We start from the raw sequence: 57,014 nt of genomic DNA, 5'->3' as shown, positions 1-57,014 counted from the left end.
GGCGGTATGGGGGCACGACGCACGTTCACGTCAGGGCTCGTCGCGGCGATCGCGCTGGCGGTCGTGGCGGCCGGCGCATCGACGGCCGCGGCGTCGCCCGCGGCCGCCACGGGCTCGGTGCCCGGGATCACGCGACCCCTGCCGGACGACAGCTACGGGTTGTCGTCCTACTACGGGCCGCGCTGCATGCCCATCCGCGGCGCCTCCACCTACCACCTGGGCCAGGACATGGGCGCCAGCAGGGGGACCAAGGTCAAGGCGATCCGCAAGGGCACGGTGGTCAAGGCCGGCTCGGCACCGGGCTTCGGGCAGGTCGTGGTGCTGCGGCACTCGGTCGACGGCCGGCGCATCTACACGGTGCACGGGCACGTGGTCGACGGAGACCGGTACGTCCGCACCGGGCAGCGCGTCAAGCAGGGCCAGCGCATCGCCGACGTGGGGTCGTCCGGCACGTCGACGTCCCCGCACCTGCACTTCGAGGTGTGGACGGACGAGTACAAGGGGTCGGGCAGCACGCGCGACCCGATCACCTGGATGCGCGCCCACGGCGCGTCGCTCTATGCCGGCGCGGCGTGGGCCTACACGCGCAGCGTTCCCTCGTCGTGCACGTACTTCACGACGGGCAGCGTCAACCTGCGCACCGGTCCCGGCACGGGGTACCGGGTCATCAGGACCGTGCCGGTCAACCGCAAGCTCACCGCGAAGCCCGGCGACAGCTCCGGGGCGTGGCGCAAGGTGACGCGCCTCGGCACGGTCGGGTGGATGCACGCGGACTACGTCTCGCCGTGGGTCACGTCGCTCGGCACCCGCTACGTGAGCGCGAACGGCCTGCGGCTGCGGGCCAGGCCGAGCACCAGGTCCGACGTCCGCGCCACCCTGAGCAAGGGCACCGCGGTGTCGATGATCCACCCGCCGAAGGGCGACTGGGTCAAGGTCTACGTCAAGGGCAAGTTCGGCTACGTCGCGCGGGAGTACCTCCGCAGGTAGTGGGCGTCACCAAGCGGTGCCGACCGGGAACTCCACCTTGGTCGTCCGCAGCACGACGTGCACCGTGGGCGTGGTCCCGCCGAAGATCCGCGTGAGCCGGGACTTGCTCGCCACGGGGTGCAGCACCCCGTTCTTGAGGACGTAGAGCCGGGTCGCGCCCTGCACCCGGAGCGCGACCTTGCCCACCTTCTTCGCGACGACCGTCGGCACCACCCGCTTCAGGGTCGGGTCCCACACCCGGACGTCGGTGGCGCTCCGCAGCGAGCCCGTGCCGTCGATCCGCACCAGGCCGCGCGTGCTCAGCACATACCTGCGCGTCGTGCCCTCGAGGCGGACCACGCCGTTCGTCGCCCTCGCCGCGGTCATGCGGTCGACGCTCGGCCCGTCGAGCTTCCGGTGCTTCAGGGCGCCGATCGGGGTGTGGCCGTCGAACGACGACGGGAGCGGGGACCGCTTGCCGTCGACGACGAGCTGCAGGCTGCCGTTGCTGCGGTCGATCACGACGACCCCGCCGCGCACCACCGGCTTGCCGTACGGCAGGCGTGTGATCGCGTTCGCGCCGGAACTGACCGACGTCCTCGACAGGCCTGCCGCGTCGAGCGAGGCCCAGTCGTAGACCTCCTTCTTGCGCCCGTCCTGCAGGTAGTAGATGCGCCCGTCGTTGGCGTGCAGGGTGCGGTAGAGGCGCCCGCCCGGGGTCAGGGCGTTCCACTGCGCGGCGGTCACGGCCCGGGCCCCGGCGCAGGTGGCGCCGTAGTGCTGGACGACGGTGCACGAGGCGACGTGTCCGCGCCCGTTCTCGACCATGGCGACCCTGCCGTCAGGGTGGCGCACGAACGTGCCGTGGGGCACGACCAGGGCGGTCGGGTCCGGCGCGGCCGCATCCTGCGCGGCCGCATCCTGCGCGGCCGCCGCGCGCCTCCGGATCTCGCCCAGCCGCTGGTACAGGGAGGCTCCCGGGCAGGCCGTGGCGGCGACGTCGCGGTGGCCGAAGATCGTGGGGAGGGTGGCGTCGCCGATCACGGTGGTGGCGTCGGCGTCCACGCCGTGCAGGGCGAGCTTCCACGCCGCGAGGCGGACGACGGCGTCGACCGCCGCGTCCGGGACCGTACCGGTATCGAAGTTGCCGAGCACCGAGATCCCGGTCGAGTTGGTGTTGTACCCGCGGGCGTGCGCGGCGATGGTCTGCTTGGTGATGCCGCCCTTGCGCCCCTCCCAGACCCGCCCGTACCTGTCGACGAGGAAGTTGTAGCCGATGTCCCCCCAGCCGAGCGTCTTCGCGTGGTACGCGTAGATGCCACGCAGGATGGCGGGCACGTCCGCGGCTGCGTAGGCGTTGGCGGTGTCGGAGTGCGCGGTGTGGTGGATCGCGGCCGCGCGGATCTGCCCCTGCTCGGGCTCCCACGTCGCCAGGGACTCGTCGGCGCCCCAGGCGGCGCGGCTGTTGATCGCGGGTGCCGTGGGCGGCGTGACCGCCGTCGCGACGGATGCGCCGTGCGGCGAGACGGCCTCGGCCGGGGCGGGCACGTCGTCGTCGGCGATCGACTCGCCCGGGTCGACGACGGCGAGCGTCAGCCCGTCGATGCGGGCGACGCCCGGGCCCGTGACGCGGGCCGCGACCCTGGCGACCTCGCCCACCACGAGCGGGGCCGTACCGTCCACCGTCCCGTGCGGGCCGACCTCCGTCTCGACGGTCTCCCACGGGGACCAGGTGCGGCCGTCCTCGCTGGTGCGGACCTGCACGGTGAGGTCGCCGGTGTCCGCCGCGCTCTCCCAGGTGACCCCGACGGTGCCGAACCCGGTCACGTCCGCGGTCGCGGTCCGGGTGTCCGACTTCGCACCCGCCCGGAGCGTGGTGCGCGCGACCTGCGCCGCCACCGGGTGGGCCGCCGGCCGCGCGTCGGCGGCGGTGCGGCCGTCCGGCAGGGTGACGGCGACGTCGCCGGCTGTCGGCGGCACCGCCTGCGCCGCGGGTACGAGGCCGGTGGCGACGAGACCGATCAGGACCCCGCCGGTGGCGAGCAGGCGTGCGTGCATGCGTGTGTGACCTCTCCGTCCAGTGGCCGGTGCGGCCCCACGGATCGGCACAGTAGTGGTTGCCCAGGGAATTGACCAGAATGGTCGCGCCACGGTGATCACAGGGCCCCGGGCGGTCTTCCGGCGGACGCGTCGACGTTCCGCCGGCGTGTCCGCGCGAATGCCTTCGTCACGAGAGTATGGTCTTCGGCATGGCATCGAGACCGTTGCAGGAGCCGGCGTTCCTCATCCTGTCCGCGTTGGCACAGGGCCCGTCGCACGGGTACGGCATCTCCAAGGACGTCGAGTCGAGCTCCGACGGACGGGTCACGCTACGGGCGGGCACGCTGTACGGCGCGATCGACCGGCTCGTCGCCGCCGGCCTCGTCGAGGTGGACCGGGAGGAGGTCGTCGACTCGCGGCTGCGGCGCTACTACCGGCTGACCCCTGAGGGCGGGGAGCGCCTCGCCGCCGAGGCGCGGCGGGCCGAGGCCCAGGCGCAGCAGGCGCTCGAGCGGCTCGCGGCGCAGCCGACGCGCGGGGACGCCGGCCGCGTCGGCGGGCTGGGCGGGGTGACGGCATGACCGGCGGCCGAAGCGACGAGACGACGTTCGTGACCCCCGTGCTCGTGCGGGACTACCGGCGACTCCTGCGCCTGTTCCCGCTCGCGTACCGGCGCGAGCACGAGGCCGAGATGCTCGGGCACCTGCTCGACGACGCGGCGCCCGGGCAGTCGCGACCCACCCGCGCCGAGCGATGGGACCTGCTGCGCGCCGCCGCGCGGGAATGGCTGCTCGCGCCGCTCGGGTCGACGCCGACCCAGCGGCGGGCGGGCACGTCGTGGCTGCTGGTGCTCCTGCCGCTCCTCCTGGGCGTTGCCGCGCTCGCCGGGCTGTGGGTGGGCGTGAGCGCGTTCCACGCGACGGGCAGTCTGCGGGACGCCGTCGTCACCTCCCCGTTCGGCCCGTCATGGGTGCTGTGGGGCATAGGGACGATCCTCCTCGTCCTCGGCGCCCTGAAGACGGCACGCGGGCTCCTGGCGGTCTCCGCTGCCGTGGGATGGTTCACCGTCGTCGCGCTGATCGCCTCGGACGAGGTGCTCGCGGTCTACACCGGGGTGGGCTGGGCGGTCGGCCAGACGGCGTTCGCCGTCGTAGTCGCGGAACGGACCCGGTGGGGCCGGCCGGTCCGACAGCCGTTCTGGCGGCGGCTCGTCGTCCTGGTGACGGTCGGCGCGGTCGCGATGCCCCTGACGACTGCCGCACAAAACCTCCTCGACGGGTCGTTGGTCGGGGGCCCCCTGACCCTCGGCTTCATGATCGGCGCCGATACCCTGCGCGTGTCGCTCGGTCTCCTCCTCGTCGGGCTGCTCTTCTCCCAGCGAGCGCGTCAGTCGGTGCCGGTCCTTGCGGGCGTCGCGGCCGCCGTCGTGATCGGGCGAACCGGGATCTTCGGGTCGCGGACGGCGCCGTTCTACGGCGTCGACCTGGCGGACCTGCTCGTGCTCCTGGCCGTCTCGATCGTCGTCACCGTCGGGTTGCGCTGGCTGGTGAACCGGGTCGACGAGCTCGCCGAGGCGCGCCGCGGGCTCGCCGAGGCGTCGTCGCCCGCGGTCGGCGGGCCGACGACCACCTGAGGCCGGCTCGCGAAGGCCGCGCCGACGACGTTGTCGCTTCGCGTGGTGTCCGCCCAGCGAGAGATCTGCCTGCGGTGCGGGCGCGGATCCTGCTCGGCAGGACACTCCGCCGTAGGCGAATCGGGGCGCGGCAGGGCGGACGCGCTCCTGCCGCGCCGACACCCCTCGAAACGGCAACGTCCTCGGTGCGAGGGCGAGACGCGGGTCGACCGCCACGACGAGCCCGCCGAGGCGTGGTCGTCCCGTCGATCAGGCCAGGTAGTCCTCGACGAGCTGTGCGGCGACGCCGGTGTACGACGCCGGGGTGAGCGCGGCGAGCCGCGCGGCGACGTCGTCGGGCAGTCCCAGGCCGGCGACGAACTCGCGCATGCGCGCGGCGTCGACGCGCTGACCGCGGGTGAGCTCCTTGAGACGCTCGTAGGGGTTCTCCATGCCCTCGACGCCGGCGACGGAGGCCGCGCGCATCGCCGACTGGACGGGCTCGCCGAGCACCTCCCAGTTGGCGTCGAGGTCGTCGGCCATGAGGGCGGCGTTGACGTTCAGCGCCTTGAGGCCGCGGCGGACGTTGTCGATCGCGAGCAGCGAGTGGCCGAACGCCGGGCCGATGTTGCGCTGCGTCGTGGAGTCCGTGAGGTCGCGCTGCAGGCGGCTCGTGACGAGGGTGGCGCTGAGCGTGTCGAGCAGCGAGCACGAGATCTCGAGGTTCGCCTCGGCGTTCTCGAACCGGATCGGGTTGACCTTGTGCGGCATGGTCGACGAGCCGGTGGCGCCCGCGACCGGGATCTGCGTGAAGAACCCGAGCGAGATGTAGGTCCACACGTCGGTCGCGAGGTTGTGCAGGATCCGGTTGAACCGGGCGACGTCGGCGTAGACCTCGGCCTGCCAGTCGTGCGACTCGATCTGCGTGGTCAGCGGGTTCCACACCAGGCCGAGGTGCTCCACGAACGACTTCGAGACCGCGGGCCAGTCGGCGCCCGGGACGGCGACGGTGTGCGCGCCGTAGGTGCCGGTCGCGCCGTTGAGCTTGCCCAGGTACTCGGCGCCCTCGATCCGGCGCAGCTGGCGGCGCAGGCGGTGGGTGAGCACCGCGAGCTCCTTGCCGATCGTCGTCGGCGTCGCCGGCTGGCCGTGCGTGCGGCTGAGCATCGGGACGCCGGCGTGCTCGCGGGCCATGGCGGCGAGCTGGTCGGTCAGGGCCTCCGCGGCGGGGAGCCAGACGTCGCGCATCCCGCCCTGCACCATGAGCGCGTAGGAGAGGTTGTTGATGTCCTCGGAGGTGCAGGCGAAGTGCACGAGCTCGCTCGCGGCCGGCAGGTTCGTCCCGCCGAGGGCGTCGGGGGCGGCGGCGATGCGGCGCTTGATGAAGTACTCGACGGCCTTGACGTCGTGCACCGTCTCACGCTCGATGGCGGCGAGCTCCGCGATCTCGTCCGCGCCGAACGTCGCGGGGATCTGCCGCAGGTACGCGATCTCGGCGTCGGTCAGCGTGGGGGCCCCGGGGACGACGGCGCCGGGGGCGTCGGAAGTCCCGTTGCACAGCGTGACCAGCCACTCGACCTCGACGTGGATGCGCGCCCGGTTCAGCGCGGCCTCGCTCAGGTGGTCCACCAGCGGCGCGACCGACCCGCGGTAGCGGCCGTCGAGAGGACCGAGCGCGACGGGCGGCGTGACGTCGGCGAGGTTCACGCGGGCGGGCTGGGCGGCTGTGGGCTCGGTCGGCGAGGTCTGCGGCGCGGGGGAGGTCACGGCCGATATTCTCCCACGCGCCCCGGATCGGCGGTCGAGCCTGTCGAGCCTGTCGAGACCCCGGTGGCCTCGACAGGCTCGACCGCCGGTGGATCAGGCGAGCACGGGGTAGCTGCCGCGGATGACGCCGCGCGGGTCGTGGGCGCGCTTGAGCTCCTGCAGCCGCGCGAGGGCGTCGGCGTCGTACGCGGCGGCGGCCCGCTCGCCCGGGGCGAGGAAGGTGGCCGGCTTGCGGCCGGTGACCACACCCTCCAGCCGGGCGGGCAAGGTCGCCAGGGCCTCGCCGACGGCCGTGGCGAGGCCCGGCTCGAAGGCGAGGCCGAACCCGTAGAGCAGGTACGGCTCCGTGATCGCGCCGAGCGCCCCGGCGTCCGGCCCGGGGTCGGCCAGCGCGCCGCCGAGGTGCCGCAGCTGGAGCATCAGCAGCGGCGCGACCGGCTCCGTGAACAGGCGTGCCACGGCGTCGCCGTCGACCCCGGTCAGCAGCTCCGCGCGCGACCGGCCCGCCGCGGGGTCCGTCGGGTCGGCGGTGATGGACCCCGTGTCGGCGAGACCGACCGGTCCGACCCGCGATGCGAGCGCGCCGCCGACGGCGTCGAACGGGCGCAGCAGGTCGCGGGCCGTCGCGTCGTCGCCGAGGTACGCGGCGTGCAGCACGACGACCCCGGGCGCGCCCGGCGCCTCGACCCGCGACAACCAGAGGCTGAGCTCGCGCGGCGCCGACGACGTGACCTCGCGGTAGGCGGCGAGGACGTCGCCGGCGCGCTCCGCCGGCCAGACCAGGGAGCCGCCGGCGAACGCCGGCACCGGCTCGAGCGCGATCTCCAGGGACGTCACGACGGCGAGGTCGCCGCCCCCGCCCCGCAGGGCCCAGAACAGCTCCGGGTCGGAGCCGGTGTCCACGGTGCGCCGCACGCCGTCGGCGTCCACGACGTCGAACGACCGCACGTGGTCGGCCGCGAGGCCGTGCGCCCGGCTGAACCAGCCGAGGCCGCCGCCGAGGGTGTAACCGGCGACGCCGACGCCGGGCGCGCTCCCCAGCAGGCCGGTCAGCCCGTGCGGCGCGGAGGCGGCCTGGACGGCGGCCCACGACGCCCCCGCCCCGACGCGCGCCACGCGGGCGACGGGGTCGACCGAGACGTCGTCGAGGCGGCCGGTGCGCAACAGGACCGCGCCCTCGGTGTCGCCGGTGGCGCCGTGGCCGGTCGACTGCGCGGCGACCGTCAGCCCCGCGGCCCGCGCGTGGCGCACCGTCGTGGCGACGTCGTCGGCGTCGACGGCCTCGACGACGGCGGCGACCGGCTGCCGCACGGCGAGGTTCCAGGGGGTCGACGCGGCGTCGAACCCGGCGGTGCCGGGCACGAGGAGGCGGCCGCGGAGCGAGCGGGCGAGGGTCTCGTTCGAGGTCAGGGTGGTCATGGGTACTCCTCGGTGGTCGGGCCGATGTCCCACCCGTGTGGTTCGGTGGTCGTCGGCAGCGCGTGCTGTCATCCCCTCTGACACGGCCCGGCCGAGGAGTGTGACAGGTGAGCACCGACCTTCTGGCGGAGAGCTTCGAGACCTACCGCCCGCACCTGCGGACCGTCGCGTACCGGGTGCTGGGCTCCGCGTCCGACGCGGAGGACGCGGTCCAGGACGCCTGGGTGCGGGCGCAGGCGGCCGGCACCGACGGCGTGGAGAACCTCGCCGGGTGGCTGACCACGATCGTCGGCCGGGTGGCGCTCAACCTGCTGCGCTCGCGCGCGTCGCGCCGGGAGGACGGGTGGGGGTCACGCCTGCCGGACCCGGTCGTCGCGGACGACGTGGACCACCCCGAGCGCCGGGCCGTGACGTCGGACGAGCTCGGGACGGCGCTGCTCGTCGTGCTCGACGCGCTCACCCCGGCCGAGCGTGTCGCGTTCGTGCTGCACGACCAGTTCACGGTGCCCTTCGAGGACCTCGCGCCGATCGTGGACAGGTCCGTCGCCGCCACGCGCCAGCTCGCGAGCCGCGCCCGCCGCAAGGTCCGCGACGCCACGCCGGTGCAGGACGACGCCGCACGCCGTCGCGAGGTCGTCGGCGCCTACCTCGCCGCGTCGCAGGCGGGCGACTTCGAGGGGCTGCTGGCCCTGCTGGACCCGGACGTGGTGCTGCGGGTCGACTACGGCGCGGGGGGCCTGTCGCGGCTGCTCCGCGGCGCGGCGGCGGTCGCCGAGCAGGCGGCGCTGCACTTCGGCACGGCCCGGGGCTCGCGGCTCGCGCTCGTCAACGGGTCGCCGGGGCTCGTCACGGCGGCGGGCGACGGGACGGTGCACGCCGTCCTCGCGTTCACGGTGCGCGCCGGCCGCGTCACCGGGATCGACATCCTGTCCGACCGGGACCGGCTCGCCGCCCTCGATGCGCCGGAGGCTGTCCCCGGGCGCGGCTGATCCACAGGGACGGCGCCGCCGACGCTTCGGGGTGCCGCGCCCTCCTAGCGTCCCGGGGCATGGACCTCCTCGAGCCGGACGCCCCCGCACTACCGCCGCTGTGCGTCGCCCCCGACGCCGGAGCGGACGGGCTCTGGACGGGTGACGCGCGGGCGGAGGCCCACGCCGTCCTGCGCGCGGCCCGCGCGGACGTCGCGCAGGTGATGGAGAGCCTGCGGCGCAGCGCCGCGCTCTCCTGGGAGTCCCCGGCGGCCGACGCCTTCCGCACGGCCGTCGCCGAACTCGTCGTGACGCTGGACGCCGACCTCCGGGTGCTCGACGAGGCGGCAGCGGTGGTGGTGCTGGCATGACCGACGGGCTGCCGCCGGCCGACACGCTGACCGTGCTCGGCGGGCGGCCGCTGACCCGCGTCGACGCGGACGCGGTGCGGGGGGCCGCCGCGCTGCTCGACGGCGCGTCGGCAGGGCTGCGCGCGGCGGCGCGGGGCTGCGCGGCCGCGCACGGGGCGCTGACACGGTCGCTGTGGGTACCCGACCCGTTCGTCGCGTCGTTCACGGGCCGGAGCGACCCGGCCGACCTCGCCGCGCGTGCCCGGGCCGCCGACCTCGCTGCCGACGTCGCCGCACTGCTGGAGCGCCGAGGCGAAGGAACGGACCGGCTCGCACTGCGGCTGCGGCTCGCGGCCGGCCTGTACGAGCGGACCGAGTCGGTGGCCGAGCAGGTCGTGGGTGGCGCGACGACCGGCCTCCTCACCGTCGTCGGGCGCGTGCTCGACACGGTGGTGCTGCCCCCGCTGAAGCTCGGCGCGGCCGTCGCCGGGCTGGTCAGCCCGTTGGAGGTCGGGGAGCGGGAGCCCGGGCCGCCTGCCTGGAGCCGGCCCGCGCCGCCGGTCACCCGCGTGGACACCGACGAGGGCGGCGTGCTCGCCGACGCGTGGCGGGGGGCGGCGCCGTTCGCGGACGAGGCGGTCGCCGGGCTGGCGTGGGGGGTCGACCCCTTCGGGGGAGTGCCAGGTGGAGCAGGGGAGCTGGCCACCCTGGTGCGGTCGGCCATGGCCGACTCAGACGTCCAGGTGGCGGCCATCGTCGCGGGCGGGTCCCACGGGCCGCCCGCGTGGGCCGGACGGCCGTCAGGCACGGTCGCCGAGGCGCTCGCGCGCACGGCCGACCTCTACCCCCAGGGCAGCGGGGCCGTGGGGCGGCCGGGAGCGGGCGCCCCCGAGGGCTCGGTCGTCGTCGAGCGGGTGACGCACGACGACGGGACCACGTCGTGGACCGTCCTGGTGCCGGGGACGCAGCAGCTGCTGCCCACGTCGAACCCGTTCGACGCGCTCACCGACCTCGAGCTGATGGCGCACGCGGCGGCGGACGTGACGGAGGCGGTCACCCGGGCGCTCGAGGTGGCCGGGGCGGCACCCGACGAGCCCGTGGTCCTGGTGGGGCACAGCCTGGGCGGGATCGCCGCCGTGGCGCTGGCGTCGTCGCCGTGGTTCCGCGCCCGGCACCGGGTGGGGGGCGTCGTGACGGCGGGCGCGCCCACGGCCACGTTCGTCACCCCGCGTGGCGTGCCGGTGCTGCACCTGGAGAACGACGAGGAGCTGGTCTCCCCGGCGGACGGCCGCTCGAGCGCCGAGAACCCCGCCACGCGCGACCGCGTCACCGTCGGCCGGGCCCTGCGTGCGTCGTCGGACCCGGCGGACCGCGCGGCGTCGGGCAGCGTCTCGCTCTCGCACGCGATGCCGACCCACCTGCGCACCCTCGCAACGGCGCGCGCGTCCGGGAGTGTCCAGGTGGCCGACATCGCCGGGCGGCTGGAGCGGCTGCTCGACGGCCGGAGCGCGCGGACCTGGTTCTTCGCAGCGCGCCGTGTGCCGGACCCGGGCGTGGTGCTGGCGCCCGGGCCCGACGGCGTCAGTCCTTCTTCGGGGCGAACGCTCCGACGATCGCCTGCAGGACGGCGAGGATGAGCGCCACCCAGATGTACCACCAGAAGCCGCCGGTGACCTCGAGGCCCCAGTCGCCGAACCAGCCCTGCCCGGTGATCCACGTGGTCAACCACAGCATGAACGCGTTGATCAGCAGGTAGAACAGCCCGAGCGTGAGGATCAGCAGCGGGATCGAGATGATGCTGACGATCGGCTTCACGAAGCTACTGACGATCGTGAAGACGAGCGAGACCCCGAGCAGCGCCAGGAGGTAGCTCCCTGCGCCGTCATCCCACTCGGGGAGGATGGTCAGGCTGTCGAAGATGAGATCGCTCAGCCACAGCGCCACGGCCGTGACGAGCGTGCGCACGAGGAAGTTCATGCAGGTCATCGTGGCACGGCTCCGACAGGGAGGTGCGGTGAATCACCGCAGCGGGCGGGATGGCATCCTTGACGGCTGTGACCACCGCCGCTGACTCGCCGATCGTCCCCCTGCGCGCCGCCGTCGCCGCGCTGCCCGCCTACGTCCCGGGCGCGCGCCCGGCACCGGGGGCGAGGCTCTGGAAGCTCTCGTCCAACGAGAACCCGTACCCGCCGCTGCCGTCCGTCCTCGAGGCGATCACCCGCGCCGCGGAGGAGACGAACCGCTACCCGGACATGTTCGCGACCGAGCTGGTCGAGGCGCTCGCCGGGCACGTCGGGGTCGGCGCGGACCAGGTCGTGGTGGGCAACGGGTCGGTCGCGGTGCTGGGCCACGTGCTGCAGGCCGTCGTCGAGCACGGCGACGAGGTCGTGTTCCCGTGGCGCTCGTTCGAGGCGTACCCGATCACCGTCGCCGTCGCCGGCGGGGTCGCCGTCACCGTGCCCGTCTCCGCCGACGGGCGGCTCGACCTGCCCGCGATGGCCGCCGCCGTCACGCCGCGCACCCGCGTCGTCATGGTCTGCACCCCCAACAACCCCACCGGCCCCGTGGTGCACGCCGACGAGCTCGAGGCGTTCCTCGCCGCCGTGCCGCGCGACGTGCTGGTGATCGTCGACGAGGCCTACCTGGAGTTCGTGCGCGACCCGCAGGCGCCCGACGGCGTCGACCTGCTGTCGCGGCACCCGAACGTCGTGCTGCTGCGCACGCTGTCCAAGGCGTACGGGCTGGCGGGCCTGCGCGTCGGGTACGCCGTCGCCGAGCCGCGGCTCGCCGCGGGCATCCGCGCGGTGTCCACGCCGTTCGGCGTCAACCACCTCGCGCAGCGGGCCGCGCTCGCGTCGCTGCAGCCGGTCGCGCAGTCCGAGCTGCGCGAGCGGGTGGGCGCCCTGGTGGCCGAGCGTGACCGCGTCACCGCGGCCCTGCGCGAGCAGGGCTGGGACCTGCCCGAGACGCACGCGAACTTCGTGTGGTTCCCGCTCGGCGACGCGACCATGGACCGCGCGGCCGAGGCGACCGCCGCCGGCGTCCTCGTGCGCCCGTTCGCCGGCGACGGCCTGCGCGTGAGCATCGGCGAGATCGAGGCGAACGACGCGTTCCTCGCCGTCGCCGCCACCTGGCGCCGCTGAGCGCTGTGAGCATGATTTTGGCCCGGTTTCGTGACCGAAACCGGGCCAAAATCATGCTCACAGCACGAGGGTTGGGGGTCAGCGGGGGAGGTTCCGTAGGTTGGAGCGGGCCATGGCCATGACCTCGCCCATGCCGCCGCCGAAGATCTCCTTCGTCATGGCGGTGGCGAACCCGCGGATCTGACCGGACGTGATGGACGGCGGGATGGACAGCGCGTTCGGGTCGGTGACCACCTCGACGAGCGCCGGGCCCTTGCGGTCGAGGCCGTCCTTGAGGGCGCGGCGCAGGTCCTTGGGCCGCTCCACGCGCACCGCCGGGATGCCGACGGCGGTGGCGATCGCCCGGTAGTCCACGGGCGGCGAGTCCGTGCCGTACGACGGCAGCCCCTCGACCAGCATCTCGAGCTTCACCATGCCGAGCGTCGCGTTGTTGAAGACGACGATCTTCACGGGCAGGTCGTAGGTGCGCACGGTGATGAGCTCGCCCAGCAGCATCGACAGCCCGCCGTCGCCGGCCAGCGCCACCACCTGCCGGCCGGGCTGCGCGAACGCGGCGCCGATGGCGTGCGGCAGCGCGTTCGCCATCGACCCGTGGATGAACGACCCGATGACGCGCCGCCTCCCGTTGGGCGTGAGGTAGCGGGCGGCCCAGACGTTGTTCATGCCGGTGTCGACGGTGAACACGGCGTCGTCGGCCGCCGTCTCGTCGAGCTGGACCGCCGCGTACTCCGGGTGGATGGGCGTGTGCTTCTCCACGTTGCGGGTGTACGCGCCCACGACCTTGGTCATGATCCCGGCATGCTTGTCGACCATCGAGCGCAGGAACTTGCGGTCCTTCTTGCGCGCGACCAGCGGGTTCAGCAGCCGCAGGGTCTCGCCGACGTCGCCGTGCACGGGCAGGTCGAGCCGGGTGCGCCGGCCCAGGTGGGAGGCGTCGACGTCGATCTGCGCGGTGCGGACGTCCGCGGGCAGGAAGGAGTCGTACGGGAAGTCGGTGCCCACCAGGACCAGCAGGTCGGCCGAGTGCATCGCCTCGTGGCAGGAGCCGTACCCGAGCAGGCCGGACATGCCGACGTCGTGCGGGTTCTCGTACTGGATGATCTCCTTGCCGCGCAGCGAGTGGCCGACGGGCGCGGCGGCGAGGTCGGCGAGCTCCAGCACGGCGTCGCGGGAGCCGCGGGCCCCGGCGCCGACGAACAGCGTCACCTTCTTGGCCTTGTTGATCGCCTCGGCCAGGGCCTCGACGTCGGTCTCGTTCGGCACGACGCGCGCCGGGCAGGCGCCGGGCACGAGGATCGGGGCGTCGTCGTCGGGCACGCGCTGGTCGGCGACGTCGCCCGGCAGGGTCAGGACGGCCACTCCGGGGGCGGCGAGCGCGTGCTGGATGGCGGAGCGCGTGACACGCGGGAGCTGCGCGGCCGACGAGATCAGCTCCGAGAACACGGACGCCTCGTTGAAGATGCGGTCCGGGTGCGTCTCCTGGAAGAACTGCGTGCCGATCTGCGGGCTCGGGATGTGCGACGCGATCGCGAGCACGGGAAGGCGCGAGCGGTTCGCGTCGTAGAGGCCGTTGATGAGGTGCAGGTTCCCCGGCCCGCACGACCCGGCGCAGACGGCGAGCTCGCCCGTCACCTCCGCGTCGGCGGCCGCGGCGAACGCGGCCGCCTCCTCGTGCCGCACGTGGACCCAGTCGATGCCGTCGGTGCGGCGCACGGCGTCCACGACCGGGTTGAGCGAGTCCCCGACGATGCCGTAGATGCGCTTCACGCCGGCGGCGACGAGCTGGTCGACGAGGTGTTCGGCGACGGTGCGGGCCATGACGAGACCTCCTGATGACGGCGGCTGGTCCGTCTCGATCCTGCCTCTCGCGTCGTGTTTCCGCAGGACGTCGGTGCGTGAGGTGGCGCACCCCTTGACCTGAACCAAAGTTGAGGTCAGAGCATCGAGGGATGACGACCACATCGCCGCCGACGACCACCCCCTTGCCCGTCCCGCAGCGCGTCCGGGACCTCGTCGCCCGCGTCACGGGCGACGAGAAGCACGACCCGAGCGCCCACTCGACGCTGGACGCCGTGTGGACCCTGTACGACCAGGTGCTGCGGGTCGACCCCGATGCCCCGGACGACCCCGACCGCGACCGGTTCCTGCTCTCGAAGGGCCACGGGCCGGCGTCGACCTACGCCGTGCTGGCCGAGAAGGGCTTCTTCCCCGCGTCGTGGCTGGACGACGTGGCCTCGTGGGGCTCCCGGCTCGGGCACCATCCCGACCGCACGCTCGTGCCCGGCATCGAGATCGGCAGCGGCTCGCTCGGGCACGGACTCCCGATCGCCGTCGGGCTCGCGCTCGGCCTGCGCGACCGGTCGCCCGCCCGGGTGGTCGTGCTGGTGGGCGACGCCGAGCTCGACGAGGGCAGCAACGCCGAGGCGATCCAGGTCGCCGGCCGCTTCGGGCTCGGCAACCTCACCTGCGTCGTCGTCGACAACCACAGCGACGGGCTCGGCTGGCCCGGCGGCATCGCCGCCCGGTTCGACCTGGAGGGCTGGTCGTGCGCGGAGGTGCGTCACCACGACCATCCGCGACTGGCGGCGGCGCTACGGCGCACGGAGCCCGACCGGCCCACGGTCGTGGTCGTCGACACGACCGCGGCCGATCCCACGCGGGAGGTGGCGGCATGACCACCCAGGCGACCGGGGCGCGGTCCCTCGACCTGCGTACCCGCTTCTACGAGGAGATCGACCCGCTGCTCGACGCGTTCCCCGACGTGGACGTCGTGCTGGCCGTCATCGGCTCCGGGTACCTGTCCCGCGCGATCGAGCGCCACCCCGGCCGCGTCATCGACGTCGGCATCCGCGAGCAGGCGCTCATCGGTGTGGCCGGGGGCCTCGCGCTGGCCGGGCGGCGCCCGATCGTGCACACGTTCGCGTCGTTCCTCGTCGAGCGGCCGTACGAGCAGGTCAAGCTCGACCTCGGGCACCAGGACGTCGGCGCGGTGCTCGTGAGCGCGGGGGCCTCCTACGACGTGAGCGCCGGCGGCCGCACGCACCAGGCGCCCGCCGACGTCGCGCTGATCTCCGCGCTGCCCGGCTGGACGGTGCACGTGCCCGGCCACGCCGACGAGGTGGCCGAGATCCTGCACCGCGAGGCCGAGGGCACCGGCCGCGTCTACGTGCGCCTGTCCGGGCAGCGCAACTCCCGGCCTCACCCCGTGGACGGGCGGCTGCACCTGATGCGGGACGGCGCGCGCGAGACCCCCGTGGTGCTCGCCGTCGGCCCGATGCTCGACACCGTGCTGGAGGCGACCGCCGACCTGCCCGTGCGCGTCGCGTGGACCGCCACCCCGCACCCGCTCGACGCGGACGGGCTGCGGGCGCTCGCCGGCCCGACGCCGGTGCTCGCCGTCGTGGAGCCCTACCTCGAGGGCACCAGCGCGGCCGCGGTGGCCGCGGCGCTCGCCGACCGGCCCAGCCGCGTGCTGCACGTCGGCGTGCCCCGCGACGCGGAGCTGCGCCGGTACGGCACCCCGCGCGACCACGCCGCCGCGCACGGCCTCGACCCGGCGGGAATCCGTGGCCCGGTCAAGGAGCTGCTCGGGTGAGCAGCGGTCGCCGAGGTCCGGCTCCTAGGCTCTGACCATGACCGACGACGTGCGGAACATCCTGACGGCCCTCGACGCGGTCCCGGAGCCGTGGCAGCCCCACCTCCTGGCGAGCGTCAACGACTACGCCGTGAAGGTGGTCAAGCTCGACGGCGAGTTCGTCTGGCACACGCACGACCACACCGACGAGCTGTTCCTCGTGCTCAGCGGGCGGCTCACCATCCAGCTCCGCGACCGCGACGTCGTCCTCGGGCCCCACGACGTGTTCGTCGTGCCGCGAGGAGTCGAGCACTGCCCGCGGGCCGACGGCGTGGTGCACGCGCTCCTCGTCGAGCCGACCGCGACGGTCAACACGGGAGATGCCGGCGGCGAGCGGACCGCGCCCCTGCGCGAGCTGGACTGAGCGCGTGGGGGACGCCAGCGCGGCCTACGCGGCGCGCGCCGACGAGTACACGGCCATGTTCGGCTCGATGGACGCGGTGCACGACGAGGACAGGGACCTGGTCGCGCGGTGGGCCGAGGGGCTGACGGGCCGCGTGGTCGACGCCGGCTGCGGGCCGGGCCACTGGACGGACTTCCTCGCCAGGCTGGGCCTGGACGCGGAGGGCGTGGACCTCGCGGACCCGTTCCTGGAACGTGCCCGCGCGCAGTACCCGGGAGTGCCGTTCCGCCGTGCCGCGCTGGACGACCTCGGCGTGCCCGGCGGCAGCCTCGGCGGCGTGCTGGCCTGGTACTCGATCATCCACACCCCGCCCGAAGGTGTGGACCGCGTGCTGGCCGAGCTCGCGCGCGCCGTCGCCCCGGGCGGCGGGCTGCTGATCGGCTTCTGCCGCGGCCCGCGCGTCGAGCCGTTCGACCACGCCGTCACGCAGGCATGGTTCTGGCCGGCCGACGAGCTGGCGGCGCGCGTCGAGCGGGCGGGGTTCGACGTCGTCGAGACGGCCGCCCGCGCCGACCCAGGAGTCCGCCCGCACGGTGCGATCAGTGCGCGGCGTCGGGAGGCGGGTGGCCCGTGGCGCGGCCGTGGCATCGGCGTCACGACCCTCGCGAGATTTGATGTCTACGCGCGCTCGGTGCTCGGCGCAACCAGTCCGACGCTCGGGCCGATGTCGTCGATCCTGCTGCGTACGGAGTCGACGTCGTCCTCCCAGATCGAGAACCTGACTGTTGGTGCCCGACAGCTCGCCCTCGCGGAGATCGACCAGTCGACGTCCCAGAACGCCAAGGTTGTCGTCGCCAACGTGCGGGCCATGGAGGCCGCTCTCGATCTAGCCGACCGGCTCGACAGTGACGCCGTCCTCGCGATACAACGCGAGCTGCTCGAGGCTCAGACCGGCTGGGAGCAGCACGCCGGTCGCTACCGCGAAGGGCTTGTGTGGGTCGGCTCCAGCGGACTCACCCCGATCGGGGCCAGTCACATCGCCCCGCAGGCCGAGCATGTGCCGGGTGCGATGGACGACCTGGTGGCGTTCATGCGTCGCGACGACATGCCGGTGCTCGTGCAGGCCGCGATCGCGCACGCCCAGTTCGAAACCATCCACCCGTTCGCCGATGGCAACGGTCGCACCGGTCGCGCCATCGTGCACGCCCTGCTGAAGTCCAAGGGAGTGCTGACGAGCACGACCGCGCCGGTCTCCGCGGGGCTGCTGCGCGACACCGAGGGCTACTTCCGCGCGCTCGGTGCCTTTCGCGACGGCGATGCCAGGCCGATCATCGAGGCCTTCGGCAACGCTGGCCGCTTCGCAGCCTCCTCAGGCGCCCGGCTGGTGGACGACATTGCCGCCCAGGTCGAGAGGGCGCGCGAGCAGATGTCGGGAGTGCGGCGCGACGCCGGCGCATGGAAGGTACTGCCGCATCTGGTCGCTCACCCGGTGGTGAACGCGAACCTGCTGATCGAGCGTCTGGGCATGAATGGCATGGGCGCCCAACGTGCGCTCGGCCAGCTGGTCGACGCGGGCGTGCTGGAGGAACGCACAGGTATGCAGCGCAACCGCGTCTACCAGCACGCGGGCATCATCCAGGTGCTCGACGTTTACGCGCAGCGCCTGCTCCGAGGCTGAACGCGCTGTCGCCTAGGTCAGGTTGCGCAGGGCCGCCGGGATCGGGGTCTCCCCGGCGGAGAACCGGACGAAGCGCCCCACGGTCGCGGGCTCGCGCAGCGTGGCGGCGACGACCTGCGCGACGTCGGCGCGCGGCACGCTGGTGTCCGTCCCGGCGGGCACCGCACCGGTCTCGGGCAGGAGGGCGATCCGCCCGGTAGGCGGTTCGTCGGTGAGCGTGCCCGGGCCGAGGATCGTCCAGTCCAGGTCGGTGGTGCGCAGGTGGTCGTCGGCAGCCAGCTTGGCGTCCGCGTACGCGAAGAAGCCCGCGCTCTGAGGGACGCCGTGCTCCGGCGTCGAGCCCACCCACGACACCATGACGTACCGGCGCACCCCGGCGCCCGCGGCGGCGTCCATCGAGCGGATCGCGGCGTCCCGGTCGACGGCGTAGGTGCGCTCGGGGTCGCCGCCGCCCGCGCCGGCCGACCACACGACGGCGTCGACGCCGTGCACGGCCGCCGCGAGCTGCTCGGTCGTGGCGTGCTCGACGTCGAGGAGCAGCGGCTCCGCGCCGAGGTCGGCCACCCGGTCGATCTGCTCCGGCTTGCGCACGACGCCGACGACGTCGACCACCGGGCCGGTGCCGCCGTCCGCCAGCAGCGGGACCAGCAGGCGCGCGACCTTGCCCAGCGCACCGATGACGACGACCTTCATGGCGACCTCCTGCGACGTCCGGGAACTCCCACCGTGGCGCATCGCGCCGCGTGCTGCCACCCCTTCGGCCGTGCTGATCCGCGACCGCCGGACCGCGCCAGGTCCAGTCGTCGCGAAATGGCCGTTCTCCTGAGCGGGTCCGGCTGGGAGGATGGCTCCGTGCGCACCATCCGACAGAGCCGCAAGCTCCGCGGCGTCCGATACGACGTCCGCGGTCCCATCCTCGTCGAGGCCCAGCGCCTCGAGGCCGAGGGCCACCGCATCCTCAAGCTGAACATCGGCAACACGGCGCCGTTCGGCTTCGAGGCACCGGAGGCGATCCTGGCCGACGTCGTGCACCACCTGCCGGAGGCGCAGGGGTACAGCGACTCGCGCGGGATCTACGAGGCGCGCACCGCCGTCGCGCAGTACTACCAGTCCCGCGGGCTGCGCGACACGACCGTGGACGACGTCTTCATCGGCAACGGCGTCTCCGAGCTCATCACGATGGTGCTGCAGGCGTTCGTCGACGAGGGCAACGAGGTCCTCGTGCCCGCGCCCGACTACCCGCTGTGGACGGGCGCGGTGACGCTGTGCGGCGGCACGGCGGTGCACTACCGCTGCGACGAGGCGAACGGCTGGATGCCGGACCTCGAGGACCTCGAGTCGAAGATCACCGAGAACACGCACGCCCTCGTGATCATCAACCCGAACAACCCGACGGGCGCCGTCTACAGCAAGGAGATGGTGGAGGCGATGGTCGACATCGCGCGCCGCCACGACCTCGTCGTCATGGCCGACGAGATCTACGAGAAGATCTTGTTCGACGACGCCGTGCACCACCACGCCGCGACCGCGGCCGGCTCGGACGTGCTGTGCCTGACGTTCAGCGGCCTGTCCAAGGCCTACCGCGTGTGCGGGTACCGGGCCGGGTGGGTCATGGTCTCGGGCCCCAAGGAGATCGCCGGCGAGTTCCTCGAGGGGCTCACCCTGCTCGCGAACATGCGCATGTGCGCCAACGTCCCGGCGCAGCACGCGATCCAGACGGCGCTGGGCGGCTACCAGTCGATCGACGAGCTCATCGTTCCCGGCGGTCGGTTCTACGACCAGGCGATGCTCGCGGACAAGCTGCTCAACGAGATTCCCGGCGTCACGTCCGTGCGGCCGCGCGGGGCGCTGTACTGCTTCCCCCGGCTCGACCCCGAGGTGTACCCGATCGACGACGACGAGGAGTTCGTCATCGAGCTGCTCCGGGCCAAGAAGATCCTCGTCACCCACGGCACCGGCTTCAACTGGTTCGCACCCGACCACTTCCGGCTCGTCACCCTGCCGGACGAGGAGGTCCTCACCGAGGCCATCGGCCGGATCGCGGAGTTCCTCGCCGCGCGGAGGTGATGACGCGCGCACCGCGGGCCGCGCCCCACGTGCAACTGATGGTTGCGTAACCGTGCTGACGGGGATACCTTGATGTGCAACCACTAGTTGCAGGAGGTTTCCGATGGAGCTGGGAAGCATCGAGCGCGAGGTCTACGTCGACGCGTCGCCGGAGATCGTCTTCGAGGTGGTGAGCAGCCCCGACCACGTGAAGGAGTGGTGGCCGGACGACGCCCGGTACGACCCGGTGCCGGGATCGACGGGGGAGATCGTCTTCGGCGACCCCGACGCCGGCGGCGGGGTGGAGCAGCTCACCGTCGTCGAGTCGCTGCCGCCGCGCTCGTTCTCGTTCCGCTGGACGCACCCGGCCGGCGTGGCCGCGGCTGAGGGGAACTCGCTGCTCGTCACGTTCGAGCTCACGCCGTCGGGCGGCGGCACGCTGCTGCGGATGACCGAGACTGGCTTCCGGGAGATGGGCTGGGAGGTCGCCGTCCTCGAGCAGCACTACGCCGAGCACGTCACCGGCTGGGACTACTTCCTGCCCCGGATCGCGCCGTACGTCGCGACGCTGGGGGTGCGGCCGTGAGCTCGGCGCCGGTCGACGACGACCTCTGGTCGGCCATCGGCGACCCGACGCGCCGCCGCATCCTCGATCTCCTGCTCGCCGAGGGCGAGTCGACGGCGACCTCGCTGAGCGAGCGGCTGCCGGTCACCCGGCAGGCGGTGGCCAAGCACCTGGGCGTCCTCGACCGGGTCGGCCTGGTCCGGACGGAACCCGCCGGCCGGGAGCGGCGCTGCTGGGTGGACGACGTCCAGCTCGCGCGCGCGGTGGCCCAGCTGTCGTCGGTCACCACGTCGTGGGACGCCCGGCTGCAGCGCATCAAGCGGATCGCCGAGGCGATCCAGGACGACCGGCACGGCACGGCGCCGCGCTGACGCACGACCGAGACGAAGGAGCACACGATGGTGGACATCCTGCACCGGGTCGGGGTCAGGACCCCGGACCCGAAGACGGTGTACGACGCGCTGACGACCGTCGAGGGCCTCGGGGCCTGGTGGACCGACGACACGACGGGGAGCGCCGACGTCGTCGGCGGCGCCCTCGAGTTCCGCTTCCCGTCCGGCGGCTTCGACATGGAGGTCGTCGAGCTGCGCCCGCCCGAGCGGGTGGCGTGGCGGGTGGTCGGCGGGCCCGACGAGTGGGTCGGCACGACGATCGGCTGGGACCTCCGCCAGGTCGGCGACTACACGATCGTCCTCTTCACGCACCAGGGGTGGCGCGAGCCGGTGGAGTTCATGCACCACTGCAGCACCAAGTGGGCCTCGTTCCTGCTGAGCCTGAAGGCTCTGGGCGAGACCGGCGCCGGCGCACCGGCGCCGCGGGACGTGCAGATCGACGACTGGGGCTGAGCCGCCGTCGCACCGATCTCGCGGCTGCCGCGGCGACTCAGGGCGCCGCGGCAGCCGCGCGCGCCACGGCCCGTTCCACGGCCCGGCCGACGTGCGCGCGGGTGGCGGCGAACGACGTCGCCAGCTCGCGTGCCTGGCCGGGGTACTCCGCGTGCCCGGCGGAGTGGACGGCGAGCTCCAGCTCGGCCCCCGTGCCCGCGCGCTCGGCCGCGGCGACGCCGTTCGCGACGCCGAACTGGCCGGGCGGCGGCACGTGCGCGTCCCACAGGGCGCACTCGACGCGCACGGGCACGCGCAGGTGCGTGGCGGCCACGGAGGCGTCGGTGAGGGCCAGCACCCGGCGGGCCTCGGGGTGGGCGGCCACGTGCCGGCGCTGCGCCTCGCCGCTGCCGGTGCACGGCACGGCGAGGCGCTCGTCGTACTGGCCGAAGCTCGGCACCTCGAGGGTGGCGCCGACGAACCGGTCGTCCCACGGCACGGCCAGGGCGCCGACCCCGCCGCCGAAGCTGGAGCCGACGTAGTACAGCGGGATCCCGGCCGGGGCGCCCGGGACGTCGGCCAGCACCTCCTGCAGCGCGGTCGCGGCGTGCCACAGGTCCACGGCGCAGCGCCCGAGCACGTAGGTCCGGACGTCCCCGATGCCGTGCAGCACGTGCTCGGCGCTCACCTGAGGCGCCCCGACACCCGCGTTGAGCGACCCGAGCCCGCGGGCCACGGGGAAGATCACGGCCGCGTCGCGCGGCACCCGCTCGAACGACGGCGCCTCCCGGCCGCCGTACCCGTGGCCGTGCACGATGCCGACGCGCGGCGCCGTCCCCACCGGCAGCGCGACCCAGGCGCGCAGGCGCAGGCCGCCGTCAGCGGCGAAGGTCACGAGCGAGACGTCGTGGGTGCCGCGGCGTGCGGGCGGGTCCAGCGGCTCGAGCGCGACGTCGGCCGGCACCCCCCGCGCCGCCGCGTGCCACGACCGCCACAGGTCGGCGAAGCCTTCCGGCTCCTCGGCGGGCTCGACGGCAGCCAGCGCGTCGCGGTCGTAGCCGTACGTGCCGTCGATCGGGGCGCCCGGGAACCAGGTGTCGTAGGGGGCGGGAAGTCGCATCGGAAGTGAACTCCTCGGAGGTCAGGACGCTCGTGACACACTGTGCCGCAGGTCGAAAGGGGTGCTGGTGCTCGTCGCAGAACGCAGGTCACGCATCGTCGCGGAGGTGCGGCGGCGCGGCGCCGTGAGCATCGCGGATCTCGCCGCCGCGCTCGACGTCAGCGCGATGACCGTCCGCCGCGACATCGACCAGCTGGCCGACGACGGCGAGCTGGACAAGGTGCGCGGGGGTGCCACCACGCGCCGCGAGGGCGGCGCCGCGGGCCACGAGCGGGCGTTCGCCGCCCGCACCCAGCAGCAGGTCGCGGCCAAGCGCGCCATCGCCCGCCGCGTGGCCGGGCTCGTGGAGCCCGGGATGGCCGTGGGCCTGTCGGGCGGCACGACGGCGTGGGTGCTCGCCCAGGAGCTGCGCGAGGTCGCGGACCTCACCGTGGTGACCAACTCCCTGCCGGTCGCGGAGGTGTTCCGCCGCCCGGACCGCGCCGACGAGCCGTACACCCAGTCCGTCGTGCTCACCGGCGGGGTGCGCACGCCGTCCGACGCGCTCGTGGGGCCGGTCGCGGTGCGCTCCTTGGAGCACCTGCACCTCGACATGGCGTTCCTGGGCGTGCACGGCGTGGACCTGCACGCCGGCCTCACGACGCCGAACCTGCTCGAGGCCGAGACCGACCGGGCGCTGCTGGCCGCGGGCCAGGAGGCCGTCGTCCTGGCCGACCACACGAAGTGGGGCGTCGTCGGGCTCACGACCATCGTCGACCTGCACGAGGTCGACCGACTGGTGACCGACGACGGGCTCGACCCCCGGGCGCGCGAGGTGCTCGGCGGGCAGGTCGGCGAGCTCTGGGTGGTGCCCGTCTGACCTCACCGGGCCGTGCTGGCCCGCGGCACGACGTGCGCGTCGACCACGACGTGCCGCACGGGCAGGTTCGCGCCGGGCGGCGTCGCGATCTGCCGCTCGAGCTCGCTCAGCGCCCGTTCGACCAGCGCCTCCTTGTCGGGGGCGACGGACGTGAGCGACGGGGTGGCGAACCGCGCGCCGCGCACGTCGTCGATGCCGACGACGGCGACGTCCTCCGGGACGCGCCGGCCGGCGTCGTGCAGCGCGGGCAGGGCGCCGAACGCGACCGAGTCGTTGGAGCAGACGATGCCGTCGAGCTCGACCCCGCGCTCCAGGAGCTCGCGGACGGCGCGCTGCCCCTCGGCCGGGGTGAACGACTCGACCTGCGCGACGAGAGCCGGGTCGTCGGCGAGCCCGAGGGTGGCCACCGCCTCCCGGTAGCCGGCGTACCGGCGGTCGGCGGCGTCGGACGGGCGGGCGTCGCGCGGCCCGACGAACGCCACCCGGCGGCAGCCGACCGACGCGAGGTGCTCGGTCGCGGCGTACGACGCGGCCCGGTTGTCGATGGTGACGTGCGTGAACGGGCTGACGAGGATGTGCTCGCCCAGCAGCACGAGCGGCCCGGGGGAGGTGCGGCGGGTCAGGTCGGCCACGGACAGGGCGCGCGGGATGTGGATGAGCCCGTCGGTCGGGGGCAGCCCGAGGCCGTTGGCGACGTCCACCTCGCGGTCGTGGTCGCCGGCGGTCTGCTGGATGAGGATCGACAGCCCGCGCTCGTCCGCGCGCCGCACCAGCAGCGCCGTGAGCTCGGCGAAGTACGGCTCCTCGAGGTCCGGCACGGCGAGCGCCACGATGCCGGTGCGCTCCCTCCTGTGCACGGCGGTCAGCGTAGCCCGGGCGGGGCGGGAGGGCCGCCCGGCTCGCGTGGGTGCGGGGTGCGCCATCGTCACTCCTGCACGCGCAGGGCGACGACGCGGGCCTGCGCGGCGCCGTTGGTCGAGCCGACGACGAGCCGCGCCGCCCGCAGCGGGCCGACGCCGTCCGGCAGCGGGTGCACGCGCAGCCGCCACCGGTTGTCGGTCTCGTCGGCGACGGTCACCCAGGCGCCGGTGCCCTCCGGCAGCACCTCGACGCGGTAGTCCTTGACCAGGGTCGGCATGATCTCGTCGGGCGTGCGGTGGTGGTGCAGGGTGTTGAGCTCGACGTCGAGGTCGTCGTCGAACACGACCCGCACCTCGCGGCCGGTCACGGGGGAGTCCCAGTCGAGGCGCAGCCACTCCTCGCGGCCGGGCACCATCGGCGAGGACGCCCACAGGTTCGGCCCGCCGTGGTTGCGGTGGAAGCCGCTCGTGGCGCGCTCGGGGGCGAGCGCCCGGGTGTCGGGGCCGGCGCGGAAGACGACGGACCGGCCGCGCAGCGGCTTGGTCGGCCACTGCACGAGCAGCTCGTCCGAGCTGATCTGCACGTTCTGGTCGTCGTTGTCCACGCGGTGGGTGAGCGTGAGCACGCCCGGGGGCAGCGGCCGGGTGGTGCGCACGGCCACGTCCGGGTTGGCGCGCAGCACGACGACGGCGTTCTGCGGGGCGTCCGGCGCGAACGGGACGTGCGCGGTGACCCAGCGCTCGTCGCCGGCGGCGACGGCGACGTCCGTCTTGGCCTCCAGGTGTGCGGGCACGACGTTCTGCGGCTTGCCGGTGGACCACACCTCGACGCCGAGCGTCGTGTCGCGGCGGGCGGAGACGAGCAGCTCGACCGTGTCCAGGCGCGGGTCGACGGGCAGCACGATGCCCAGGTCGACGTCGAGGTCGACCACGTCGAAGTCGTAGGGGTCGCCGTCCGAGCCGTCCGCCGCCGGCGCGGCGAGGCGCGTCGTGGTGCTGGAGGCGGTGACGCGGGCCGAGCGAGCGAGGTCGTGCGGGTCGGCGTTGGCGATCCCGACGGCGGGCGCGTCCCAGCGCAGCAGCGTCTGGCGCAGCTCGTCGAGGTGGTCGGTGTAGACGCCGCGCGGGGTGGTGCCGTGGGTCACGCACAGCGCCGCCGCCGTGCCGGCCGCCTGGCCCATGGCTCCGCAGGTCGCCATGACGCGCGCCGCGCCGAACGCGATGTGCGTGGCCGAGACGTCGCGCCCCGCGAACAGCATGTTCTCCACGTTCACCGAGTACAGGGAGCGGTAGGGGATCTCGAAGACCCCGTCCGAGAAGCGCTGGACCGCGCCCGCACCCTCGGCGTACATGCCCTGGGCGGGGTGCAGGTCGATCGACCAGCCGCCGAACGCGACGCCGTCCGGGAACGACGTCTGCCCGACGACGTCGCCCTGGTGCAGCGTGTAGTCGCCGACGAACCGGCGGTACTCGCGCTTGCCGGGCACGTTGCCGATCCACTCGAGCGTGAGGTTCTCGGCGTCGAACCTGCCGGAGTTCTTGATGTGGTCCCAGATGCCGAGGATGACGCCGCGCAGCTCGTCGCGGATGCGCTCGTTGTCGTCGACGATGTCGAGCTCGCCGCCCCACTCGATCCACCAGTAGTGGGCCCCGGAGTCGCCGCTACGGATCACGCGGTTCATCGGGATGGGCGTGGTGGTGATGTCGATCGCGGTCTCCGGCGCCACGTACTTCACGGGGTGCCCGAGGTCCTTCGTGTAGAAGAGCAGCGTGGAGCCGAGGAACTCGCGCACCGGCTCCGGCGGCGCCCACTCCTCGCCGAACTCTGCCTGCGACTCCTTGCCGAGGCGGTAGCGCGCGCCCGCCAGGTGGCCCACCAGGCCGTCGCCCGTGCAGTCGAGGAAGACCGGCGCGGTGAACGTCGTGAGGATCTCCGAGCCCATCGTCCAGCCCGTGACGGACTCGATGCGGCGCGCGTCGTCGGGCCCGGTCGCGACGACCTCGCGCACGTCGGTGTTGAGGAAGAGCCGCAGGTTCTCCTCGCGGCGCACCGTGTCCAGCACGACGTCGTCCCAGTACACCGGGTTCCCCTCGGGGTTGCGGTACTGGTTCTCGACGTACATCTCGCCGACGATCCCGGTCTCGCGCGCCCAGCGCTGGTTGCCGTGCGCGGTCGCGCCGCACACCCACACCCGCACCTCCGACGAGGAGTTTCCGCCCAGCACCGGCCGGTTGTTCACCAGCACGACCTGGCGGCCCAGCCGCGCCGCGGCGACGGCCGCGCTGACTCCGGCCAGGCCTCCTCCGACGACGACGACGTCCGCCTCGACGGTCTGCGTGCGCATGGTTCTCCTCGGTCGTTCTGGTGCTCGGGTGGTGCTGGTGGTGGGTGTGCGGCGGGGGTCAGCCGGCTGCGCTCGCGGCGTCGTCGCGAAGGCCGGCGACGACGTCGGCGAGCGGGCTGCCGGCGATCGGCCGCCCGGTGCGGGGCACGACGGCGTGGAACAACGTCCCCGACGTCGGCCCGGACTGCGCCGCGCTGACGTACAGCACGTCGGTGCCGCGACCGCGGCCCGTGGCAAGGGTGCGGGCCGCGATGCGCTGCTGCCCCACCTGGACGTCGCCGAGGGCGGCGAACCGCCATCCCCCGCGGCCCGTGCGCTGCTCGGCCCGCACCACCTGGGTGCGGACCTGGCCGTCCACGGTGCCCTGCACGACGGCGTAGGCGCGGGTCACGCCGCGCGCCGACGTCGCGTCGAGCGCGGCCACGGTGTCGATGCCGTCGCCGAGGGACTCGGCGTCGACCACGGTCTCCCGCTGCCAGGCGGACCCGTCCCAGCGGGCGAAGCGGACGTCGAAGCGGTCGGGCGTCCCGTCGGCCTTCGCCTCCGCGTACCGGTAGACGACGCCCGCGAGCTCGTCGCCGTCCAGAGCGAGCTTCGCGGTCTGCAGCGTCGGGGCGTCGGACTGCATGGTCTCGCCCGGCTGGAACGGCTGGTACACGACCGCACCGCCGGCGGTCGGGGTGATCGGCGCCGTCAGCGCGGCCCCGGCGGCGTCCTGCCACGAGCCGTCCGACGGGTCGTACACCGCGTACGAGCCGAGGTGCCGGTACGGGCCGGCCGCCCAGCGGTGCCACTCCCACAGCACGTGCAGCCGCCCGTCCGTGCCCACCTCGAGGTCGTCGGGGTAGACGGAGTAGCCGGCGGCCGAGGCGAACACGGCAACCCGCGACCACGCGTGCGTCGCGGTGTCGTAGCGGTACAGCCGGCCGTCGCGCACTGTGGCCTCGTCGCGGCCGCCGCGCACCATGACGTACGCGTCCCCGTCGGTGCCGCGGGCGGTGACGGGGTAGGTCATGGGCACGCCCTGGTCGGGCAGGTCCGCGCTGGCCTCGACGATTGACGTCACGTCGCCCGGCGTCGCGGAGCGGTAGTACTGCCACGGCACGTGGTGCATCGACACGAAGGCGTGGATCGTGCCCTCGCCGTCCACGACGATCGACGGCTGGTCGTGGCCGCTGTCGTCGAGGAACGTCGCGCACGACCCGTCGTCGGCGCGCAGGCAGCCGACGGTCCAGTCGCCGTCGGCACCCTTCGCCGCGACGTGCACCTCGTGGCGGGACGCCTCGGCGGCCGGGGAGTCGAACGCCATGTAGGTGACGCCGCCGACCACGTCGAGCGGCGTCCACCAGCCGGCGTTGTTGGACGTGTCCACGGGGAACGGCAACTGCTCCACGGTGTCGCCGCGGTGCCCGTGCTGCGCGTCCGATGGCGCGGCGGCGGCGACCGTGGCCCCCGTGACGACGAGCGCGGCCGCGGCGGCGAGGGCGACCCCGCGGGGGCGGGTCCGGCCGGCCATCAGCCGATCAGCCCCTGGGCCGCCTCGCCCGCGGCCTGCATCGCGGTCTTCGGGTCGGTCTTGCCGACGAGGACGGCCTGCACCTGCTCGGCGATCTCGGTCTCGATCTGCGAGTACGCGGTGAACGCCCAGAACGGGTTGGTCGTCGAGGTCGCGGTGATGCGCTCACTGAAGAGGGAACCGAAGGTGTCGGACGCGACGACGTCCGACTCCAGCGCCTCGGTGGTGACGGGCGGCAGGCCGCGGACCTCGTAGTCGGCCAGCACCGTGTCGAGGTCCGACGTCGCGAACTGCGCGAAGTCGGCCGCGGTCGCGGCGCCCTCCCCGTCGACGACGGCGATCGCGCCACCCCACACGAGGGCGCGCGGGGTGTCACCGGCCTTCAGCACGGGACGGGGCACCGGGTTGAGCTTGCTCGCGAGGTCCTTGTCGGGGGACTCCTCGGTGACGGCGCCGCGGCCCACGGGCGCGTCGTCGTAGATGGCCGCGCGCCCCTGCGCGAACAGCGACCGGGCGTCGAAGCGGTCGACGTCGGGGGCGATGAGACCCTGGTCGTACAGGCTCTTGTACCAGGTCACGGCCTCGACCGAGGCGTCGTCGCCGATGGTGACGGTGTCGCCCTCGACGAGCGGGCTGCCGAAGGTCTGCATCCAGATGAGGATGTCCTTGAGCTGCGCCGCCTTGGTGGACGCGGCGTAGGGGATGAGCCCGCCGCCGAGCTTCTTGAGGTCCTTCAGCGTCGTCTCGAACTCGTCGATCGTGGCGGGGAACGCGTCGTTCTCCACGCCGACCTTCTGCAGCAGCTCGGAGTTCGTGACGAGGCCGATCGCGCCGATCGTCCAGGGCAGCGCATACTGCGTGCCGTCGTACTGCGCGGCCGTGAGCGCCGCCTCGGTGTAGCCGCGGCCCTCGGCCAGCGCCGACAGGTCCTGCAGCTTGCCCATCGCGGCGAGCGAGCCGAGCCAGGCGACGTCGACGTGCGCGGCTCCCGCGAACTGGCCCCCCTTCACCTGCAGGGTGAGCTGGTTGATGTACTCGTTGTAGGGGAAGGAGACGTCGCTGATCGCGACGCCCTCCTTGTCCTGGTAGGCGGCGACGATCGCCTCGAGGGCGGGCGCCGCCGCCTCCTCCGTGAACGACCAGGAGGAGAACGCGAAGTCCGTCTTGGCGCCGGCCGCGGCGCTCGCGGCGGTCGCGGCGCCGGTGGGCGACCCGGCCGACGGCGCGCAGGCGGCGACGGCGGCGGTGCCGGCGCCGATGCCGAGCAGCTGGAGCATCCGGCGGCGCGACATCGCGGTGCCGGTCAGGGCGGGGGGAAGGGTGAGAGACATGGGGATCCTCCGCATCGAGGGTCTGTCGGGGTGGGGACGGGGTGGAGCGGGCTGCCGTCAGCCCTTGACGGCGCCGGCGGTGAGGCCGCCGACCAGGTACTTCTGCAGGGCGATGAAGGCGATCGCGACGGGCAGGGACACGACGAGCGACGCGGCCATGAGCTCCGGCCACGCCGTCGACGCCTCGCCGATGAACGTGTTGACCAGGCCGGGCGGGAGGGTCTGCTTCTCCGGTCCGGCGAGGGTGAGGGCGAAGACGAAGTCGTTCCAGCCGCGGACGAAGGCGAACAGCCCGGCGGCGATGAGACCGGGAGCCGCGAGCGGCAGCACGATCGAGTGAATGATCCGCAGGCGGGAGGCGCCGTCGACGCGGGCGGCCTCCACCAGCTCGTCGGGGATGGTGTCGAAGAACCCCTTGAGCATCCACACGCACAGCGGCAGCGTGAACGTGGTGAAGCTCAGCACCATCGCGGTGTAGGTGTTGAGCAGCCCGTACGCGCTGAACACCGAGTAGAGCGTGATGAGCAGCAGGGCCTGCGGGAACATCTGCGACGCCAGCACGAGGTACATCAGCGACCGGCGCCCGCGGTAGCGGAACTTGGAGAACGAGTAGCCCATGTAGGCCGAGACCAGCACCGACAGGACCGCGGTGACCACCGAGACGATGACGCTGTTGCGCAGGTAGACGAAGAGCTGCTCGTTCGAGGCGAGCGCCGCGAACGCGTCGAGCGTGGGCGCCGCGGGGAAGAACCGGGGCGGGTAGGCGAAGACCTGGTCGCGCGGCGTGAGGGAGGTGGCGAGCAGCCAGTAGACCGGCAGGAGGCCGAATCCGCCGCACACGACCACCGTCGCCCACGCGGCGATCCGCACGCCGGGCCGCTCGGAGCGCAGGGCTCCCCGACGACGGCGCGGGGCGGGCGTCGCCGACGGCACGGGCCGGGAGGGGGGCGGGGTGGACGGCGTGGGCGTCGCGTCCAGCGTCGTCGCGCTCATCGCTTCTCCCCCTTCTCCGAGAAGCGGACGTAGACCACGACGAGCGCCATGAGCAGCACCATCCACAGCAGGCCCAGGGCCCCGGCCTTGCCGAGGTCGAAGCCGTGGAAGGCGGTCTCGTAGACGGCGGTGGCGAAGGTCTGGGTGGCGCCCGCGGGCCCGCCGCCGGTGAGGACGTAGATGATGTCGAAGTGCTGGAAGTTCCAGATGAACTCCAGCAGCACCACCAGGCCGACGATGCCCTTGAGGTGCGGCATGGTGATCGCGAAGAAGCGGCGGACCGTGCCCGCGCCGTCCATCTCGGCGGCCTCGTGCAGCTCGACCGGCACGGTCTGCAGGCCGGCCAGGAGCATGACCATCATCCAGGGGAACGACTGCCACGTCTTCGCGAGGACGACGGCGCCCATCGCGGTGCCCGGCTGGGCGAGCCAGGCCTGTGGCTCGTCGATGAGGCCGATCGACTGGAGGAGCGCGTTCATCACGCCGTAGTTGGCGTTGAAGATCCACATCCACAGGAACGACACCACGACGCCGGGGACCAGCCAGGGGATGAGCATGAGGCCGCGCAGCACCTTTGCTCCGCGGATCCGCGTGTTCAGCGCCAACGCCAGGGCGAAGCCGATGACGAACGGCAGCACCGTGGTGCCGACCGTGAAGACCATCGTCTGGCCGAGCAGCCGCAGGAAGTCGCCCTGCAGCACGTCGACGACGTTCTGCAGCCCCACGAACGTGCGCCCGGGCAGCACGAGGCTCTGCTCGAAGAACGCCGTGACCAGCGCCGCGACGAGCGGGTAGAGCACCACGCCGGCCAGCAGCGCCACGCCGGGCAGCAGCAGGAGGACGGCGAACTGGCCGTCGCTGAGCCGGCGCGCTGCCTCTTGTGATCTTTTGTGTTCCAGAGTGTGAGTCTGTGAACTCGTCATGTCCACGTCCCTGTGGTCATCCTCGGCATCGAGGGCTGTTTTCGGCTTTATGCGTCACACTCTGGCCGTTCTCGGGGAGGTCGTCAAACCCCCGGAGGTCTCGATGCGGTAATGCTAGGTGTCACCAGGTAACAGGAAAGGACATAACATCTCATCAGGTCACAGCGGCCGGGCGGTGGTTCTCGTTCAGCCCGATGCCGGTGTACCCTGGTAGGGCGCACGCACAGCGGGGACCTGGTCTCCGCGGCACTCTTCGGTCTCTCAGCGACGAAGCGAGGGCCATGCGCACTCGACAGCCCCGGCTGTCGTCCGACGATCTCCGCCCCTGCGAGCGCGGAGCGAGAGTAGAGAGCATCACTTCTTCAATCCTTGCAAGGCCCGTGGCCGCATCAGCGCCGCTGGGCACCTCTGGACCGGCCCCCGTGTGGCGCCGCGCCGACGACGACCTGTGGGTCGCGACGGTCGACGGCGAGTACGGCGGCATGGTCACCCGACTTCCCGACGGCTTCCACGTCCACGACCGCTACACGCGGCCGATCGGCGTGGCCGCCACCCTGGCCGCCGCGACGAGGCTGCACGCCCCGTCCCGAGCTGGCACCCCGCGCGCTCGACGAGCGCGCCCCACCACCGTCCGTGCCCTCAAGGGCGCGACGACCGGACCCGTGTTCGCGGTTCCGTCGCATCAACGAGAGAAGACAACATGACTTCCGGAACTGTGAAGTGGTTCAACGAGGAGAAGGGCTTCGGCTTCATCGCCCCCTCCGACGGCACCGCCGACGTGTTCGCGCACTACAGCGAGATCGCCGGGACCGGCTTCAAGTCGCTCGCCGAGAACCAGAAGGTCGAGTTCGACGTCGCCCAGGGCCCCAAGGGCCCCCAGGCGACGAACATCCGCGCCGTCTGACGCTCCGGCCGCCACGATGCGCACCGCATCGTGACGGCCGACGAGCTTCACGAAGAGCAGGGCCGCGAACGCGCGGCCCTGCTCTTCGTCGTTTCGCGGTCGCGGCCGCGTCGCCCCGACACCCGGCCAGCCGGCCGGCCGTTGGAGGATTCCTCCAAAAGTCCCCGGGGGATCTTCGTCGCCACTCCGGGGGGCGAACCCCCTGGACCGCAACCTACGCTGGCGTAGGCTACGAAGGCGTAGGTTCCTCCGGGTCCGTCTCGTGGCCCGCCGGAACCTTGCTCTTGCCCGAGCAGCCCAGCCCCGCCCGGGGCCGCCAGCGAAGGAGAACGTGTGCCGCACCAGGCCCCTGGCGGGACGGATGTCGCCCCTGCCGACGTCACCCCCCTCGTCCAGCTCGTCTCGCCCACCGGCGAGCGTGTCGTCGAACCCGACAACGCGACCTACCGCTCGCGTGTCGACCACCTCACCCCAGGCGATCTGCGCGCGATGTACCGCGACATGGTGCTGACGCGCAGGTTCGACGACGAGGCCACGGCCCTGCAGCGCCAGGGCGAGCTCGCCCTCTACGCGCAGGGCCGTGGCCAGGAGGCGGCGCAGGTCGGGTCGGCGTGGGCGCTGGCCCCGCAGGACTACGTCTTCCCCTCCTACCGCGAGCACGGCGTGCTGCACGTGCGGGGCGTCGACCCCGTCGACCGGCTGCGCCTGTACCGCGGCGAGGACCACGGCGGCTGGGACCCGGCCGAGTCCAACGTGCACCTGTACACGCTCGTCATCGGCTCTCACGTGCTGCACGCGACCGGCTACGCGATGGGCGTGCAGCGCGACGGCGCTGTCGGCACGGGCGACGCCTCGCGCGACGCCGCCGTCGTCACGTACTTCGGCGACGGCGCCACCAGCCAGGGAGACGTCAGCGAGGCGCTCGTCTTCGCCGCGGTCAACAACGCGCCCACGGTGTTCTTCTGCCAGAACAACCAGTGGGCGATCTCGGAGCCCACGACGCGCCAGTCCCGCGTGCCGCTGTACCGGCGCGGCGAGGGCTTCGGCATCCCCAGCGTCCGCGTCGACGGCAACGACGTCCTCGCCTGCTACGCGGTGACGGCCGAGGCGCTCGAGCGCGCCCACGCCGGCGGCGGCCCCACGTTCATCGAGGCGTACACGTACCGCATGGGCGCGCACACGACCTCCGACGACCCGACGCGCTACCGCGAGCGGGCCGAGGAGGAGTACTGGCGCCAGCGTGACCCGATCGAGCGGGTGGCGGCGCTGCTGCGCGCCGAGGACGCCTGGGACGACGCCTGGGCCGCCCAGATCGACCGAGACGCCGACGCGCTCGGTGAGCGGCTGCGCACCGAGGTGCGCGCGCTCGGCGCCCCGCCCGCCACGACGATGTTCGAGCACGTGTACGCGACCGAGCACGCGCAGGTCACCGCCGAGCGCGCGTGGTTCGAGGCGTACGAGAACGAGACCGGTCAGTCGAGCACGGAGGCCGCCCGATGAGCGAGACCCTCACCTTCGCCCGCGCCATCACCGACGGCCTGCGCTCGGCGCTGGAGTCCGACGAGAAGGTCCTCGTCATGGGCGAGGACGTCGGCCGGCTGGGCGGCGTCTTCCGCGTGACGGACGGGCTGCAGAAGGACTTCGGCGAGGACCGCGTGGTCGACACGCCGCTCGCCGAGTCCGGCATCGTCGGCACGGCGATCGGTCTGGCGCTGCGCGGCTACCGGCCGGTGTGCGAGATCCAGTTCGACGGCTTCGTGTTCCCGGCCTACGACCAGATCACCACCCAGCTCGCGAAGATGCACTACCGCTCGCGCGGGCGGCTGCAGGTGCCCGTCGTGATCCGCATCCCCTACGGCGGCGGCATCGGCGCGGTCGAGCACCACTCCGAGAGCCCGGAGGCGCTGTTCGCGCACACCCCCGGGCTGCGCGTGGTGTCTCCGGCCACCCCGCAGGACGCCTACGACATGATCCGCGCCGCGGTCGCGTCCCCCGACCCGGTGCTCTTCTTCGAACCCAAGGGCCGGTACTGGACCAAGGGCGAGGTCGCGACGAGCCCGTACCCGTCGGCCGACGCCGCCGGGTCGGCCGACGTCCTCAACACCGCGCGCGTCGCCCGCCGCGGGGACGACGTCACGCTCGTCGCGTACGGCCCGACCGTCGCGACGGCGCTCAAGGCCGCCGACGCGCTCGCGTCCGAGGGCACCAGCGCCGACGTGGTCGACCTGCGCTCCATCTCGCCGCTCGACGTCACCGCCGTGGCCGAGTCCGTGCGCCGCACCGGCCGCTGCGTCGTCGTGCACGAGGCGCCGTCGTTCCTCGGCTCCGGCGCGGAGGTCGCCGCGCGCGTCACCGAGGAGTGCTTCCACTCGCTGGAGGCTCCGGTGCTGCGCGTGGGCGGGTTCCACGCGCCGTACCCCGTGGCCAAGCTCGAGCACGAGTACCTGCCGAGCGTCGACCGCATCCTCGACGCCGTCGACCGCGCGCTCGCCTTCTGAGGAGACCGATGAGCACCCAGCGCTTCCCCCTGCCCGACGTCGGTGAGGGCCTCACCGAGGCCGAGATCGTCGAGTGGCGCGTCGCCGTCGGCGACACCGTCGCCGTCAACCAGGTGATCGTGGAGATCGAGAGCGCCAAGTCGCTGGTCGAGCTGCCGTCGCCGTGGGCCGGCACCGTCACGGCGCTGCTCGCCGACGAGGGCACGACGGTCGACGTCGGCACCGCCATCATCGAGATCGCGACCGGCGCCGAGGCGCCGTCCGGCGGTGAGGCGCCGGCGAACGGTTCCGGCGAGGGGTCGGGGTCGGTGCTGGTCGGCTACGGCACCGGCGACGGCGCGTCGTCCGGCCGGCGTCGCCGGCGTCGTGCCGCCCCGGCGGTCGAGCCTGTCGAGACCATCCCGTCGGTCGAGCCTGTCGCGACCATCCCGGCGGTCGAGCCTGTCGAGACCCGGGTTCCGACAGGCTCAACCAGCGGCGCGGGCATCGAGCGGGCGCTGGCGAGCGTGCCGGCGGCCGCGACCCCGACCGACGCGACGCCGTCGGCCCAGCGCGTGCGCGTGCTCGCCAAGCCGCCGGTGCGCAAGCTCGCCAAGGACCTGGGCGTCGACCTCGCGTCCGTGCAGCCCACGGGCCCGGGCGGGATCGTCACCCGTGAGGACGTCGTCGCGCAGGCCGAGTCCGCCGCGCCGAAGGCGCTGGCCACCTACCCCGACGACGACCAGCCGTGGCTGGCGTCCGGGAGCGTCACGCAGGACGGCCGCCAGACGCGGGTCCCCGTGAAGTCGGTGCGCAAGCGCACGGCGGAGGCGATGGTCGCAAGCGCGTTCACCGCGCCGCACGTCACGGTGTTCCAGACGATCGACGTCACGAAGACGATGAAGCTCGTCGCCCGCCTCAAGGAGGACCGCGACTTCGCCGAGGTGCGCGTCACGCCGCTGCTGGTCGCGGCGAAGGCGGTGCTGCTCGCCGTCCGCCGCCACCCGGAGATCAACGCGAGCTGGGACGACGCGGCCCAGGAGATCGTCTACAAGCACTACGTGAACCTGGGGATCGCGGCGGCGACGCCGCGCGGGCTGGTCGTGCCGAACATCAAGGACGCGCACACGCTCGACCTGCTCGGGCTCGCGGGCGCGATCGCGGACCTCACGTCCACCGCGCGCGCCGGCCGGACGTCGCCCGCGAACATGGCGGACGGCTCGGTCACCATCACGAACGTGGGCGTCTTCGGCATCGACACGGGGACGCCGATCCTCAACCCCGGCGAGGCCGCCATCCTCGCGTTCGGCGCGATCCGGCAGCAGCCGTGGGTGCACAAGGGCAAGGTCAAGCCGCGCTGGGTGACCCAGCTCGCGCTGTCCTTCGACCACCGGCTCGTCGACGGCGAGCTCGGCGCCCGCTTCCTGTCCGACGTCGCGAAGGTGCTCGAGGACCCGGCTCGCGGCCTCGTCTGGGGCTGAGGCCGCGAGCCAGGGCGGGTCAGCGGCGGAGGCGGTCCGCGAGGGACTCCGCGCCGCGGGCGACGAGCGTGACGTCGGAGCCGACGACGACGTACGCCGCGCCGGCCTCGAGGTACCGGTCGGCCATGGCCGGGTCGAAGGCGTTGACGCCGACGGGCGTGCCCGCCCGGCGGCAGGCGTCGATCGCGCCCAGGACGGCGGCCACGACCTCGGGGTGGTCCTGCTGCCCGAGGTGCCCGAGCGACGCGGCGAGGTCGGCAGGGCCGACCAGGACGGCGCCCACGCCGTCCGTGCCCGCGATGGCTTCGGCGTCGTCGATCGCGGCGCGGGTCTCAAGCTGCACGACGAGCGTGATCCCCTCGTCCGCGCCGTCGAGATAGCCCGGCACCCTGCTCCACCGCGACGACCGGGCCAGCGCGCTGCCGACGCCTCGGATCCCCGCCGGCGGGTAGCGGACCGCGCGGACGGCGTCGGCGGCCTGCGCGGCGGAGTCGACCATCGGCACGAGCACGTTCGTCGCGCCGAGGTCGAGGATCCGCTTGAGCCCCACCGGGTCGCCGGACGGCACCCGCACCAGCGTCGCGACCGGGTACGCGGCCGTGGCCTGCAGCTGGGCGAGGATCGAGGTGAGGTCGTTGGGCCCGTGCTCGCCGTCGACCAGCACGACGTCCAGGCCGCTGCCGGCGAGGATCTCGGCGGCCACCGGGCTGCCCATGGAGGACCACGCCCCGACGAGCGGGCGGCCCTCCTCGTCGGCGGCCGCGGCCAGCAGCGCGGCGAGGGACCGGTCGGTGCTCAGGCGAAGCGGCATGTCACGGCCCCCAGGGTCCCGTAGTCGGCGTGCACGGTGTCGCCGGGGTGCACCCACGTGGGGCGGGTGAACGACCCGGACAGGATGGTCTCTCCGGCGGCGAGCGAGTCGCCGTGCGCGGCGAGCTTGTTCGCCAGCCACGCCACGCCCTGGGCCGGGTGCCCGAGCACGCCTGCCGCGACGCCGGTCTCCTCGATCGTCTCGTTCCGGTACAGCAGCGCGGACACCCAGCGCAGGTCCACGTCGTCGGGCCGCACCGGGCGGCCGCCGAGGACCATCGCGCCCATCGCCGCGTTGTCGCTGATGGTGTCGACGATGGTGCGGCCGGGCATCTCGACGCGCGCGTCGAGGATCTCCAGCGCCGGAACGACGCGGTCAGTCGCGCGCAGCACGTCGGTCACGGTGATCCCCGGGCCGGCGAGGGGCTCGGCGAGGACGAACGCCAGCTCGACCTCGACGCGCACGTTCGAGAACGCCGCGTGCTCCACGACGCTCCCGGACTCGAGCACCATGTCGTCGAAGATGACGCCGTAGTCCGGCTCGGTGATGCCGGTCGCGGCCTGCATGGCCTTCGACGTCAGCCCGATCTTGTGCCCGACGACGCGTCGCCCCCGCGCGACGCCGCGGTCGCGCCACGTGCGCTGGACGGCGTACGCGTCGGCGACGGTCATGCCGTCGTGCCGGGCGGTGAGCAGCGGCACGGGGGTGCGGCTGCGGTCGGCCTCCGCGAGCTCGTCCGCGATGGCGACGACGGCGTCGTCGTCCAGGGTGCGCTCGCCGTCCGGCGCGGGTCCGCGGGGGGCGTCGCTCACAGGGTCGCCCCCAGCTTGAAGCCCTGCTCGGTGTCGCCCTTGCGCGTGTAGGAGAACCCGTCGGCGCCGACGGTCACCTCCATCTCGGACTCGTCGGTGCGGGCGACGACGGGCTGCGGGTTGCCGTCGAGGTCGAGCACGAGCGAGGCCTCCGTGTACCAGCTCGGCACGACGGGGTTGCCCCACCAGTCGCGGCGCTGGTTGTCGTGCACGTCCCAGGTGACCACCGGGTTGTCCGGGTCGCCGGTGTAGTAGTCCTGCGTGTAGATCTCGACGCGGTGGCCGTCCGGGTCGCGCAGGTACAGGTAGAAGGCGTTCGACACGCCGTGCCGGCCCGGGCCGCGCTCGATGCAGTCCGACCGGCGCAGGGCGCCGAGCTTGTCGCAGATCGCGAGGATGTTGTGCTTCTCGTGGGTCGAGAACGCCACGTGGTGCATGCGGGGGCCGTCTCCGCCGGTCATCGCGGTGTCGTGCACCGTGGGCTTGCGGCGCATCCACGCGGCGTAGACGGTGCCCTCGTCGTCCTGGATGTCCTCCGTGACGCGGAAGCCCAGGTCCTGCATGAACTTCACGGCGCGCGGCACGTCCGGAGTCACCTGGTTGAAGTGGTCCAGGCGCACCAGCTCGCCGGGCGTGTGCAGGTCGTAGCGCCACGACAGCCGCTCGACGTGCGTGGTGGCGTAGAAGAACTCGTACGGGAAGCCGAGCGGGTCGACCACGCGCACCGAGTCGCCGATGCCCTGGGTGAAGCCGTCCGGGTTGCGGCGCACCTCGCAGCCGAGCTCGGTGTAGAACGCGACGGCCGCGTCGAGGTCCTCGGGCGTGCGCACCCGGTAGCTGAACGCGGCGACGGCCGCGACCGGGCCCTGGCGCAGCACCAGGTTGTGGTGGATGAACTCCTCGGTGGAGCGCAGGTAGACGCTGCGCTCGTCCTCCGTGGTGACGTACAGGCCGAGCACGTCGACGTAGAACGCGCGGGAGGCGGCGAGGTCCGTGACGACGAGCTCCATGTAGGCGCAGCGCAGGATGTCCGGCGGCGCCGCCTGCGGCGTCGGGACCGGGTTGTCGGAGTGGATCGGGGCCTCCTGCGAGACGTAGAAGCCCGAGGAGGTGAGGGTGCGGTCGTCGAGGTGCGTCATGTCAGGCGTCCTTGCCGGTCTCAGTTCTTGCCGAACGTGGGGTTGTGGACCTTGCCGAGCGTGATGTGCACGGCCTGCTGGTCGGTGTAGAAGTCGATCGAGCGGTAGCCGCCCTCGTGCCCGAGGCCGGAGGCCTTGACGCCGCCGAACGGGGTGCGCAGGTCGCGCACGTTGTTCGAGTTCAGCCAGACCATGCCGGCCTCGACGGCCTGCGAGAAGTTGTGCGCCCGCTTGAGGTCGTTGGTCCAGATGTACGCGGCCAGCCCGTACTTCACGCCGTTGGCGAGCTCGAGCGCCTCGGCCTCGGTGTCGAACGGCGTGATCGCCACGACCGGCCCGAAGATCTCCTCGGTGAAGATGCGGGCGTCCGGCTTCACGTCGGCGAACACGGTGGGGGCGACGAAGTTGCCCGTCTCGAACCCCTCGGGGCGGCCGCCACCGGCCACCAGCCGGCCTTCCGTCTTGCCGAGCTCGACGTAGCTCATGACCTTCTCGAAGTGCTCGGGGTGCACGAGGGCGCCCACCTCGGTGGACTTCTCGTGCGGGTAACCGACGCGCACGCGCTTCGCCTGGGCCGCGTACCGCTCGACGAACTCGTCGTACACCGCGCGCTCCACGAGGATGCGGGAGCCGGCGGTGCAGCGCTCGCCGTTGAGGGAGAAGACGCCGAAGATCGTCGCGTCGACGGCGGCGTCCAGGTCGGCGTCGGCGAAGACGACGGCGGGGGACTTGCCGCCGAGCTCCATCGAGAGGCCCTTGAGGTGCGGGGCGGCGTTGCCGAAGATCAGCTGGCCCGTGCTGCTCTCGCCGGTGAACGAGATGAGCGGCACGTCGGGGTGCTTCACCAGGGCGTCGCCGGCCTCCTCGCCGAGGCCGTTGACGAGGTTGAAGACGCCCTGCGGCAGCCCGGCCTCCTCGAAGATGCCGGCCCACAGCGACGCCGACAGCGGCGTGAACTCGGCCGGCTTGAGCACCACGGTGTTGCCGGTGGCGATCGCGGGCGCGAGCTTCCACGACTCGAGCATGAACGGCGTGTTCCACGGCGTGATGAGGCCGGCGACACCGATCGGCTTGCGGTTGACGTAGTTGATCTGGCGGCCGGGCACCTTGTAGGTGTCGTCGGCCTGCGCCACGATCAGGTCCGCGAAGAAGCGGAAGTTCTCGGCGGCGCGGCGCGCCTGGCCGAGCGCCTGCGTGATCGGCAGGCCGGAGTCGAAGCTCTCCAGCTCGGCCAGCCGGGCGTCGCGGGACTCCACGAGGTCGGCGATCCGGTGCAGCACGCGCGAGCGCTCGCGCGGCAGCATCGTCGGCCACGGGCCCTCGGTGAACGCGCGGCGGGCGGCGGCGACGGCGGCGTCGACGTCGGCCTGCTGGCCGGCGGCGGCCTGGACGTAGGTCTCGTTGCTCACCGGGTCCAGCACGTCGAAGGTCTCGCCGCCGACGGAGTCGACGAACGCGCCGTCGATGTAGTGGCGGATGCGGTCCGGGAGCCCGTCGGGACGGTGGGTCTGGGTGGTCATCGCTGGTCCTCCGTGGGTGGGGCGGGGCGGTGCGCCGCCTGGTAGGCGAGCACGGCGTCGAGGGTGGCGGTGCGGTGGCGGCGGGCGGCGAGCTCGAGGTCGGTGGCCCCGGTGCGGCCCGCCTGCAGGTCGGTGATCAGGTCGAGGATCCGGTCGTGCTCCGCGACGGACTCGCGCGCCCGGCCGGGCACGAACGAGAACGACGAGTCGCGCAGCACGGTCATGCGGCGCCAGCCGCGGTGGACGAGGTCGAGCACGTGCGGGTTGGGGCACGGCTCGAACAGCACCGCGTGGAACTCGAGGTTGAGCTCGGTGAAGCGGTGCGGGTCGAAGTCGTCCAGGCAGCCACGCATCCGCTCGTTGACCGCCCGGGCCGTGTCGAGCTGCGCGGGCGTCAGGTGCGGGGCGGAGAGCGCGGTGGCGAAGCCCTCGACCAGCGCCAGCGTCTCCATCGTGTGCTGGTACTCGGTCTCCTTGATGAGCGCGACCTGGGCGCCGACGTTGCGCTCGAACGTCACCAGGCCCTCCGCCTCGAGGCGGCGGATCGCCTCGCGCACGGGGACCACGGACATGTCGAGCTCGCCCGCGATCTGGCCCAGCACCAGCCGGTACCCCGGCACGTAGCGGCCGTCCTCGATCCGCTCGCGCAGGAACGCATAGGCGCGCTGCGACTTGCTCAACGTGACCGTCACGCTCATGACGCGCCGGTCTCGCGCTCGTAGCGGGCCCGCCACTCGGCGTTCATGGGGAACAGCCCGTCGACGGGCGCGCCCGCCGCGACCTGCTGCGCGACCCACGCGTCGGCGGCCTCCTGCTCCTCGGCGTCCGCGAGGACCTCCTCGACGAGGGCGGGCGGGATGACGAGGACGCCGTCGCCGTCGCCGACGAGGACGTCGCCCGGCTGCACGGCCGCGCCGCCGCAGGCGACGGTCACGTCCGTCTCCCACGGCACGTGCCGGCGGCCGAGGACCGAGGGGTGCGGGCCGGCGGAGAACACCGGGATGCCGATCTCTGCGACCGCGTCGGCATCGCGGACCCCGCCGTCGGTGACGATCGCCGCGGCGCCGCGGACCTTCGCGCGCAGGGCCAGCACGTCGCCGACGGTGCCGGTGCCGCGCTCGCCGCGCGCCTCGACGACGATCACCTCGCCCGGCCCGACGGCGTCGAACGCGCGCTTCTGGGCGTTGAAGCCGCCGCCGTGGGAGGCGAACAGGTCCGGGCGGAACGGGATCAGCCGCAGCGTGCGGGCGGTGCCGACGAACCGGTCGCCGGGATGGTTGCCGTGCACGCCCTCGACGAAGACGTCCGTGTGGCCGCGCTTGCGCAGCGCGGCCGAGAGCGTGGCGACGGCGACGGCCGCGAACCGCTCGCGGTGGGCGTCGGTGAGCTCGAACCCGCTGGTTGAGCTTGTCGAAACCCGGGTCTCGACAGGCTCGACCGGCGGGGTCTCGACCGGCTCAGGCGCGGGCGCCGGCGTGCCCCAGGCCTCGGCGCGCTGCGTGTCGTCGACGGCGGGCCTGGAGCCGAAGTCGCCGAACGCCCGCGTGCCCGCGGTCACGGTGGTGACCAGGCGTCCGCTCGACGGCGCGCCGGGCGCCTCGGGGGCGTCCACCTCGACCTCGACGACCTGGCCGGGCTCGACGACCGACGAACCCGCCGGCGTACCGGTGAGGATGACGTCGCCGGCCTCGAGCGTGAGGTGCTGGGACAGGTCGGCGACGAGGCGGCCGAGGTCGAAGAGCAGCGTGCCGGTGGAGTCGTCCTGGACGAGCTCGCCGTCCACCCAGGTGCGCACGCGCAGGCCGGCCGGGTCGACGTCGGACGCCGGGATCCACCGCGGCCCGAGCGGCGTGTAGCCGTCGCCGCCCTTGTTGCGCAGGTTGGAGCCCTTGTCGGCGGCGCGCAGGTCGTAGAGGCCGAAGTCGTTCGCCGCGGTGACGGCGTCGACGTGCGACCAGCCGTCGTCGGGGGAGACCCAGCGGGCGGGGGTGCCGACGCGGATCGCGACCTCGCCCTCGAAGGCGAGGAGCTCGGTGCCGAGGGGGCGCTCGATCGTGCCGCCGGTCCCGGCGAGCGACGACGCGGGCTTGAGGAAGTAGGACGGCTGGCTCGGCGTCCGCCCCCGCTGCGCCGCGCGGGACGGGTAGTTGAGATGGACGGCGATGATCTTGCCGGGACGCTGGTCGTCGGTGACCACGGGTACCCCCTGTCGTGTCGTATTCCAGATGATATACGATCCTGTCACATCCACCGCGGACTGACAGAGAGGTCGACCGCCATGACCGTTGGCACGGCAGCCATCCCCAGCGACACCGAACGTCGCGAGCTTCGGCGCGTCGCGTTCGCGACCGTCATCGGTACCACCATCGAGTGGTACGACTTCTTCCTGTACGCCAACGCCGCCGGCCTCGTGTTCGGCGCGCTGTTCTTCGAGCCCGCCGGGGCGTCCGTCGCGACGCTGCTGTCGTTCGCCACCGTCGGCATCAGCTTCCTCTTCCGGCCGCTCGGCGCGTTCCTCGCCGGCCACTTCGGCGACAAGCTCGGCCGCAAGGCCATGCTGGTCATCACGCTGATCCTCATGGGTGTGGCCACGACGCTCATCGGCCTCCTGCCCACCTACGCGCAGATCGGGATCGCCGCGCCGATCCTGCTGGTCCTCCTCCGCATCCTGCAGGGGCTGTCGACCGGCGGCGAGTGGGGCGGCGCCGTGCTCATGGCCGTCGAGCACGCGCCGACCGGCAGGCGCGGGCGCATGGGCGCCTTCCCGCAGATGGGCGTGCCGCTGGGCATGTTGCTGGCGTCCGGCGTGCTCGCCCTCATGACCGGCGTGATCTCGCCCGGCGACGCGTTCGTCGAGTGGGGCTGGCGCATCCCGTTCCTGCTGAGCTTCGTGCTCGTCGTGGTCGGCATGGTCGTGCGCCGCAAGGTCGAGGAGAGCCCGGTCTTCACCGAGCTGGCCGTCAAGCGCGAGCGCAGCCGGATGCCGATCGTCGAGCTGTTCCGCAAGCACTGGCTGCTCGTGATCCTCGCGGCCCTCACCTTCGCCGGGAACAACGCGGCCGGGTACATGACCACGGGCGGGTTCCTGCAGAACTACGCCACCACGCCGCTCGCCGAGGGCGGGCACGTCGGCATGGACCGCACGCCCGTGCTGCTCGCCGTCGCCGGGTCCGCCGCCGTCTGGCTGCTCTTCACGTGGCTCGGGGCCCGGGTCTCCGACCGCATCGGGCGCCGGAACACGTACATCATCGGGTGGGTCGTCTTCCTGGTCACCGTGTGGCTGCTCTTCCCGATGGTCGAGACCGGCAGCGCGTGGCTGTTCTTCCTCGGCATCGCGCTGTTCACCATCGGCAACGGCTTCACGTACGGCCCCCAGGCCGCGTACTTCACCGAGCTGTTCCCGGCGTCGATCCGCTACTCCGGCGTCTCGATCGCCTACGCGATCGGCGCCATCCTCGGCGGGGCGTTCGCGCCGCTGATCTCGGCGTGGCTCGTGCAGGTGACGGGGACCTCGTGGTCCGTCGCCTGGTACATGGCGGGCATCATGCTGCTCGCGTTCGCCGCGACGCTGCTGCTGCGCGACCGCACGAACATCCCGCTCGGGACGGACGCCGCGGCGGAGGCCGCGCAGGCCGAGAGCCCGATCTACGGGGTGCGGCGGGCCTGACGGCCGACCCCGCACGGACGTGCGGGGCGGGCGCTGCGGCGCCCGCCCCGCACGCGTCATCCGTCGGTTCGCGTTCCCCACACGTTCAGCTCCGCGGCCGCGGCGGCCTTGGCCGTACCTGCACCGGACGTGCCGACCAGCTTGACGAAGCGCCCCGGGGTCGCCGGGAAGTCCACGTGCTTGAGCGCCGTCGTGCCGGCGAAGGTCCCGGAGGCGACGGGTGAGCCCCAGTCGTCCCCGTCGGCGCTGACGAAGACCTGGTATCCACCGATCTTGTCGTTGCCGCCCACCTGGCGAGGGAGGTAGTCCAGCCCGGTGACGTCGTACGTGCCCCCGAGGTCCAGGGAGATGTGGTGCGGGTACGGAGGGGTGCCCCGAGACCACTCGGTGTGCCAGTACGTTCTGGGGTTCCCGTCGATCGCGTTGACGGCCGCCCCGTCCTCACCCGCGGTCTCGACGCTGTCGGCGGAGTGGATGCTCAGCCGGGACTGGGGAATCTTCCCGGGCTCCACGGTGGTCACCACCGCCCGGGCGGAGACGGCGCGGTCCGCGCCGCCGGTCCGGTAGGCCGCGTTGACCGTCACGTCGTTGCGGCCCGGCGGAGTGTCGGCAGGTGCGGTGACTGCCCAGCTCGTGGACACCGATCCGCCGGGCGGGACCGAGTCGAACGACGCGGCGGAGGTGGGTACGGCATGCCAGCCGTCGGGCAGCTCCAGCGCCTGCACGACCTCCGTGGCGTGGCCCGTCTCGAGGTTGGTGAACGTGGTGCTGACCCGGTCCGGCTCGCCGGCGACGATCTCCGTGCCGTCGTCGATCGCCACCGAGGCGCACGCGCCGGGCTCCGGTGCCGGCCCCAGGTCGGTGACCACGACGTCATCCAGCACGAAGTCGGCCTCGGCGCCGCCGACGGCGTTGCGCCGGAGCCCGACGAACGGGTCGCCGCAGTCACCGGTCACGACCTCCGCGCGGTATCTCCCTGTGGTGCGCTGCTCGGCGAACGGCTCGGAGGTGAGCTCGCGCGCCTCGGCGCCGTCCTCCACGGCTTGGTCCACCCCCGTGACCCACGAGTACGCGCCGGCGATCGCGTTCTGATAGTCGAACTCGACGCGGTAGCGGTGCGCGGGCTTCAACGGGACGGTGCCCTGCCACGTCCGGTAGACGAGACCGAGCCGTTCCTCATGGGCCTTGAGCGACCAGGTGCCGCTCAGAGCGTCGTCGATCAGCTTCCCGTTCCAGCCGGCCTGCGTGTAGGGCGCGTTGCGGTTGACGAGGCTGGTGTGCCCGCCGCCCGGTCGCTGCCCCGGTCCGGCGACGAACGGCAGCCACCCCTGGTCGACGTCTTCGAAGTCCTGCCGGGCGAGCACGTCGCCGGTTGCCGGGCGTTCGGTCGTGGCGACGACCCGAACGTCATCGACGAGTACCCGTGCGTCGCCGTCGGCGGCCGCGACGGTCAGGTGAGCCTTGGTGGTGGCCGGGGTGAACAGCACCCGCAGCCGCTGGAACGTGGTCTCCCGCTTCTCGTCGGAGAAGGCGTAGTTGACCAGCGGCGACCTCTCGATCGTGGCCGAGGCGGCTTCGCTCCGGGGGCCGGTGGCGGACAGGGTGACGGGCCGGCTGTGTCCGGGCTGGACCTGCACCCAGGCCGAGACCGCGTAGGTGGTGCCGGGAGCGAGCGGGCCGATCTTCTGTGTCAGCGACGACGGCCCGGCGCCGAGCTCGGCGACGTGAGCGCCCTTGGCGGTCGTGGCGAGCGTGGCTTCCCCGGTGGGCGACCAGGCGTCGAGGTTGCGACCGTTGAACCCCGGGTCGGTGATCGGGGTGCCCTCGCCCCATCGCGGGTCGGGCCTCTGCCAGCGGGGCTTCGTCGGGGTGAGCAGGTAGGCGGTGCGGGGTTCGGCGGTCAGGGTCACCTCGCCGTTCACGGGGCGGACCGTGCCGACCTTGGTGCGGCCCTGCTCGCCGAGCTTCCACAGGGTGAACCGCGTGGAGCCGGCCAGGCCGGCCGGCAGCCCGAACGTGGCCGTGCCGCCGTCGTCGTTGTAGTGGTACAGCTTGTCGCCGTCGAGGGGTGAGCCGTCCGCGTCGGCGTTCCACGGCAGCAGGTAGGCGTCCCCGTCGAGGACCTTGGCACCGCCCACGAAGACCTGCCGCACGTCCCCGGTGCTCGTGCCGTGGACGTCCTCGGTGAAGTCGATGCGTTGCGGTTCCCACCGCATGATGTCGAAGTGCTGCAGGAACTTCACCGGAAGCTGGTTGCTCCACACGTTGCGCATCAGGGCGTTCCAGTCGTTCTTGCCGACCCAGCCCTCCGCCTCGACGATGTGGGACGTGCCGAGGATCGGGTCGGGGTTCCACACGTCCTTCTGGCCGTTGCGGATGAACCGGATGACCTGGCTGTTGATGCCCTTGTTGCTCTGCCCGCCGTAGTCCTCGTCGTTGGCCCAGTGGGACCACAGCGAGTCCCGTTCCATCTTGTCGGCCCATTCGGTGCCGACCTGCCAGCCCTGCTCGCGCAGCTTCCGGTTCATCTCGTCCGGGAGCCAGCCGTGGCCGTAGTAGACGTCGACGTAGAGGAACTGCAGGTTGCGGTGGGTCTCGTCGCGCAGCTGCTGGAAACGGCTGAGCAGGTCGCCGGAGTTCAGGTCGCGCCGCTGGTCGATGGAGTAGCTCTGGTTGAGCCAGTTCCACGCCTTGGAATTCTTGTTCACCAGCTGCTCGTCGAACGCCTTGGCGTGCGGGTACGCCTCCGTGGTGTTGACGTGCACGCCGAAGTCGGCGTTCCAGTCCGCACCCTTGCTCAGCAGCGTGTTGAGGTCCGTCAGGCCGCCGGCCCGTTCGTTGTAGTTGCCGCCGTAGTCGGGGTGCGCCGAGTCGTGGCCCTCGGCCTGGTAGCCCTTGAGGATGGCGAGCTGGCCCAGGCCGTCGGTGGCAAGCGACAGACGCTTGACGTCGTCCAGCGTGCGCAGGAAGGGGTGCGCGGCGAGGCTCGCGAAGTTGTGCGGGATGTGCTCGATCACCCGGTCCTGGGTCTGGTCCGCCCCGGCGGGGTTCACCGCGATCGTGCGGAACGCCACGGCCCCGTCCTGCCAGTCAACCTCGTCGTCGCCGTTGGCGTCGCCGGTGACGACGACCTTGGCCCAGGGCAGGTCGGACGACTGCTGCGCCCCCTCGCCGCGGTACGTCCATTGTCCGCCCCACACCGCGAGGCGACGGTCGTCACCGTCGGCGCGGACCTGGTGCAACAGGCGTGCGTTGTCCTTCGCCTGTGCGGCGCTGGGCCTGTCGTAGGTGCCGTTGGTCTCGATCGACGCGGCGAGGGCGTCGGTGCTCACGATGGCGTAGGCCGAGCCCACGGGGGCCGCGTCCACGGGGGTATCGGCGGACAGGTCGCCGAACGTGTCTCCGGTTCGCGAGCGGTCGACGTCGACCCTCGCGAACGCGTAGTCCGCGCCGGTGGCCGTGCTGGACACGGACACCAGGTCGTGGTCGGGGATGTCGAGCGTGCGCACCCGGAAGCCGTCGGTGTCGCGGATCGCCGTGACGGCGAACGTCACGACGCTGCCGGAGACCGAGATCTTCGTGTCGATCTCGACGTTGGGCAGGTCCGCGAAGGTCAGCGTGTGCTCGGCGGCCGAGGTGGAGGCCGTGAAGCGGGAGACGGTGACGTCGTGCGCGACACCGTTGAGGACCACCGAGCCGAGCGGTCCCGTTCGTCCGTCGAGCGAGTCGCCCGACGGTGTCACGTAGCGGACCACCCGGGGAAAGTCGTCGGCCACGGTCACCCGGAGCTCGTCGGAGTAGATGACGGCCGCCTGCGCCTCGTCGGGGGTGGCGTCGTCGCCACGGGCGGTCGGCCCGAGCAGCGACAGGCCGGTCGTGGCGACGGTCCAGGCGAGGGTGGCGGCCAGCAGCCGGGCGCGAGCGCGTCGGGCTCGGGGACGGGATGATGCCATGGCGACGACTCCTGACGGTGTGCGGCTACGGGACGACGTTGCGGACTTCTTGCCCGGAGAGGGGATCGGCGCCGGCCACGGCGCGCCCGGCGATGGACAGTGGATCGTCGAACAAAGGCTCGGCGGCGACGAGGGCGGCGCCCAGCGTGGAGGCATCGTCGCCCAGCCCGGACTGCACGAGGAGGTCGCCGCTGCCAGGGACGAGCTGGTCGAGCTCGCGGACGAACGGTTGCAGGAAATGGTCGCCGAGGGCCTGCGGGTATCCGCCCAGGGTGAGCGCGCCGGGGCTGCGAAGGAGGACGACCTGCGCCGTGGCGAGGGCCGTCCACCGAGCGCAGGTGGCGACCGCGCCGGCGATGCCGGGCACCTCCCGGGCGCAGGCGTCGGCGATCAGTGCGGCTGCAGCCTGGATGTCGTCGGCGCCGGCCGGCGGTAGCGGGAGCCCCCGCGCCGTGACCCGGTCTGCCAACGCGCGGAAGCCGATCCGGGTGTCCGCACAGCCCCGGCTGCCGCACGGGCACGGCAGCCCGTCGAGCTCGATCGGCATGTCGCCCAGGGCGAGCGAACGTTGTCGCTGGTGGTGCCACGCCCGCGCGTCGTCGGTGACGGCGAGGCCCGCGCTGGTGCCGATCTGGATGTGCATCAGGTTCCCGCGTCCGGACACGCGGCTGTGGGCGAGCGACGCGGCGGAGGGGATGTCCGTCATCGTGACGGGAACGTCCGTGCCGATCGCCGCTCGGAGCTCCGCCAGTATCGGATAGTCGGGTGGGCCCTCGAACACGGACTGCGTGACGGCGTCCCAGTCGTCGGAGAACCGCGCGGGCAGGCTGACGGCGATGCCGCAGAGCCGTCCCGGTTCGCTGTCGAGGGCCTGGTGCACCCGCTGTGCGACGCTCTGCACGAGACGCTCCAGGCGGGCACGCGGAGCCCGCGGCAGCGTCGCCCGCCGCCGCTCTCCGCCAGCCAGGTCACACACGATCTCGGTGTGCCGGTCGATCCGCAGGTCGTACCCGAGCACGTAGAACTGCTCCTTGGTCAGGCGGAGGCGCAGCCCTGGACGGCCGCGCCCGTGCGCCCGGGCGACGTCCTCCTGCACCAGGCCTGCGGCGGTCAGTGCGTCGATGTGACGGGCGATTCCGACTTTCGTGACCCCGAGCGTCGCAGCCAGCCCCGTGCGGGTGGTCCCGGGGTGGTCGCGGATCCCGCGCATCACCAGGGAGGCGTTGTGCCGCTTGACGTCCGACTGGGTCAGGGGAGCGGTGGCCCTGGCTTCGCTCACGGCCGTGCCTCCGGACGGGCCGCGGGTACTGGCCCGCTGGTCGCATAGGTCCGCCGGTCGTCGAGCCCGCGCTGCACCGGTGCGTCCTGGCCCCAGCCGGTGACAGCTCGCATGAGCGCGTCCCTGTCGGGGGTCGTACGCCGGGCGAACCAGTCCAGCAGCCGCGCGTGCAGCGTGCCTCGGACCCCGCCGTGCGTGGGGTCGTCGGCCAGGTTGTGCTGTTCGCCGGGATCGGTGACGAGGTCGTAGAGCTCGGCGGGTCCGTCGTACCGCCACACGTACTTGTGCGTGCGGGTGCGGATCATGCGGGTGCCGCCGTACTCGTCGTGGACGACGACCTGCGCCGGAGCCTCGGGCGCGGGTTCCGTACCGAGGACGCGGGGGGCGAACGACTCCCCGGCCGCGAGATCGTCCCTCGGCACGGGTACGCCTGCGAGGTCGAGAAGGGTCGGGTGCAGGGACACCGCGCTGGTCGGGGTGTCGTCAAGCGCGGGGGCGATGGTGCCGGGTCGGTTGATGACGAACGGCACCCGGATGGAGGGGTCCCACACGTTGAGGGGCCGGGTCCCGTTGCCCTTGCCCCAGTAGCCGTGGTGGCCGCAGCTGAACCCGTTGTCGGAGGTGAAGACGACGTACGTGGAGGCGCGGACGTCGGCCTCGTCGAGGACGTCCAGCAGACGTGCCACGCCCCGGTCGACGGCGGTGAGCGCGGCGCAGTAGCCGCGCAGCGCAGGCGCCGGGTCCGACTGCGCGGCGCTGAGCTCCGGGTCGTCGTGCGTGAACCACGGGTGTGGCCCTTCGCGGGGGACGCTGCGGAAGTCGCAGCCTTCGTACAGGTCCAGGAGCTCGGCCGGGTGGTTGTCCTCGGTCCATGGGGTGTGGGGTGCCGTGTACGCGACCTGCAGATAGAACGGTGCGTCCCCCGCGGACAGTCGACGCAGCGCATCCACGGCGTGGTCGGTGATCGCGTCGGTGACATAGCCGGGTTCGGTTCGTTCGATGCCGCGCTCCACGACCGGCGCGCCGTAGTACGGCCCGCCGCCGTCGCGGTGGGCGAACCACTCGTCGAAGCCCGGGGCCGGGGTGCGGGCGTCGCCCAGGTGCCACTTGCCCGAGTACCCGCACGCGTAACCGTGCGCCGCGAGCACCTCCGGCGTGGTCGTCAGCCCGTCGAGGTACCGCACCCCTGACGTGTCCACGCCGCTGTTCTCGCTGCGGATCCAGTCGTGTACGCCGTGCGCGGAGGGCATCCTCCCGGTGAGGAGGGAGGCGCGCGCCGGCGAGCAGACGGGCGACGCGCAGAAGAAGTTCTCCAGCTCGAGGCCGGTGCGGCCGAGGTGGTCCAGGGTCGGCGTGATCAGCTCGGGCATCAGCCGCCCGCGGGCCCATGCCCCCTGGTCGTCCGTCACGACGACGACGAAGTTCGGTTCGTGCATGCTGACGCCCTTGTCCCGTTCCGTGCTCCTCAGAGCCTTCGGCTCGAGGAATTCGTAACATGCCGGTACTTAGTCAAGGGCGCGCACGAGCCATTGTCAAGGGATCGCTGACATGAGCGTCGTCGGGCCGCGACGACGTCGCGGGGCGCGTCAGGGCTCGACGCGGGGGTCGTCCAGGGGAGTGCCCTCGGTGTACGGGCCGAAGAACAGGTCGGCGCCTTCGGCGGTGAGCCGGGTGCCGGCTGCCCGGCGGACGCCGCCGTCGTCGGGCTCGAACGCCTCGACGGTCGCGAACCGCAGCCGGCCGGACGGGTCCTCGTCGTCGCGGACCGTCAGCTCCCATCCCGGCGCGGCGGGGACGAGCCGGGGGTCGGCGAGCACGACCCGCATCATGCCGCCGTGCCCCGTGAGCGTCACCGATCCGTGGAAGCCCAGCACCCCGCCGCGCTCCTCGCCGTGGGCGGGGAACGCGAACCCGTCCGGGGTCTCGGTGGCGCCGCCCGACGCCTCGACGCGGCCGTCCGGCATGCCGCGCACGTAGGCCAGCAGCGAGGCCTTGACGCCCCACACCAGGGCGCTCACGCCGTCTCCGGTGCCGGCCAGCGGATGGAGCGGGCGAACTCGACGAGGGCGCGCACCCGGGCCGGGGGCTGCTGCGTCGCGGACCAGATCACGTCGATCCCCACGGGCGGGACGGCGGGGGTGATCTCCTTCATCGCGACAGGGTAGCCCTCGTAGCTCGCCGGGTTGACGGGCCGCTGCACGAGGATCCCGTAGCCGAGCCCGCGCCCCACGAGCGTGCGCACCGCCTCGTAGCTCGTGGTCCGGTGCCGCACGCGCGGAGCGAGCCCCCGCGCGGCGAACAGCGACAGCGTGTGCTCGCTGGACGGCGGGGCGTCCAGGAGGATGAGGTCCCGTTCGACGACGTCCTCGAGCCGCACGGCCGGCTCGCGGGCGAGCGGGTCGTCGCCCGCCACGAGCACGTGCGCGGGCAGCTCGAACAACTTCTCCCGGCGCGGGTGCCCGGGGATGAGCGTGTCATAGACGAAGGCGACGTCGACCTCGCCGGTCTCGATGCGCCCCTCGAGCTGGTCGTGCGTGGCCTCCAGGGTCTGGAGGTCGACGCGCGGGTGCGCCTCGCCGAAGTCGTGCAGCAGGGGCGGCAGGACGGTCGGGGCGAGCGTCGGGTAGCAGCCGATCGTGATCGGCCCGACGAGCTCGTCGCCCGCGCTGCGCAGCGACAGCGAGAGCTCCCGCGACGCGGCCAGCAGCGGGCGGGCCTGCGCCACGACGCGCGAGCCCGCGCCGGTGAGGGTGAGGCCGTGCGCGCGACGGCGCACGGTCAGGCGGCCGCCCAGGACGCGCTCGAGCGCGGTGATGGCGTCCGAGACGGCCGAGGGCGACACGTGGAGCCGTGCCGCGGCCGCGGCGATGGTGCCCTCGTCGGCGGCGGTGACCAGGTAGGACAGCTGCCGCAGCGTGAAGTCGGGGGCGTCGTCGACCATGCTTCCTCGGATCAGTCGAAGTTGTTGTGCGGATCAAACCGCTTTTCCCAGGGTAGGGGGTGTCCCCATACTCGGGACAGCGCCACCGCCGGCGCCCACTCCTGACCACGAGGAAGTCGTCATGGCCGAGCAAGCCCCCGTCGCCGACTGGGTGACCATCCCCGACCTGCACCGCGATCCGTTCCCGATCTACGACCGGCTGCGCGCGGAGGGCGGCGTCCACTGGGTGCCGCAGGTGGGGCGCTACCTGGTCACGTCGTACGAGGCCGTGCACGCGACCGAGATGGACCAGGAGACCTTCTCGGCGAACGAGGAGGGATCGCTGCAGATCCGCGCCATGGGGCACTCGATGCTGCGGCGCGACGACCCCGAGCACTACCTGGAGCGCAAGGCGTGGCAGCCGGTCCTGCGACCCGGCGCCGTCAAGCGCACGTGGACCGGGGTGTTCGAGCGCAACGCGGCGCGTCTCCTCGACGACATGGTCGCCAAGGGACCGGGCGCCGACCTGATCTGGGACTTCGCCGCGCCGTACGCTGCCGAGAACCTGCGCGAGATCCTCGGCCTGTACAACGCCACGCAGGAGGACATGCAGCGCTGGTCGCAGACGCTCATCAACGCCACCGGCAACTACGCCGACGACGCCGACGTCTGGGCCGAGGGCGAGCGCTCGTTCGACGAGGTCGACGTCGCCCTCGACGAGATGCTGCGCTGGCACGCCGACCACCCGGACCACAGCCTCCTGTCGTCCCTGCTCCGTATCCCCGACTACGAGATGCCGCTGGAGAAGGTGCGCGCCAACATCAAGATGACGATCGGGGGCGGCCTGAACGAGCCGCGCGACGCGCTCGGCGTCGCGGCCTGGGCCCTGCTCACCCACCCGGAGCAGCGTGCCGCCGTCGAGGCCGACCCGGCGCTGTGGCCCGCCGTCTTCGACGAGGCGCTCCGCTGGATCGCGCCGATCGGCCTGTACTCGCGCCAGACGACGCGGGATGTCGACCTCGCCGGGGTGCACCTGCCCGCGGGCGCCCGGCTCGGCATCTGCGTGCTGTCGGCCAACCGGGACGGGTCGGTCTGGTCCGACGCGGCCGCGTTCGACGTGCGGCGCGAGGTCAAGCCGCACCTGGCCTTCAGCAAGGGCGTGCACGTGTGCCTGGGCGCGTGGGTGGCGAAGGCCGAGGTCGCCGCCGTCGGGCTCCCGCGGCTGTTCGAGCGGCTGCGCGGCCTCGACCTGGTGCCCGAGGACCCGGCGGAGATCGGCGGGTGGGTGTTCCGCGGCATGACGCACATGCCGGTCCGTTGGGACACCGCGTCGGCGAGCGAGGGCGTCCCGACCGAGGCCGCGACGGTGACCGCGGCGGGGCCGCGCCCCGTCGACGAGCCGGCGGGCCGCATCGCGATCGTGGGCGCGGGCCCGGCGGGGTGCTTCACCGCCCAGGCGCTGCGCCGCGCGCTGCCGGGCGTCGCGCTCGACGTCCTCGACGACCTGCCCGTGCCGTACGGGCTGGTGCGGTACGGCGTCGCCGCCGACCACCAGGGCACGAAGTCCGTCGCGCGCCAGTTCGACCGGCTGTTCGCCGACCCCGCCGTGGCGTTCCGCGGCAACACCCGCCTCGGCACCCACGTGGGCCTCGACGAGCTGCGCGACGCGTACGACGCGGTCGTGCTCGCCACCGGCGTGCACGCGGACGCGCCGCTGCCGGTGCCCGGTGCGGAGCACCCTCGCGTGCACGGGGCCGGCCGCCTGACCCGCCTGCTCAACGGTCACCCCGACGAGGCGGACGTGCCCGCCCTCGGCGAGGAGGTCGTGGTGGTCGGGCACGGGAACGTGGCGATGGACGTGGTGCGGCTGGTCGCCCGCCGCGCGGAGGACCTCGACGGCACCGACCTCGACGACGCGACCCGGGACCGCCTGGTGGGCGGTGTCCGCACCGTGCACGTCGTGGGCCGTTCCGCACCGGCGGCGGCGAAGTTCGACCCGGTCATGGTGCGCGAGATCGCGGCGCTCGCGGGCGTCGAGCACGTCGTCCACGGCGCCGACCTGGACACCGTCCTCCCGGGGAAGGACGCGCGCCTGGACGCGGTGCGCGATCTCGTCGGCGGGGGAACGACCGGTGGCTCCGACGGCGAGGCCGCGCGCGTGCGCGTCGAGTGGTGGTTCGGCCTGACGCCGGAGGCCGTGGAGGAGGTCGGCGGCCGGCTCTCGATCCGGTTCCGCGGCCCGGCGGGCGCGGTCACGCTGCGCGCGGACGACGTCGTCACGGCCGTCGGGTTCGTCCCCGCCGCGGGCGGCGCCGTCGAGCCCGGCGCGCACCCGGACGGGCGGGTCGCCCCGGGCCTGTACGCGGCCGGCTGGCTGCGCACGGGGCCGCGCGGCACCATCCCCGACCAGCGGAACCACGCGCGGGAGCTGGCCCGCACCATCGCCGACGACCTCAGGGCCGCCGGTGATCGGCCCGCCCGGCCGGGGCTGGCGCCCCGCGCCGGCGCGACCGACTTCGACGGCTGGCGCCGCATCGACCTGCGCGAGCGGCTCGGCGCGGCGCCGGGGCGCGAGCGCGCCAAGCTGCGCACCCGCGCGGAGCTGCTCGCCGCGGCCCGCGACCACGGCCTCGACCTGCCGCCCGTCGAGGACGGGGAGCGGGCGCACGCGCGCGCCGCCGGCCCCGTGACGGTGCTGTTCGGCACGGAGTCGGGCGGGGCGGAGATGGTCGCCGACGACCTGCGGCACCGGCTCGGGGACGACGTCGAGGTGCGCGACCTCGCCGGCCTGGACCCGGCGGACCTCGACGTCGCCCGCGTCCACGTCGTCGTGTGCTCCACCTACGGCGACGGCGAGGTGCCGACCTCGGCGCGGCCGTTCCACCGGGCGCTGCTCGAGCGTCGGCCCGACCTCACGGGGCTCCGGTACGCCGTCTTCGGCATGGGCGACCGCAGCTACACCCGGACCTACTCGCGCGGCAGCGAGCTCGTCGACGAGGCGCTCGCGGCCTGCGGGGCCGAGCGGTTCGGCGAGTACGGCAGGCACGACGCCGGCGGGCCCGTCGAGGCGGCCGAGGCGGCCGTCGAGTGGCTCGACGGGGTGCTGGCCGAGGCGCCGGTCCCGGCAGGCACCTGACGGAGCGCCGGGAGCGGCGACCGTTCCCGCTGGGACATCGACGGTGCGCTGCGGGACAAGCGGCACGCCGTCGTCCCTCCCGAGAATGGGCGGATGAGCGGCACGGTGGCGTGCCGCGCGGCACGACCGAGGGAGACGCCGATGTCCGGACCCACCCAGCTGCTCGACGAGAGCCCTTTGCTCGACCGCGTCCAGGCCCCTGCGGGCCAGGGCCGGGAGATCCTCGACGCCGCCACGCGCGAGGTGGTCGGGCACGCCCCGGTCCACACTGCCGCGGACCTCGACGCCGCCGTCGCGGCCGCGAAGGCGGCCCAGCCGGCGTGGGCCGGGCTCGGGCACGAGCGGCGCAGCGCGTTGCTGCTCGAGGCCGCCGACGCGATCGAGGCGCACGCCGAGCCGCTCGCGCGGCTGCTGTCGCGCGAGCAGGGCAAGCCGCTGAACGGCCCGAACGCCCGGTTCGAGGTCGGCGCCTGCGCCACCTGGCTCCGGGCCGCCGCGACCACGCCCCTGGAGCCGGAGATTCTCGTCGACGACGAGACCGGCCACGCCGAGCTGGTGTACCGGCCGGTGGGCGTCGTCGGCGCGATCGGCCCGTGGAACTGGCCGCTGATGATCGGCATCTGGCAGATCGCCCCGTCGCTGCGCATGGGCAACACGGTGGTGGTGAAGCCGAGCGAGCACACCCCGCTGAGCGTGCTCGCGATGGCCGCGGTGCTGAACGACGTGCTGCCGGACGGCGTGCTGGCCGCCGTCTCGGGCGAGCGCGAGGTCGGCGCCGGGCTGGCCGCCCACCCGGACGTGGACAAGGTCATGTTCACCGGGTCGACGGCGACCGGCCGCAAGATCGTCGAGGCGTCGGCCGGCAACCTCGCCCGCCTGACGCTCGAGCTGGGCGGCAACGACGCCGGCATCGTCCTGCCGGGGACCGACCCGAAGGCGATCGCCCAGGACCTGTTCTGGGGCGCGTTCATCAACACCGGCCAGACCTGCGCGGCGCTGAAGCGCCTGTACGTGCACGACGAGATCTACGAGGACGTCGTCGCGGAGCTCGCCGCCCTCGCGGAGGGCACGCCGATGGGGAACGGCCTGGACGAGGACAACGTGCTCGGCCCGCTGCAGAACGCCCAGCAGTACGACATCGTGCGCAGCCTGGTCGACGACGCCAGGGAACGGGGCGGTCGCGTGGTCGCCGGCGGCGGGCCCGCGCCCGAGCTCGGCCCGCTGTTCTACCGGGCCACGATCGTCGCGGACGTCGCCGACGGGGTGCCGCTGGTCGACGAGGAGCAGTTCGGCCCGGCGCTGCCGGTGATCCGCTACTCGGACGTGGACGACGCCGTCGCCTCCGCGAACCGGCTCGACGCCGGCCTGGGCGCGTCGGTCTGGTCGGCCGACCGGGACGCGGCGCGCGAGGTCGCGGCGCGGCTGCAGGCGGGCACGGTCTGGATCAACGGGCACGGCGGGCTGCACCCCATGGTGCCGTTCGGCGGCGTCAAGGGGTCCGGGTACGGGCTCGAGTTCGGTATCGAGGGGCTGAAGTCCGTGGCCGTGCCCCAGGTCATCAGCGGCTGACCTCCTGCGACCGGGACGCCTGCGGCCCCGACCGTCGATCGACG

General features: G+C 73.3%; 47 protein-coding genes. 23 read left to right on the top strand and 24 right to left on the bottom strand.

Features of this window, described 5'->3' with window-relative positions; all coding sequences use genetic code 11:
- The coding region (locus ABD254_RS07950; RefSeq protein WP_344247326.1) for a peptidoglycan DD-metalloendopeptidase family protein at positions 1-987 on the top strand (987 nt) is incomplete at its 5' end.
- Positions 988-993: 6 nt separating this feature from the next.
- On the opposite strand, the gene ABD254_RS07945 is transcribed toward ABD254_RS07950, so the two are convergent.
- A complete protein-coding gene (locus ABD254_RS07945; RefSeq protein ID WP_344247322.1) occupies positions 994-3,024 on the bottom strand; it encodes an N-acetylmuramoyl-L-alanine amidase in 2,031 nt (676 codons plus the stop codon).
- A 191-nt stretch (positions 3,025-3,215) separates the two neighbouring features.
- Here ABD254_RS07945 and ABD254_RS07940 point away from each other — a divergent pair, with 191 nt between their 5' ends.
- Both ABD254_RS07940 and ABD254_RS07935 read left to right on the top strand, forming a co-directional pair.
- Entirely contained in the window at positions 3,216-3,587 is a 372-nt protein-coding gene (locus ABD254_RS07940; protein ID WP_344247320.1) for a PadR family transcriptional regulator, read from the top strand.
- Positions 3,584-4,639, top strand: coding sequence for a hypothetical protein (locus ABD254_RS07935; RefSeq protein ID WP_344247319.1), 1,056 nt, complete (start codon positions 3,584-3,586; stop codon positions 4,637-4,639). Before ABD254_RS07940 ends, ABD254_RS07935 begins: the two co-directional genes overlap by 4 nt.
- A gap of 249 nt (positions 4,640-4,888) precedes the next feature.
- Here ABD254_RS07935 and purB read toward each other — a convergent pair whose 3' ends face one another.
- Together purB and ABD254_RS07925 are read right to left on the bottom strand one after the other, a co-directional pair.
- Positions 4,889-6,385, bottom strand: a complete 1,497-nt coding sequence (gene purB, locus ABD254_RS07930) for an adenylosuccinate lyase (RefSeq protein WP_344247317.1) — start codon at positions 6,383-6,385, stop codon at positions 4,889-4,891.
- A 93-nt stretch (positions 6,386-6,478) separates the two neighbouring features.
- Positions 6,479-7,804 (bottom strand): FAD-binding oxidoreductase, encoded by a 1,326-nt coding sequence (locus ABD254_RS07925; RefSeq protein WP_344247315.1) that lies wholly within the window; start codon positions 7,802-7,804, stop codon positions 6,479-6,481.
- Positions 7,805-7,911: 107 nt separating this feature from the next.
- On the opposite strand from ABD254_RS07925, the gene ABD254_RS07920 reads away from it, so the two are divergent.
- Genes ABD254_RS07920 through ABD254_RS07910 form a run of 3 tightly spaced genes read left to right on the top strand, consistent with a single transcriptional unit; the run spans position 7,912 to position 10,759 of the window.
- Complete coding sequence (locus tag ABD254_RS07920) at positions 7,912-8,793, top strand: sigma-70 family RNA polymerase sigma factor (RefSeq protein ID WP_344247313.1); 882 nt, start codon at positions 7,912-7,914, stop codon at positions 8,791-8,793.
- A 59-nt stretch (positions 8,794-8,852) separates the two neighbouring features.
- Positions 8,853-9,143 (top strand): hypothetical protein, encoded by a 291-nt coding sequence (locus ABD254_RS07915; RefSeq protein ID WP_344247311.1) that lies wholly within the window; start codon positions 8,853-8,855, stop codon positions 9,141-9,143.
- Positions 9,140-10,759, top strand: coding sequence for a lipase family protein (locus ABD254_RS07910; RefSeq protein ID WP_344247309.1), 1,620 nt, complete (start codon positions 9,140-9,142; stop codon positions 10,757-10,759). The genes ABD254_RS07915 and ABD254_RS07910 overlap by 4 nt, the downstream gene beginning before the upstream one ends.
- Here ABD254_RS07910 and ABD254_RS07905 read toward each other — a convergent pair.
- Positions 10,704-11,099, bottom strand: coding sequence for a phage holin family protein (locus ABD254_RS07905; RefSeq protein WP_344247307.1), 396 nt, complete (start codon positions 11,097-11,099; stop codon positions 10,704-10,706). The two genes, ABD254_RS07910 and ABD254_RS07905, sit on opposite strands and share 56 nt — an antisense overlap.
- Positions 11,100-11,158: 59 nt before the next feature.
- Between ABD254_RS07905 and hisC the strand changes: the two genes are divergently transcribed.
- Positions 11,159-12,265: a histidinol-phosphate transaminase gene (hisC, locus tag ABD254_RS07900; protein WP_425553683.1), complete on the top strand. Its 1,107-nt coding sequence runs from the start codon at positions 11,159-11,161 to the stop codon at positions 12,263-12,265.
- 78 nt (positions 12,266-12,343) lie between these two features.
- On the opposite strand, the gene ABD254_RS07895 is transcribed toward hisC, so the two are convergent.
- Complete coding sequence (locus ABD254_RS07895) at positions 12,344-14,083, bottom strand: pyruvate dehydrogenase (RefSeq protein ID WP_344247303.1); 1,740 nt, start codon at positions 14,081-14,083, stop codon at positions 12,344-12,346.
- A gap of 131 nt (positions 14,084-14,214) precedes the next feature.
- Here ABD254_RS07895 and ABD254_RS07890 point away from each other — a divergent pair, with 131 nt between their 5' ends.
- The 4 genes from ABD254_RS07890 (at position 14,215) to ABD254_RS07875 (ending at position 17,920) form a co-directional block, all read left to right on the top strand.
- The gene (locus ABD254_RS07890) at positions 14,215-14,940 is read left to right on the top strand and encodes a thiamine pyrophosphate-dependent enzyme (RefSeq protein ID WP_344247301.1); all 726 of its coding nucleotides are present in this window, start codon (positions 14,215-14,217) and stop codon (positions 14,938-14,940) included.
- Positions 14,937-15,860, top strand: coding sequence for a transketolase family protein (locus tag ABD254_RS07885; protein WP_344247299.1), 924 nt, complete (start codon positions 14,937-14,939; stop codon positions 15,858-15,860). Before ABD254_RS07890 ends, ABD254_RS07885 begins: the two co-directional genes overlap by 4 nt.
- 37 nt (positions 15,861-15,897) lie before the next feature.
- Complete coding sequence (locus ABD254_RS07880) at positions 15,898-16,263, top strand: cupin domain-containing protein (RefSeq protein ID WP_344247297.1); 366 nt, start codon at positions 15,898-15,900, stop codon at positions 16,261-16,263.
- A 67-nt stretch (positions 16,264-16,330) separates the two neighbouring features.
- A complete protein-coding gene (locus tag ABD254_RS07875) occupies positions 16,331-17,920 on the top strand; it encodes a Fic family protein (protein WP_344247295.1) in 1,590 nt (529 codons plus the stop codon).
- Positions 17,921-17,932: 12 nt separating this feature from the next.
- On the opposite strand, the gene ABD254_RS07870 is transcribed toward ABD254_RS07875, so the two are convergent.
- Positions 17,933-18,613, bottom strand: a complete 681-nt coding sequence (locus ABD254_RS07870; RefSeq protein WP_344247293.1) for an SDR family oxidoreductase — start codon at positions 18,611-18,613, stop codon at positions 17,933-17,935.
- 159 nt (positions 18,614-18,772) lie between these two features.
- On the opposite strand from ABD254_RS07870, the gene ABD254_RS07865 reads away from it, so the two are divergent.
- The 4 genes from ABD254_RS07865 (at position 18,773) to ABD254_RS07850 (ending at position 21,376) form a co-directional block, all read left to right on the top strand.
- On the top strand, positions 18,773-19,987 hold the full coding sequence (locus tag ABD254_RS07865) for a pyridoxal phosphate-dependent aminotransferase (RefSeq protein WP_344247291.1): 1,215 nt from the start codon (positions 18,773-18,775) through the stop codon (positions 19,985-19,987).
- A gap of 103 nt (positions 19,988-20,090) precedes the next feature.
- Positions 20,091-20,552 (top strand): SRPBCC family protein, encoded by a 462-nt coding sequence (locus ABD254_RS07860; protein ID WP_344247289.1) that lies wholly within the window; start codon positions 20,091-20,093, stop codon positions 20,550-20,552.
- On the top strand, positions 20,549-20,902 hold the full coding sequence (locus ABD254_RS07855) for an ArsR/SmtB family transcription factor (protein ID WP_344247288.1): 354 nt from the start codon (positions 20,549-20,551) through the stop codon (positions 20,900-20,902). The genes ABD254_RS07860 and ABD254_RS07855 overlap by 4 nt, the downstream gene beginning before the upstream one ends.
- Before the next feature lie 27 nt (positions 20,903-20,929).
- Positions 20,930-21,376: an SRPBCC family protein gene (locus ABD254_RS07850; RefSeq protein ID WP_344247286.1), complete on the top strand. Its 447-nt coding sequence runs from the start codon at positions 20,930-20,932 to the stop codon at positions 21,374-21,376.
- Between the two features lie 37 nt (positions 21,377-21,413).
- On the opposite strand, the gene ABD254_RS07845 is transcribed toward ABD254_RS07850, so the two are convergent.
- Positions 21,414-22,475, bottom strand: coding sequence for an acetylxylan esterase (locus ABD254_RS07845; protein ID WP_344247284.1), 1,062 nt, complete (start codon positions 22,473-22,475; stop codon positions 21,414-21,416).
- A 67-nt stretch (positions 22,476-22,542) separates the two neighbouring features.
- Here ABD254_RS07845 and ABD254_RS07840 point away from each other — a divergent pair, with 67 nt between their 5' ends.
- Positions 22,543-23,334 (top strand): DeoR/GlpR family DNA-binding transcription regulator, encoded by a 792-nt coding sequence (locus ABD254_RS07840; RefSeq protein WP_344247282.1) that lies wholly within the window; start codon positions 22,543-22,545, stop codon positions 23,332-23,334.
- 2 nt (positions 23,335-23,336) lie between these two features.
- On the opposite strand, the gene ABD254_RS07835 is transcribed toward ABD254_RS07840, so the two are convergent.
- From ABD254_RS07835 to ABD254_RS07810, 6 genes are all read right to left on the bottom strand, one after another.
- The gene (locus ABD254_RS07835; RefSeq protein ID WP_344247280.1) at positions 23,337-24,191 is read right to left on the bottom strand and encodes a LacI family DNA-binding transcriptional regulator; all 855 of its coding nucleotides are present in this window, start codon (positions 24,189-24,191) and stop codon (positions 23,337-23,339) included.
- Between the two features lie 68 nt (positions 24,192-24,259).
- The gene (locus tag ABD254_RS07830; RefSeq protein WP_344247278.1) at positions 24,260-26,539 is read right to left on the bottom strand and encodes an FAD-dependent oxidoreductase; all 2,280 of its coding nucleotides are present in this window, start codon (positions 26,537-26,539) and stop codon (positions 24,260-24,262) included.
- Positions 26,540-26,597: 58 nt separating this feature from the next.
- The gene (locus tag ABD254_RS07825; RefSeq protein WP_344247276.1) at positions 26,598-28,055 is read right to left on the bottom strand and encodes a BNR-4 repeat-containing protein; all 1,458 of its coding nucleotides are present in this window, start codon (positions 28,053-28,055) and stop codon (positions 26,598-26,600) included.
- Positions 28,055-29,386, bottom strand: coding sequence for a sugar ABC transporter substrate-binding protein (locus ABD254_RS07820; protein ID WP_344247275.1), 1,332 nt, complete (start codon positions 29,384-29,386; stop codon positions 28,055-28,057). Before ABD254_RS07820 ends, ABD254_RS07825 begins: the two co-directional genes overlap by 1 nt.
- Positions 29,387-29,443: 57 nt before the next feature.
- Positions 29,444-30,379, bottom strand: coding sequence for a carbohydrate ABC transporter permease (locus ABD254_RS07815; RefSeq protein WP_344247273.1), 936 nt, complete (start codon positions 30,377-30,379; stop codon positions 29,444-29,446).
- The gene (locus tag ABD254_RS07810; RefSeq protein ID WP_344247271.1) at positions 30,376-31,302 is read right to left on the bottom strand and encodes a carbohydrate ABC transporter permease; all 927 of its coding nucleotides are present in this window, start codon (positions 31,300-31,302) and stop codon (positions 30,376-30,378) included. Before ABD254_RS07810 ends, ABD254_RS07815 begins: the two co-directional genes overlap by 4 nt.
- Positions 31,303-32,002: 700 nt before the next feature.
- On the opposite strand from ABD254_RS07810, the gene ABD254_RS07805 reads away from it, so the two are divergent.
- The 4 genes from ABD254_RS07805 (at position 32,003) to ABD254_RS07790 (ending at position 36,164) form a co-directional block, all read left to right on the top strand.
- Positions 32,003-32,206, top strand: a complete 204-nt coding sequence (locus tag ABD254_RS07805; RefSeq protein WP_344247270.1) for a cold-shock protein — start codon at positions 32,003-32,005, stop codon at positions 32,204-32,206.
- Positions 32,207-32,539: 333 nt separating this feature from the next.
- Positions 32,540-33,706 (top strand): pyruvate dehydrogenase (acetyl-transferring) E1 component subunit alpha, encoded by a 1,167-nt coding sequence (gene pdhA / locus ABD254_RS07800; RefSeq protein WP_344247268.1) that lies wholly within the window; start codon positions 32,540-32,542, stop codon positions 33,704-33,706.
- Positions 33,703-34,704 carry an alpha-ketoacid dehydrogenase subunit beta gene (locus ABD254_RS07795; RefSeq protein ID WP_344247266.1) on the top strand — a complete coding sequence of 334 codons (1,002 nt, stop codon included), beginning with the start codon at positions 33,703-33,705 and terminating at the stop codon, positions 34,702-34,704. Before pdhA ends, ABD254_RS07795 begins: the two co-directional genes overlap by 4 nt.
- Before the next feature lie 8 nt (positions 34,705-34,712).
- The gene (locus ABD254_RS07790; protein WP_344247264.1) at positions 34,713-36,164 is read left to right on the top strand and encodes a dihydrolipoamide acetyltransferase family protein; all 1,452 of its coding nucleotides are present in this window, start codon (positions 34,713-34,715) and stop codon (positions 36,162-36,164) included.
- A gap of 19 nt (positions 36,165-36,183) precedes the next feature.
- Here the strand turns inward: ABD254_RS07790 and ABD254_RS07785 are convergent, their stop codons facing one another.
- The 6 genes from ABD254_RS07785 to ABD254_RS07760 are packed head-to-tail and all read right to left on the bottom strand — an operon-like array spanning position 36,184 to position 42,643.
- Positions 36,184-36,975, bottom strand: a complete 792-nt coding sequence (locus tag ABD254_RS07785; RefSeq protein ID WP_344247262.1) for an HpcH/HpaI aldolase family protein — start codon at positions 36,973-36,975, stop codon at positions 36,184-36,186.
- Positions 36,960-37,742, bottom strand: coding sequence for a 2-oxo-hept-4-ene-1,7-dioate hydratase (gene hpaH, locus ABD254_RS07780; RefSeq protein ID WP_344248519.1), 783 nt, complete (start codon positions 37,740-37,742; stop codon positions 36,960-36,962). The genes ABD254_RS07785 and hpaH overlap by 16 nt, the downstream gene beginning before the upstream one ends.
- Before the next feature lie 41 nt (positions 37,743-37,783).
- A complete protein-coding gene (gene hpaD / locus ABD254_RS07775) occupies positions 37,784-38,926 on the bottom strand; it encodes a 3,4-dihydroxyphenylacetate 2,3-dioxygenase (protein WP_344247260.1) in 1,143 nt (380 codons plus the stop codon).
- 20 nt (positions 38,927-38,946) lie between these two features.
- Positions 38,947-40,446 (bottom strand): 5-carboxymethyl-2-hydroxymuconate semialdehyde dehydrogenase, encoded by a 1,500-nt coding sequence (gene hpaE, locus ABD254_RS07770; RefSeq protein WP_344247258.1) that lies wholly within the window; start codon positions 40,444-40,446, stop codon positions 38,947-38,949.
- Positions 40,443-41,144, bottom strand: coding sequence for a GntR family transcriptional regulator (locus tag ABD254_RS07765; RefSeq protein ID WP_344247256.1), 702 nt, complete (start codon positions 41,142-41,144; stop codon positions 40,443-40,445). The genes hpaE and ABD254_RS07765 overlap by 4 nt, the downstream gene beginning before the upstream one ends.
- Positions 41,141-42,643 carry a fumarylacetoacetate hydrolase family protein gene (locus tag ABD254_RS07760; protein WP_344247254.1) on the bottom strand — a complete coding sequence of 501 codons (1,503 nt, stop codon included), beginning with the start codon at positions 42,641-42,643 and terminating at the stop codon, positions 41,141-41,143. Before ABD254_RS07760 ends, ABD254_RS07765 begins: the two co-directional genes overlap by 4 nt.
- A gap of 81 nt (positions 42,644-42,724) precedes the next feature.
- Between ABD254_RS07760 and ABD254_RS07755 the strand changes: the two genes are divergently transcribed.
- Entirely contained in the window at positions 42,725-44,113 is a 1,389-nt protein-coding gene (locus ABD254_RS07755) for an MFS transporter (RefSeq protein WP_344247252.1), read from the top strand.
- Between the two features lie 56 nt (positions 44,114-44,169).
- Here ABD254_RS07755 and ABD254_RS07750 read toward each other — a convergent pair whose 3' ends face one another.
- The 5 genes from ABD254_RS07750 to ABD254_RS07730 all read right to left on the bottom strand — a co-directional run bounded on the left by ABD254_RS07750 (position 44,170) and on the right by ABD254_RS07730 (position 52,286).
- Complete coding sequence (locus tag ABD254_RS07750; RefSeq protein ID WP_344247250.1) at positions 44,170-48,066, bottom strand: endo-alpha-N-acetylgalactosaminidase family protein; 3,897 nt, start codon at positions 48,064-48,066, stop codon at positions 44,170-44,172.
- Positions 48,067-48,091: 25 nt separating this feature from the next.
- The gene (locus ABD254_RS07745) at positions 48,092-49,345 is read right to left on the bottom strand and encodes an ROK family transcriptional regulator (protein WP_344247248.1); all 1,254 of its coding nucleotides are present in this window, start codon (positions 49,343-49,345) and stop codon (positions 48,092-48,094) included.
- The gene (locus tag ABD254_RS07740; RefSeq protein ID WP_344247246.1) at positions 49,342-50,781 is read right to left on the bottom strand and encodes a sulfatase-like hydrolase/transferase; all 1,440 of its coding nucleotides are present in this window, start codon (positions 50,779-50,781) and stop codon (positions 49,342-49,344) included. The genes ABD254_RS07745 and ABD254_RS07740 overlap by 4 nt, the downstream gene beginning before the upstream one ends.
- A 150-nt stretch (positions 50,782-50,931) precedes the next feature.
- Entirely contained in the window at positions 50,932-51,363 is a 432-nt protein-coding gene (locus ABD254_RS07735) for an HtaA domain-containing protein (RefSeq protein ID WP_344247244.1), read from the bottom strand.
- Positions 51,360-52,286: a LysR family transcriptional regulator gene (locus tag ABD254_RS07730; RefSeq protein ID WP_344247242.1), complete on the bottom strand. Its 927-nt coding sequence runs from the start codon at positions 52,284-52,286 to the stop codon at positions 51,360-51,362. Before ABD254_RS07730 ends, ABD254_RS07735 begins: the two co-directional genes overlap by 4 nt.
- Before the next feature lie 121 nt (positions 52,287-52,407).
- Between ABD254_RS07730 and ABD254_RS07725 the strand changes: the two genes are divergently transcribed.
- Positions 52,408-55,401, top strand: coding sequence for a cytochrome P450 (locus ABD254_RS07725; RefSeq protein ID WP_344247240.1), 2,994 nt, complete (start codon positions 52,408-52,410; stop codon positions 55,399-55,401).
- A 141-nt stretch (positions 55,402-55,542) separates the two neighbouring features.
- The gene (locus ABD254_RS07720; RefSeq protein WP_344247238.1) at positions 55,543-56,970 is read left to right on the top strand and encodes an aldehyde dehydrogenase family protein; all 1,428 of its coding nucleotides are present in this window, start codon (positions 55,543-55,545) and stop codon (positions 56,968-56,970) included.
- The last annotated feature ends 44 nt before the right edge of the window (positions 56,971-57,014 follow it).

The sequence above is a fragment of the Isoptericola hypogeus genome (assembly GCF_039531145.1).
In the GTDB taxonomy this organism is placed as follows: domain Bacteria; phylum Actinomycetota; class Actinomycetes; order Actinomycetales; family Cellulomonadaceae; genus Isoptericola; species Isoptericola hypogeus.
This window is presented reverse-complemented; position numbering and strand designations above follow the sequence as displayed.

Coding starts and splice junctions, on each gene's coding strand:
- ABD254_RS07825 (WP_344247276.1), bottom strand. CDS start 28,055: ATGGCCGGCCGGACCCGCCCCCGCGGGGTCGCCCTCGCCGCCGCGGCC.
- ABD254_RS07940 (WP_344247320.1), top strand. CDS start 3,216: ATGGCATCGAGACCGTTGCAGGAGCCGGCGTTCCTCATCCTGTCCGCG.
- ABD254_RS07880 (WP_344247297.1), top strand. CDS start 15,898: ATGACCGACGACGTGCGGAACATCCTGACGGCCCTCGACGCGGTCCCG.
- ABD254_RS07740 (WP_344247246.1), bottom strand. CDS start 50,781: ATGCACGAACCGAACTTCGTCGTCGTCGTGACGGACGACCAGGGGGCA.
- ABD254_RS07915 (WP_344247311.1), top strand. CDS start 8,853: ATGGACCTCCTCGAGCCGGACGCCCCCGCACTACCGCCGCTGTGCGTC.
- ABD254_RS07895 (WP_344247303.1), bottom strand. CDS start 14,083: ATGGCCCGCACCGTCGCCGAACACCTCGTCGACCAGCTCGTCGCCGCC.
- ABD254_RS07785 (WP_344247262.1), bottom strand. CDS start 36,975: ATGCCGCTTCGCCTGAGCACCGACCGGTCCCTCGCCGCGCTGCTGGCC.
- ABD254_RS07845 (WP_344247284.1), bottom strand. CDS start 22,475: ATGCGACTTCCCGCCCCCTACGACACCTGGTTCCCGGGCGCCCCGATC.
- ABD254_RS07935 (WP_344247319.1), top strand. CDS start 3,584: ATGACCGGCGGCCGAAGCGACGAGACGACGTTCGTGACCCCCGTGCTC.
- ABD254_RS07730 (WP_344247242.1), bottom strand. CDS start 52,286: ATGGTCGACGACGCCCCCGACTTCACGCTGCGGCAGCTGTCCTACCTG.
- ABD254_RS07750 (WP_344247250.1), bottom strand. CDS start 48,066: ATGGCATCATCCCGTCCCCGAGCCCGACGCGCTCGCGCCCGGCTGCTG.
- ABD254_RS07875 (WP_344247295.1), top strand. CDS start 16,331: ATGGACGCGGTGCACGACGAGGACAGGGACCTGGTCGCGCGGTGGGCC.
- ABD254_RS07755 (WP_344247252.1), top strand. CDS start 42,725: ATGACCGTTGGCACGGCAGCCATCCCCAGCGACACCGAACGTCGCGAG.
- ABD254_RS07720 (WP_344247238.1), top strand. CDS start 55,543: ATGTCCGGACCCACCCAGCTGCTCGACGAGAGCCCTTTGCTCGACCGC.
- ABD254_RS07805 (WP_344247270.1), top strand. CDS start 32,003: ATGACTTCCGGAACTGTGAAGTGGTTCAACGAGGAGAAGGGCTTCGGC.
- hisC (WP_425553683.1), top strand. CDS start 11,159: ATGGCATCCTTGACGGCTGTGACCACCGCCGCTGACTCGCCGATCGTC.
- ABD254_RS07870 (WP_344247293.1), bottom strand. CDS start 18,613: ATGAAGGTCGTCGTCATCGGTGCGCTGGGCAAGGTCGCGCGCCTGCTG.
- ABD254_RS07810 (WP_344247271.1), bottom strand. CDS start 31,302: ATGACGAGTTCACAGACTCACACTCTGGAACACAAAAGATCACAAGAG.
- ABD254_RS07860 (WP_344247289.1), top strand. CDS start 20,091: ATGGAGCTGGGAAGCATCGAGCGCGAGGTCTACGTCGACGCGTCGCCG.
- hpaE (WP_344247258.1), bottom strand. CDS start 40,446: ATGACCACCCAGACCCACCGTCCCGACGGGCTCCCGGACCGCATCCGC.
- ABD254_RS07890 (WP_344247301.1), top strand. CDS start 14,215: ATGACGACCACATCGCCGCCGACGACCACCCCCTTGCCCGTCCCGCAG.
- ABD254_RS07795 (WP_344247266.1), top strand. CDS start 33,703: ATGAGCGAGACCCTCACCTTCGCCCGCGCCATCACCGACGGCCTGCGC.
- ABD254_RS07830 (WP_344247278.1), bottom strand. CDS start 26,539: ATGCGCACGCAGACCGTCGAGGCGGACGTCGTCGTCGTCGGAGGAGGC.
- ABD254_RS07815 (WP_344247273.1), bottom strand. CDS start 30,379: ATGAGCGCGACGACGCTGGACGCGACGCCCACGCCGTCCACCCCGCCC.
- ABD254_RS07820 (WP_344247275.1), bottom strand. CDS start 29,386: ATGTCTCTCACCCTTCCCCCCGCCCTGACCGGCACCGCGATGTCGCGC.
- ABD254_RS07790 (WP_344247264.1), top strand. CDS start 34,713: ATGAGCACCCAGCGCTTCCCCCTGCCCGACGTCGGTGAGGGCCTCACC.
- ABD254_RS07905 (WP_344247307.1), bottom strand. CDS start 11,099: ATGAACTTCCTCGTGCGCACGCTCGTCACGGCCGTGGCGCTGTGGCTG.
- ABD254_RS07725 (WP_344247240.1), top strand. CDS start 52,408: ATGGCCGAGCAAGCCCCCGTCGCCGACTGGGTGACCATCCCCGACCTG.
- ABD254_RS07850 (WP_344247286.1), top strand. CDS start 20,930: ATGGTGGACATCCTGCACCGGGTCGGGGTCAGGACCCCGGACCCGAAG.
- ABD254_RS07885 (WP_344247299.1), top strand. CDS start 14,937: ATGACCACCCAGGCGACCGGGGCGCGGTCCCTCGACCTGCGTACCCGC.
- ABD254_RS07945 (WP_344247322.1), bottom strand. CDS start 3,024: ATGCACGCACGCCTGCTCGCCACCGGCGGGGTCCTGATCGGTCTCGTC.
- ABD254_RS07765 (WP_344247256.1), bottom strand. CDS start 41,144: ATGAGCGTGACGGTCACGTTGAGCAAGTCGCAGCGCGCCTATGCGTTC.
- ABD254_RS07925 (WP_344247315.1), bottom strand. CDS start 7,804: ATGACCACCCTGACCTCGAACGAGACCCTCGCCCGCTCGCTCCGCGGC.
- ABD254_RS07910 (WP_344247309.1), top strand. CDS start 9,140: ATGACCGACGGGCTGCCGCCGGCCGACACGCTGACCGTGCTCGGCGGG.
- hpaD (WP_344247260.1), bottom strand. CDS start 38,926: ATGACGCACCTCGACGACCGCACCCTCACCTCCTCGGGCTTCTACGTC.